The sequence below is a fragment of the Mobilicoccus massiliensis genome (assembly GCF_000826525.2).
Lineage (GTDB): Bacteria > Actinomycetota > Actinomycetes > Actinomycetales > Dermatophilaceae > Mobilicoccus > Mobilicoccus massiliensis.
Genome location: NZ_LN651326.1, coordinates 111,166 through 166,188 on the forward strand (window position 1 = coordinate 111,166; position 55,023 = coordinate 166,188).

56 protein-coding genes and 1 pseudogene (1 of these 57 only partly in view) are annotated in these 55,023 nt (G+C 70.5%); 31 read left to right on the forward strand and 26 right to left on the reverse strand.

What is annotated here, in order from left to right:
- The 10 genes from BN1197_RS03180 to BN1197_RS03225 form a co-directional block, all read left to right on the forward strand.
- Positions 1–700, forward strand: partial view of a response regulator gene (locus BN1197_RS03180; protein ID WP_052465928.1) — the 3' portion only. Its footprint begins 5 nt before the window's first position; only the last 700 of its 705 coding nucleotides appear in the window; its start codon lies off the left edge, out of view; its stop codon occupies positions 698–700.
- Positions 701–997: 297 nt separating this feature from the next.
- Positions 998–1,492 (forward strand): cytochrome c nitrite reductase small subunit, encoded by a 495-nt coding sequence (gene nrfH / locus BN1197_RS03185; RefSeq protein ID WP_082043581.1) that lies wholly within the window; start codon positions 998–1,000, stop codon positions 1,490–1,492.
- A 4-nt stretch (positions 1,493–1,496) separates the two neighbouring features.
- Entirely contained in the window at positions 1,497–2,981 is a 1,485-nt protein-coding gene (locus BN1197_RS03190) for an ammonia-forming cytochrome c nitrite reductase subunit c552 (RefSeq protein ID WP_082043582.1), read from the forward strand.
- A gap of 268 nt (positions 2,982–3,249) precedes the next feature.
- Positions 3,250–4,131, forward strand: a complete 882-nt coding sequence (locus BN1197_RS03195; protein ID WP_052465929.1) for a tetratricopeptide repeat protein — start codon at positions 3,250–3,252, stop codon at positions 4,129–4,131.
- A 3-nt stretch (positions 4,132–4,134) separates the two neighbouring features.
- Positions 4,135–4,875 carry a cytochrome c biogenesis CcdA family protein gene (locus tag BN1197_RS03200; protein WP_040156123.1) on the forward strand — a complete coding sequence of 247 codons (741 nt, stop codon included), beginning with the start codon at positions 4,135–4,137 and terminating at the stop codon, positions 4,873–4,875.
- Between the two features lie 12 nt (positions 4,876–4,887).
- Positions 4,888–6,474: a cytochrome c biogenesis protein ResB gene (resB, locus tag BN1197_RS03205; protein WP_052465930.1), complete on the forward strand. Its 1,587-nt coding sequence runs from the start codon at positions 4,888–4,890 to the stop codon at positions 6,472–6,474.
- Positions 6,475–6,479: 5 nt separating this feature from the next.
- Positions 6,480–7,397: a c-type cytochrome biogenesis protein CcsB gene (gene ccsB, locus BN1197_RS03210; protein WP_040156528.1), complete on the forward strand. Its 918-nt coding sequence runs from the start codon at positions 6,480–6,482 to the stop codon at positions 7,395–7,397.
- A gap of 28 nt (positions 7,398–7,425) precedes the next feature.
- Positions 7,426–8,082, forward strand: a complete 657-nt coding sequence (locus BN1197_RS03215) for a TlpA family protein disulfide reductase (RefSeq protein ID WP_052465931.1) — start codon at positions 7,426–7,428, stop codon at positions 8,080–8,082.
- A gap of 115 nt (positions 8,083–8,197) precedes the next feature.
- Positions 8,198–9,208, forward strand: a complete 1,011-nt coding sequence (locus tag BN1197_RS03220; RefSeq protein WP_040156125.1) for a DUF2332 domain-containing protein — start codon at positions 8,198–8,200, stop codon at positions 9,206–9,208.
- 90 nt (positions 9,209–9,298) lie between these two features.
- A complete protein-coding gene (locus tag BN1197_RS03225) occupies positions 9,299–9,841 on the forward strand; it encodes a YceI family protein (RefSeq protein WP_040156127.1) in 543 nt (180 codons plus the stop codon).
- Between the two features lie 63 nt (positions 9,842–9,904).
- Here BN1197_RS03225 and BN1197_RS03230 read toward each other — a convergent pair whose 3' ends face one another.
- Complete coding sequence (locus BN1197_RS03230) at positions 9,905–10,930, reverse strand: alpha/beta hydrolase (RefSeq protein ID WP_052465932.1); 1,026 nt, start codon at positions 10,928–10,930, stop codon at positions 9,905–9,907.
- Between the two features lie 253 nt (positions 10,931–11,183).
- Here BN1197_RS03230 and BN1197_RS03235 point away from each other — a divergent pair, with 253 nt between their 5' ends.
- The gene (locus BN1197_RS03235) at positions 11,184–13,751 is read left to right on the forward strand and encodes an AMP-binding protein (protein WP_040156129.1); all 2,568 of its coding nucleotides are present in this window, start codon (positions 11,184–11,186) and stop codon (positions 13,749–13,751) included.
- On the forward strand, positions 13,744–15,603 hold the full coding sequence (locus tag BN1197_RS03240) for a sugar phosphate isomerase/epimerase and 4-hydroxyphenylpyruvate domain-containing protein (protein ID WP_040156130.1): 1,860 nt from the start codon (positions 13,744–13,746) through the stop codon (positions 15,601–15,603). Before BN1197_RS03235 ends, BN1197_RS03240 begins: the two co-directional genes overlap by 8 nt.
- A gap of 214 nt (positions 15,604–15,817) precedes the next feature.
- Here the strand turns inward: BN1197_RS03240 and BN1197_RS03245 are convergent, their stop codons facing one another.
- The 3 genes from BN1197_RS03245 to BN1197_RS17255 form a co-directional block, all read right to left on the reverse strand.
- Positions 15,818–16,816, reverse strand: coding sequence for an alpha/beta hydrolase (locus BN1197_RS03245; RefSeq protein ID WP_052465933.1), 999 nt, complete (start codon positions 16,814–16,816; stop codon positions 15,818–15,820).
- 5 nt (positions 16,817–16,821) lie between these two features.
- Positions 16,822–19,404, reverse strand: a complete 2,583-nt coding sequence (locus tag BN1197_RS03250) for an AMP-binding protein (protein ID WP_176489702.1) — start codon at positions 19,402–19,404, stop codon at positions 16,822–16,824.
- 244 nt (positions 19,405–19,648) lie between these two features.
- On the reverse strand, positions 19,649–19,822 hold the full coding sequence (locus tag BN1197_RS17255) for a hypothetical protein (RefSeq protein WP_176489703.1): 174 nt from the start codon (positions 19,820–19,822) through the stop codon (positions 19,649–19,651).
- Between the two features lie 290 nt (positions 19,823–20,112).
- Here BN1197_RS17255 and BN1197_RS03255 point away from each other — a divergent pair, with 290 nt between their 5' ends.
- A complete protein-coding gene (locus BN1197_RS03255; protein WP_040156132.1) occupies positions 20,113–21,135 on the forward strand; it encodes a glutathione S-transferase family protein in 1,023 nt (340 codons plus the stop codon).
- A 165-nt stretch (positions 21,136–21,300) separates the two neighbouring features.
- On the opposite strand, the gene BN1197_RS03260 is transcribed toward BN1197_RS03255, so the two are convergent.
- Both BN1197_RS03260 and BN1197_RS03265 read right to left on the reverse strand, forming a co-directional pair.
- Positions 21,301–21,903, reverse strand: a complete 603-nt coding sequence (locus BN1197_RS03260) for a DNA-3-methyladenine glycosylase I (RefSeq protein WP_040156539.1) — start codon at positions 21,901–21,903, stop codon at positions 21,301–21,303.
- Positions 21,904–21,999: 96 nt separating this feature from the next.
- Positions 22,000–22,602, reverse strand: coding sequence for a C40 family peptidase (locus BN1197_RS03265; protein WP_052465935.1), 603 nt, complete (start codon positions 22,600–22,602; stop codon positions 22,000–22,002).
- Positions 22,603–23,146: 544 nt separating this feature from the next.
- On the opposite strand from BN1197_RS03265, the gene BN1197_RS03275 reads away from it, so the two are divergent.
- A complete protein-coding gene (locus tag BN1197_RS03275) occupies positions 23,147–24,406 on the forward strand; it encodes a threonine/serine exporter family protein (RefSeq protein ID WP_040156134.1) in 1,260 nt (419 codons plus the stop codon).
- Between the two features lie 95 nt (positions 24,407–24,501).
- On the forward strand, positions 24,502–25,149 hold the full coding sequence (locus tag BN1197_RS03280) for an NUDIX hydrolase (RefSeq protein WP_040156139.1): 648 nt from the start codon (positions 24,502–24,504) through the stop codon (positions 25,147–25,149).
- A 136-nt stretch (positions 25,150–25,285) separates the two neighbouring features.
- Here BN1197_RS03280 and BN1197_RS03285 read toward each other — a convergent pair whose 3' ends face one another.
- From BN1197_RS03285 to BN1197_RS03295, 3 genes are all read right to left on the reverse strand, one after another.
- Complete coding sequence (locus BN1197_RS03285) at positions 25,286–25,660, reverse strand: hypothetical protein (protein WP_040156141.1); 375 nt, start codon at positions 25,658–25,660, stop codon at positions 25,286–25,288.
- Between the two features lie 70 nt (positions 25,661–25,730).
- On the reverse strand, positions 25,731–27,095 hold the full coding sequence (locus tag BN1197_RS03290) for an FtsX-like permease family protein (RefSeq protein WP_040156145.1): 1,365 nt from the start codon (positions 27,093–27,095) through the stop codon (positions 25,731–25,733).
- Positions 27,092–27,841, reverse strand: a complete 750-nt coding sequence (locus tag BN1197_RS03295; RefSeq protein ID WP_082043586.1) for an ABC transporter ATP-binding protein — start codon at positions 27,839–27,841, stop codon at positions 27,092–27,094. The genes BN1197_RS03290 and BN1197_RS03295 overlap by 4 nt, the downstream gene beginning before the upstream one ends.
- A gap of 129 nt (positions 27,842–27,970) precedes the next feature.
- Between BN1197_RS03295 and BN1197_RS03300 the strand changes: the two genes are divergently transcribed.
- Together BN1197_RS03300 and BN1197_RS03305 are read left to right on the forward strand one after the other, a co-directional pair.
- Entirely contained in the window at positions 27,971–29,209 is a 1,239-nt protein-coding gene (locus BN1197_RS03300; RefSeq protein WP_040156146.1) for a sensor histidine kinase, read from the forward strand.
- Between the two features lie 7 nt (positions 29,210–29,216).
- Positions 29,217–29,888 carry a LuxR C-terminal-related transcriptional regulator gene (locus tag BN1197_RS03305; protein WP_040156148.1) on the forward strand — a complete coding sequence of 224 codons (672 nt, stop codon included), beginning with the start codon at positions 29,217–29,219 and terminating at the stop codon, positions 29,886–29,888.
- A gap of 172 nt (positions 29,889–30,060) precedes the next feature.
- Here BN1197_RS03305 and BN1197_RS17260 read toward each other — a convergent pair whose 3' ends face one another.
- A complete protein-coding gene (locus tag BN1197_RS17260) occupies positions 30,061–32,784 on the reverse strand; it encodes an ExeM/NucH family extracellular endonuclease (protein WP_040156149.1) in 2,724 nt (907 codons plus the stop codon).
- A gap of 255 nt (positions 32,785–33,039) precedes the next feature.
- Here BN1197_RS17260 and BN1197_RS03315 point away from each other — a divergent pair, with 255 nt between their 5' ends.
- Together BN1197_RS03315 and BN1197_RS03320 are read left to right on the forward strand one after the other, a co-directional pair.
- Entirely contained in the window at positions 33,040–34,215 is a 1,176-nt protein-coding gene (locus BN1197_RS03315) for a sensor histidine kinase (RefSeq protein WP_040156547.1), read from the forward strand.
- A gap of 17 nt (positions 34,216–34,232) precedes the next feature.
- Entirely contained in the window at positions 34,233–34,853 is a 621-nt protein-coding gene (locus BN1197_RS03320) for a response regulator (protein ID WP_040156151.1), read from the forward strand.
- A gap of 89 nt (positions 34,854–34,942) precedes the next feature.
- Here the strand turns inward: BN1197_RS03320 and BN1197_RS03325 are convergent, their stop codons facing one another.
- Entirely contained in the window at positions 34,943–35,299 is a 357-nt protein-coding gene (locus BN1197_RS03325; RefSeq protein ID WP_040156152.1) for a nuclear transport factor 2 family protein, read from the reverse strand.
- 71 nt (positions 35,300–35,370) lie between these two features.
- Here BN1197_RS03325 and BN1197_RS03330 point away from each other — a divergent pair, with 71 nt between their 5' ends.
- The 3 genes from BN1197_RS03330 to BN1197_RS03340 all read left to right on the forward strand — a co-directional run bounded on the left by BN1197_RS03330 (position 35,371) and on the right by BN1197_RS03340 (position 37,455).
- The gene (locus BN1197_RS03330; RefSeq protein ID WP_040156154.1) at positions 35,371–36,072 is read left to right on the forward strand and encodes a helix-turn-helix transcriptional regulator; all 702 of its coding nucleotides are present in this window, start codon (positions 35,371–35,373) and stop codon (positions 36,070–36,072) included.
- A 301-nt stretch (positions 36,073–36,373) separates the two neighbouring features.
- On the forward strand, positions 36,374–36,871 hold the full coding sequence (locus BN1197_RS03335) for a helix-turn-helix domain-containing protein (protein ID WP_040156157.1): 498 nt from the start codon (positions 36,374–36,376) through the stop codon (positions 36,869–36,871).
- 8 nt (positions 36,872–36,879) lie between these two features.
- A complete protein-coding gene (locus tag BN1197_RS03340) occupies positions 36,880–37,455 on the forward strand; it encodes a VapC50 family PIN domain-containing toxin (protein ID WP_040156159.1) in 576 nt (191 codons plus the stop codon).
- A gap of 10 nt (positions 37,456–37,465) precedes the next feature.
- On the opposite strand, the gene BN1197_RS03345 is transcribed toward BN1197_RS03340, so the two are convergent.
- The 3 genes from BN1197_RS03345 to BN1197_RS03355 all read right to left on the reverse strand — a co-directional run bounded on the left by BN1197_RS03345 (position 37,466) and on the right by BN1197_RS03355 (position 39,356).
- Positions 37,466–37,744, reverse strand: a complete 279-nt coding sequence (locus BN1197_RS03345; RefSeq protein WP_040156162.1) for a hypothetical protein — start codon at positions 37,742–37,744, stop codon at positions 37,466–37,468.
- Positions 37,745–37,781: 37 nt separating this feature from the next.
- Positions 37,782–38,213, reverse strand: a complete 432-nt coding sequence (locus tag BN1197_RS03350; RefSeq protein ID WP_052465936.1) for a YybH family protein — start codon at positions 38,211–38,213, stop codon at positions 37,782–37,784.
- Between the two features lie 105 nt (positions 38,214–38,318).
- On the reverse strand, positions 38,319–39,356 hold the full coding sequence (locus tag BN1197_RS03355) for an NAD(P)-dependent alcohol dehydrogenase (protein WP_040156164.1): 1,038 nt from the start codon (positions 39,354–39,356) through the stop codon (positions 38,319–38,321).
- Between BN1197_RS03355 and BN1197_RS17980 the strand changes: the two are divergent.
- Positions 39,355–39,759: pseudogene (locus BN1197_RS17980) on the forward strand (hypothetical protein); the annotation flags it as partial. The gene BN1197_RS03355 and the pseudogene BN1197_RS17980 overlap by 2 nt on opposite strands.
- A gap of 33 nt (positions 39,760–39,792) precedes the next feature.
- A complete protein-coding gene (locus tag BN1197_RS17645; RefSeq protein WP_245851805.1) occupies positions 39,793–40,371 on the forward strand; it encodes an RCC1 domain-containing protein in 579 nt (192 codons plus the stop codon).
- A gap of 28 nt (positions 40,372–40,399) precedes the next feature.
- On the opposite strand, the gene BN1197_RS03365 is transcribed toward BN1197_RS17645, so the two are convergent.
- Together BN1197_RS03365 and BN1197_RS03370 are read right to left on the reverse strand one after the other, a co-directional pair.
- Positions 40,400–40,657: a type II toxin-antitoxin system RelE family toxin gene (locus tag BN1197_RS03365; RefSeq protein WP_040156166.1), complete on the reverse strand. Its 258-nt coding sequence runs from the start codon at positions 40,655–40,657 to the stop codon at positions 40,400–40,402.
- Positions 40,654–40,938 carry a type II toxin-antitoxin system Phd/YefM family antitoxin gene (locus tag BN1197_RS03370; RefSeq protein ID WP_040156167.1) on the reverse strand — a complete coding sequence of 95 codons (285 nt, stop codon included), beginning with the start codon at positions 40,936–40,938 and terminating at the stop codon, positions 40,654–40,656. The genes BN1197_RS03365 and BN1197_RS03370 overlap by 4 nt, the downstream gene beginning before the upstream one ends.
- An 86-nt stretch (positions 40,939–41,024) precedes the next feature.
- On the opposite strand from BN1197_RS03370, the gene BN1197_RS03375 reads away from it, so the two are divergent.
- Positions 41,025–41,150 carry a type II toxin-antitoxin system RelE family toxin gene (locus BN1197_RS03375; RefSeq protein WP_082043588.1) on the forward strand — a complete coding sequence of 42 codons (126 nt, stop codon included), beginning with the start codon at positions 41,025–41,027 and terminating at the stop codon, positions 41,148–41,150.
- Here BN1197_RS03375 and BN1197_RS03380 read toward each other — a convergent pair.
- From BN1197_RS03380 to efeU, 4 genes are all read right to left on the reverse strand, one after another.
- Entirely contained in the window at positions 41,138–41,893 is a 756-nt protein-coding gene (locus BN1197_RS03380) for a VOC family protein (RefSeq protein WP_040156169.1), read from the reverse strand. The genes BN1197_RS03375 and BN1197_RS03380 overlap by 13 nt on opposite strands.
- An 82-nt stretch (positions 41,894–41,975) precedes the next feature.
- Positions 41,976–43,271 carry an iron uptake transporter deferrochelatase/peroxidase subunit gene (gene efeB / locus BN1197_RS03385; protein ID WP_040156171.1) on the reverse strand — a complete coding sequence of 432 codons (1,296 nt, stop codon included), beginning with the start codon at positions 43,269–43,271 and terminating at the stop codon, positions 41,976–41,978.
- Positions 43,272–43,281: 10 nt separating this feature from the next.
- Positions 43,282–44,457, reverse strand: a complete 1,176-nt coding sequence (efeO, locus tag BN1197_RS03390) for an iron uptake system protein EfeO (protein ID WP_040156172.1) — start codon at positions 44,455–44,457, stop codon at positions 43,282–43,284.
- Positions 44,454–45,365, reverse strand: a complete 912-nt coding sequence (gene efeU, locus BN1197_RS03395) for an iron uptake transporter permease EfeU (protein ID WP_082043589.1) — start codon at positions 45,363–45,365, stop codon at positions 44,454–44,456. The genes efeO and efeU overlap by 4 nt, the downstream gene beginning before the upstream one ends.
- Before the next feature lie 263 nt (positions 45,366–45,628).
- Here efeU and BN1197_RS03400 point away from each other — a divergent pair, with 263 nt between their 5' ends.
- Positions 45,629–46,171 (forward strand): GtrA family protein, encoded by a 543-nt coding sequence (locus BN1197_RS03400; protein WP_040156555.1) that lies wholly within the window; start codon positions 45,629–45,631, stop codon positions 46,169–46,171.
- Positions 46,172–46,278: 107 nt separating this feature from the next.
- On the opposite strand, the gene BN1197_RS03405 is transcribed toward BN1197_RS03400, so the two are convergent.
- Positions 46,279–46,863 carry a hemerythrin domain-containing protein gene (locus BN1197_RS03405; protein ID WP_040156174.1) on the reverse strand — a complete coding sequence of 195 codons (585 nt, stop codon included), beginning with the start codon at positions 46,861–46,863 and terminating at the stop codon, positions 46,279–46,281.
- 153 nt (positions 46,864–47,016) lie between these two features.
- Here BN1197_RS03405 and BN1197_RS03410 point away from each other — a divergent pair, with 153 nt between their 5' ends.
- Genes BN1197_RS03410 through BN1197_RS03430 form a run of 5 tightly spaced genes read left to right on the forward strand, consistent with a single transcriptional unit; the run spans position 47,017 to position 50,408 of the window.
- Positions 47,017–47,982 (forward strand): DMT family transporter, encoded by a 966-nt coding sequence (locus BN1197_RS03410; protein ID WP_052465939.1) that lies wholly within the window; start codon positions 47,017–47,019, stop codon positions 47,980–47,982.
- Positions 47,983–48,012: 30 nt separating this feature from the next.
- Positions 48,013–48,633, forward strand: a complete 621-nt coding sequence (locus BN1197_RS03415; protein ID WP_245851806.1) for a TetR/AcrR family transcriptional regulator — start codon at positions 48,013–48,015, stop codon at positions 48,631–48,633.
- Positions 48,630–49,361, forward strand: a complete 732-nt coding sequence (locus BN1197_RS03420; RefSeq protein ID WP_040156176.1) for an ABC transporter ATP-binding protein — start codon at positions 48,630–48,632, stop codon at positions 49,359–49,361. The genes BN1197_RS03415 and BN1197_RS03420 overlap by 4 nt, the downstream gene beginning before the upstream one ends.
- Positions 49,358–50,122: an ABC transporter permease gene (locus tag BN1197_RS03425; RefSeq protein WP_040156563.1), complete on the forward strand. Its 765-nt coding sequence runs from the start codon at positions 49,358–49,360 to the stop codon at positions 50,120–50,122. The genes BN1197_RS03420 and BN1197_RS03425 overlap by 4 nt, the downstream gene beginning before the upstream one ends.
- A 25-nt stretch (positions 50,123–50,147) precedes the next feature.
- A complete protein-coding gene (locus BN1197_RS03430; RefSeq protein ID WP_141397195.1) occupies positions 50,148–50,408 on the forward strand; it encodes a hypothetical protein in 261 nt (86 codons plus the stop codon).
- A 119-nt stretch (positions 50,409–50,527) separates the two neighbouring features.
- Here BN1197_RS03430 and BN1197_RS03435 read toward each other — a convergent pair whose 3' ends face one another.
- From BN1197_RS03435 to BN1197_RS03455, 5 genes are all read right to left on the reverse strand, one after another.
- Positions 50,528–52,801, reverse strand: a complete 2,274-nt coding sequence (locus tag BN1197_RS03435) for a putative bifunctional diguanylate cyclase/phosphodiesterase (protein ID WP_052465940.1) — start codon at positions 52,799–52,801, stop codon at positions 50,528–50,530.
- 39 nt (positions 52,802–52,840) lie between these two features.
- On the reverse strand, positions 52,841–53,647 hold the full coding sequence (locus tag BN1197_RS03440) for an EAL domain-containing protein (protein ID WP_040156179.1): 807 nt from the start codon (positions 53,645–53,647) through the stop codon (positions 52,841–52,843).
- 261 nt (positions 53,648–53,908) lie between these two features.
- Positions 53,909–54,178 (reverse strand): metal-sensitive transcriptional regulator, encoded by a 270-nt coding sequence (locus tag BN1197_RS03445; RefSeq protein WP_040156182.1) that lies wholly within the window; start codon positions 54,176–54,178, stop codon positions 53,909–53,911.
- 69 nt (positions 54,179–54,247) lie between these two features.
- A complete protein-coding gene (locus tag BN1197_RS03450; protein WP_040156184.1) occupies positions 54,248–54,433 on the reverse strand; it encodes a hypothetical protein in 186 nt (61 codons plus the stop codon).
- Between the two features lies 1 nt (position 54,434).
- Positions 54,435–55,022 (reverse strand): rhodanese-like domain-containing protein, encoded by a 588-nt coding sequence (locus BN1197_RS03455; protein ID WP_052465941.1) that lies wholly within the window; start codon positions 55,020–55,022, stop codon positions 54,435–54,437.
- Between the last annotated feature and the right edge of the window lies 1 nt (position 55,023).

The following is a 55,023-nucleotide window of genomic DNA, read 5'->3' on the forward strand; positions in this document are numbered from 1 at the left end:
CACCCGGCCGGGGACGTCGGACGCCGCGGCACCGGCGCGCATCCTGCTCGTCGACGACCAGGGCCTCTTTCGTGGCGCCGTCGCGCGCATCGTCGACGGACAGCCCGACATGACCGTCGTCGGCGAGGCGGTCAACGGCCTCGAGGCGCTCGAGATGGCGCACTCCCTGCAGCCCGACGTCATCGTCATGGACGTCGAGATGCCGGTCATGGACGGGGTCGAGGCCGCCGGTCTCATGCGCGAACAGCTCCCGCACATCAAGATCGTCATGCTCACCGTGAGCGAGGACGACGACCACCTCATGCGGGCCGTGCGCCTCGGCGTCCACGGCTACCTGCTCAAGGACATGCGCCCCGAGCAGCTCTTCGACATGATCCGTTCGGTCCTGCGCGACGAGACCCCGGTGGCACCCTCGCTCGTGGGCCGCCTCCTCGCCGAACTGCGTGAGGGCGGCCAGAAGCCGCGCACCCCCGAGGCCCCCCGACCCGATGCGCTGCTCAGCAACCGGGAGCTCGAGATCCTGCGTCTCGTCGCCCACGGGCTGTCGAACAAGGAGATCGGCAGCCGCCTGTCGATCACCGAGGGCACCGTGAAGAACCACGTGCACAACGCCCTGCAGAAGCTCGGCATGGAGAACCGCATCCAGGCCGCGGCGTACATCGTGCGTCAGGGCCTCGGCTCGCCGCCGCCCGTGTCCTGACACCGCTCCTGATCGCCGCACGCGGCGCGCCTCGCGCTGCCACCGCGCCGCCCCACCCCGCCCGGCACACCCCGTGTCTCGGCCCCGGCATGACTTCTGCGGATACACGCCCCGGCCCGCCCCGACGTGCGGGGCATAGCCCGGGGATAGGCCCTCACCAGCGTCGATGTATCGGATTTCTACCGGTCGAGGGGTGTGAGAAACCTGAGCGCAGCTTGAGAATCGTCCCATGGACATCGTGCGTGCTGGCCCAGGGGTGAGACAGCCCCGTCGCAGGTGCGCCCGGAGGTGGGAGTCATGAGCAAGAACCGTTGGTGGTCGAGCTTCGCCCGCACGATCGGGATGAAGGGCCTCGTCTATTCGACGCTGGCCGTCCTCATCGGCTCGGCGCTCGGCCTCGGCGTGTTCACGTTCGGCTACGCCAAGGGGTTCGCCTACCTGGGCAACGACCCCAAGACGTGCAACAACTGCCACGCCATGAACGAGCAGTACGAGGGCTGGCTCAAGGGCAGTCACCACCACGTGGCCGGCTGCAACGACTGCCACGCCCCGCACGACAACCTCATTCACAAGTACGCGGTCAAGGCCGAGAACGGCTTCTGGCACTCGCTGAAGTTCACGACGCAGGACTACCCCCTGAAGATCAAGATCCGCGAGAGCAACCGCAAGGTGACAGAGGCGTCGTGCGTGTACTGCCACGAGGGAATGGTCAGCGGCATCAACGCGACGCGCAAGCACGACCAGAAGATCTCCTGCATCCAATGTCACAGCCAAGTCGGGCACAAGAGGTGAGGGCATGAACAGTACGAAAACCGAGCCACGCTCGGCAGACCCGTCGAGGAGGACGAAGACCCTGATCGGGTTGACGATCCTCGTCGCCGCCCTGGTCACGGTCGGTGTGGCGTTGTTGCTGATCAACATCGTGCAGCGACAGAACGAGGGCGAGCAGCCCGACTTCCAGGTCGTCAAGATCGACGAGAACACGGTCGACCCGGCGATCTGGGGCCGCAACTTCCCGCTGCAGTACGACTCGTACAAGCGCACCGACCAGATGGGCACGACCCAGCACGGTGGCTCCGAGGCGCTGCCGAACAACCCCACGGCCAACGATCCCCGCACGGTCGTCACCGCGCAGAAGATCGAGCTCGACCCGCGCCTGGTGCAGATGTGGAAGGGCTACGCGTTCTCCGTGGACTACCGCGAGAAGCGCGGCCACGCCTACATGCTGCTCGACCAGCGCAACACGCGCCGGGTCACCGAGTTCAAGCAGCCGGGCGCCTGCCTCAACTGTCACGCCTCCACGGTCAAGCTCATGAAGGACCTCGGTGACGGTGACACCAACAAGGGCTTCGCGGTGATGAACAAGATGCCGTACAACGAGCTCACCAAGAAGGTCGAGCACCCGATCTCCTGCATCGACTGCCACGACCCGAAGACCATGCAGTTGCGCGTCACCCGTCCGGCGTTCATCACCGGCATCAAGGCCTACAAGGAGTCGGTGGGCGTCAAGGACTTCGACGTCAACAAGGACGCCTCCGCTCAGGAGATGCGCACCTACGTCTGCGCCCAGTGCCACGTCGAGTACGCGTTCCCGGGCGAGGGCAAGACCCTCACCTACCCGTGGAAGTACGGCCTCACCGTGCGTGACGAGGAGAAGTACTGGAACGAGACCGGCTGGAACGACTGGACCCACGAGCTCACCGGCGCCAAGATGCTCAAGGCCCAGCACCCCGAGTTCGAGCTCTACAGCCAGGGCGTCCACGCCCGGGCGGGCGTCTCCTGCGCCGACTGCCACATGCCGTACGAGCGTGAGGGCGGCATGAAGGTGAGCAACCACCAGGTGCGCAGCCCGATGTTCAACGTCAACCAGTCCTGCCAGACGTGCCACAACACGACCGAGCAGGAGCTGAAGGACCGCGTGGGCCAGATCCAGGACCGCCACCTGCACACCCGCAACCAGGCCAGCCAGGCCCTCTCGGAGCTCATCACCGACCTCGAGAAGGCCAAGAGCGACAAGTCGGTCAAGCCGGAGAACCTCGAGATCGCCCGCGCCTACCAGCGCAAGTCGAGCTTCTACATCGACTGGATCGTCTCGGAGAACTCCAACGGCTTCCACGCCCCCGGCGAGGCGCTGCGCGTCCTCAACGACGCGACGGACGCCGCCCGCAAGGGTCAGCTCGCTCTCAAGGGCATCGTCACTCCCGACGTGGTCGACGCCCCGCAGGGCAAGGAGCCGCAGACGGTCATGCCGACCCCGGCACCGACCTCGTCGGGTCGCTGACGAGGGGCGGCCGACCGCCGCGACAGCCCGACCCTGCAAGAGGGGAGGAGGCACAGGCCTCCTCCCCTCTTCGCATGTACCGGCCCGTCACACCGGCCCTTTGTCACGGCCTATACCGTGCGAGATGGAGGCGGCCTGTATCGAACGTCCTGGGCCCCTGCCGAAGACGTGACGACCGACGGATAGACCCCTGCCCTGCCCGGACGCGAGTCTGGACCTACCGATTCACCACAGTTCACGACAGCTCGAAGGACGGCAGGGACCCACGATGACGCGCGACCACCACGACCCCCGCGCTTGGCTCGGACTCACACCCGACGCCGGCGACGTCGAGGTCGAGCAGACGCGGGAGCGTCTCGAGGAGTACCTCGCCGACGCCCCGCCCGAGCTCGCCGGCTGGGCCCGCGCCCAGCGCAGCGGCGCCTACGGCCGGCCCGTCACCACCGCGACGACGCCACTGAACCCGCAGGGCGGCGCCGTCCGTCGTCGGCGCTCCCCGCTCGTGCCGCTCTCGATCATCGCGGTCGCCACCGCCGTCGGTGTCATCGTCTACAACATCCCCGACGGCGGCACCGCGGCCGCGGACCCCAAGGCCGCCGCCTCCACCCCGGCCCACGCCCAGGGCACGATGCCGGCCGCGACGCCCGAACCACTCGACCAGGCCAAGGTCGACGGCCTCAACAAGAAGATCGCCGCGAACCCCAAGGACACCAAGGCGCTCAAGGAGCTCGCCAACGAGTACTCCCGCACCGAGATGTACAAGGAGGCGGCGGCCACCCAGGCCAAGATCCTCGAGGTCGAGCCCAAGAACACCGACGCCCGCCTCGCGTACGGCGTCGCGCACTTCAACATGAACGACCTGCCCACCGCCGAGAAGGCCTGGAACGAGGTCGTCGCGCAGGACCCGAAGAACGTCGAGGCCTACTACGACCTCGGCTTCCTCCACCTCAGCAAGAGCCCGCCGCAGATGGACAAGGCCCAGGCCGCGTGGGAGAAGGTCGTCGAGCTCGACCCGACCTCCGAACTCGCCGGCACCGTCAAGAGCCACCTCGACAAGTTCAAGTCCGGCGCCGCCGCCGACATGGGCGGCTCGACCTCGCCGACCGCGGTGCCCTCGGGCGCCGCGACGTCCGCTCCGGCGCAGGGCTGAGTCATGGGGGTCACGTTCGGGCTGGCCCTGGCCGCCGGTGTCGTGGCCTTCGCCTCGCCGTGCTTCCTGCCGATCGTGCCGGTCTACGTCAGCTACCTCGTCGGGTCGGCACCCGGCGAGGCGGCGAGGACCGCGGCGGCACGCCGGGCGGCCGTCACCCAGTCGCTCGTGTTCGTCGCCGGCTTCTCGGCCGTGTTCGTCACCCTGTGGGCCTCCATCGGCGTCATCGGGTACGTCATGGGCGATTTCCGCGACGTGCTGCGTGTCGTCGGCGGGGCCGTGCTCATCGTCATGGGCCTGCACGTCGCGGGGCTCATCCGCATCTCGGCGCTGTTCCGCCAGGTGCAGGTGCCCGCCTCGGCGGTCATGGGTGCCGGCCACGGCGGCATCGACCTCGCCGGCCTGACTCCGAACTACCGGCGCTCGGCCCTGCTGGGCATCGCGTTCGGCGCCGGATGGACCCCGTGCATCGGCCCGATCCTCGGCGCGGTCATCGGCCTCGCGTCGGTGAGCGGCACCGTGCTCCACGGCGCCGCGCTGCTGCTGACGTTCTCCCTCGGTCTCGGCATCCCGTTCGTGCTCGTCGCGGCCGGGGCCACCGAGATCACCACCCGCCTGCAGTGGCTGCGTCGCCACGAGACGGCCGTCGCCCTCGCCTCCGGCGGGCTGCTGGTCGTCACCGGGTTCCTCATGATCACGGGCGTGTTCGGCACCCTCGCCGCCCTCGCCCCCACCGTTCTGTAGAAGCGAGCAGCCATGACCGACACCACGACCCGTCCGATCGCCGGTGGCCCCGACGTCGTCGACGACGATCTCGAGCCGCTGCCCGCGACACCGCCGGCGCCGCGACGCCGGCGCAAGGACACCCCCGTCGAGGCGTTCTTCCACCGCGCCTACGCCCTCTTCCACAACAAGAAGTTCGGGCTGTTCCTCATCCTCGCGATGACGGTGCTCACCCTCGTCGGCGTCCTGCTCCCCCAGGCGGCCCCGGACATCCGCAGCGACCCGCAGGCCTACGCCGACTGGCTGTCGACCCAGCGCCCGAAGTTCGGTGGCTGGACGCCGGTGCTCGACACGCTCGGGTTCTTCGGGATGTTCGGCACCGTCTGGTTCAAGGCCGTCACCGTGCTGCTCGCGCTGAGCATCGTCGCCTGCACGACGCACCGCATGCCGGTGCTGTGGGCGAACGCCACCCGGCCCCACCTGCACGTCACCGAGGGCTTCTTCGACCACGCCAAGGTGCGGGAGACCACCCAGGTGCGCCTGTCGCCGGCCCAGACCGTGACGGAGCTGCGACGCATCCTCGGCAAACGTCACTTCCGGGTCCTCGACGACCCCAAGGGCGAGGGATTCAGCCTCTACGCCGACCGCTACCGCTGGATGCCCTTCGGCACGGTCATCGCGCACACCTCGTTCGTCGTGCTGCTGTTCGGGATGCTCGTCTCGGCCAACACCGGGTTCGACGAGAACCTCGCCGTCACGGTCGGCACCCGCGTGCCGGTGGGGCACGGCACGAACTACTCGATCGAGGCCAAGTCGTTCTCCGACACCTACCACGCGACCGGCCAGGCGATGGACTACGTCGCCGACGTCGTGCTCTACGACGGCGACACCCCGGTGGCCGCCAACCCGTCGCTGCGGGTCAACTCGCCGCTGCACCACGACGGGCTCAGGATCCACCAGTCCTACTTCGGCACCTCGGCCGTCGTCACCGTCAAGAACGCCTCGGGCGCCACGGTGTTCGCGGGCGGCGTCCCGCTCGAGTACACCTCCGACGACGAGCAGAACTCCATCGGCCGCGCCGAGATCCCCGGCACCGACCTCGTCGCGTTCGTCGTGACCCCGGCCTCCGGCCAGGTGATCTCCGACATCCCGGCGGGCCAGGCGCAGATCGAGGTGCAGCGTCGCGGGCAGGAGGCCCCGGTCGCCACCGGTCGCCTCGCCGTCGGCGAGACCCGGCAGCTCGGCGACCACACCTACACCTTCGAGCGCGAGGCCAAGTTCACCGGCCTCATGGTGCGTGAGGACCCGGGCGCCCCGTGGATCTGGGTCGGCTGCGCGCTCATGATGATCGGCCTCGTCACGACGATGGGCTTCAAGCACCGGCGGGTGTGGGTGCGCGTGCACCCGACGACCGTCGACGGCGAGCCCAGCACCGAGATGCGCGCCGCGACCTCCGACAAGGCCGACCTCGACTTCCAGAAGTGGTTCCGCCGCTTCGCCACCGAGGTCTCCGCCCTCGGGCCCCAGACTGCCACCGGCCACGCCGCCACCGCCGGCGCCAGCACCGACACTACCACCCACACCAGCACCAACACCACGACCGGAAAGACGACGGTGTGACCGCCATGCTCCAGATCTCTCAGTACTGCCTCGTGGCCGCCACGATCCTCGTGGTCGTGGCCCTGGTCGCCAAGATCGTCGCGTTCTCGCGCAGCCGCGAACGCTCGCCGGAGTACGCGCACGCCCAGTCCGGTGCCGCCGGCGGCGTCCTGCTCGCCGACCGCCCCGAGTTCGCCTCCCCCGAGACCGGCCACGGCGCCGGCTCCGGACGCGCCACCGGCCTCGTCTGGTACGCCAGCCGTCTCACGTGGATGGCCCTCGCGTTCCTCACGGTCGCGCTCGTGACCCGCATGTTCCTCACCGGCAACGCACCCTTCACCAACCAGCACGAGTTCGCCGCCTCGTTCGCCTGGGGCATCCTCGTCGCCTACGTGTGGGTCGAGGTGCAGTACCAGGCGCGCACCCTCGGGCTGTTGGTGCTGCCGTTCACGGCCGGCATGCTCGTCTACGCGCTCGCCATGGACACCGCGGTCCGCCCGCTCATGCCGGCGCTGCAGAACAGCTGGCTGCTCACCCTGCACGTGTTCACCGCGGTGCTCGCCTACGGTGGCGCGGCGGTGGCCTCGGCCGCGGGCATCCTCTACCTCGTGCGTCCGCACGTCGCCTGGCGCGGCCTGCCCAGCCGTGAGGTGCTCGACGAGATCGGCTACCGCGCCACGCTGTTCCTCTACCCCGTGCTCACCGTGATGATCATCCTCGGCGCCGTCTGGGCCGACATCGCCTGGGGCCGGTACTGGAGCTGGGACCCCAAGGAGACCGCCGCGTTCGTCACCTGGCTGATCTACAGCGCCTACCTGCACGCCCGCGTCGTCCGCGACTGGCGCGGCAGCAAGGCGGCCTGGCTGCTCGTGCTCGGGTTCGCCGCGGTCATCGGCACGTTCGTCGGCAACCACTTCTTCAGCGGCCTGCACTCCTACGCGTGAGTGCCGGGGACGCACGAGAGGAGACGACATGACGACCACCGAGCAGACGCGCTCGCCCGGCTCGCACACGGGCGGACCCGCCGCGGGCGGGCAGGGCCCCGACTGGCGTGAGCGCCTCCGCACGAGCCGGGCCGGGACGCTCGGGGTGCTCCTCGTGACCACCCTGCTCGTCATGGTCGGCGCCTGGTTCATCCAGAAGCCGGACGCCGCCAAGCAGGGCGACGTCACGGCAGTCCAACTCCAGGGTGAACAGGCCGGCCCCCCGCCCGCCGTCGGCGCCCCGGCGCAGGACTTCACCGCCCGCACGATCGACGGCAGGACGGTCAAGCTCAGCGACTACGCGGGCAAGCCCGTGTGGCTGCTGTTCGGCGCCACGTGGTGCGCCTCCTGCCGCGCCGAGGTGGCCGACGTCGAGTCGGTCTACCAGCAGGCCAAGGCCCAGGGCGTCGAGGTCATCTCGCTGTACCTCTCAGAGGACGCGAAGACCGTGCAGGACTACACGAAGGCCACCGGCCTCACCTACCTGCACGTGCCCGACCCCCAGACGACGGTCGCGAGCGCCTACCGCGTCATGGGCGTGCCCGCCCACTTCTACGTCGACCGGCAGGGCAAGATCGCCTCGATCCAGGTCGGAGCCCTCGACCGGGCGACGATGGAGAAGAACCTAGCGGCCATCACCGGCTGACGACGCCCGCACCTTCGCGGTGCGCCCGGAACGTGGACGTGCCCGCTCACTTCGAGCGGGCACGTTCGCGTCTCTGCTGTGCGGCAGGTGTCGGCCGGCACTAGCCTCGCGGGCCATGGAGCTGTACACGAGCATCGTCGACCAGTACGAGGACTTCGCGGCCTACGCCGCCGCCGACTCTCCGTGCTTCGCGGACTGGGCGACGCGGGTCGCCGCCGACGCCGAGGTCCAGGCCTGGATCGCCGAGCTTCCGCCCATCAAGCAGCAGCCCAACCTCGTGTTCGCCGCAGCGCGGTGGCACGGCGTCGCGGCTCCGGGCCCGTACACGGCTCTGCGACAGGCGCTGCTCGACGACGACGGCACGATCGTCGCCACCATCTCGCGTCGCTCCACCCAGACCAACGAGGTCAACCGGCTCGCCACGCTCGCACCGGTGTTCGCGCGGATCGCGGCGGAGTCCGACCGTCCGCTCGCCCTTCTCGAGGCCGGGGCGAGCGCCGGAGTGTGCCTCTACCCCGACCGGTACACGTATCGCTACCTGCTCGGCCCGGAGAAGACACCGGCGACGTGGACTCCGGGCACGTCGGCCGGCGAACTCACGTGTCGTGTGAAGGGCACCTTCGAGGTGCCCACCGGGAGCCTGGAGGTGGCCTGGCGCGGCGGCCTCGACCTCGCGCCCGTCGACGTCGACGACGAGGACGCGACGCGGTGGCTCGAGACCCTCGTGTGGCCGGAGCAGGACGAGCGCCGTGCCCGGCTGCGCACGGCACTCGAGGTGGCCCGCCGCGAACCGGCCGACGTGCGCGCCGGTGATGTCCTCACCGAGCTGCCGGCGCTCGTCGACGAGGCCTCGAAGCACGGCGAGGTCGTCGTCTTCCACACCGCCGTCGTCGCCTACCTCGAGCCGGAGGATCGCCGACGGTTCGCCGACCTCATGAGCACGCTGGTCGCGAGCGGCCGGTGCCGGTGGGTGAGCAACGAGTCGAAGACCGTCCTGCCGACGATCGCCGCCACCGGGCCGGACATTCCGGACGGCCATCCGACGTTTGTCCTCGGCCTCGACGGGCAAGAGATGGCATGGACGCACGGTCACGGCCGGGCCATGACCTGGCACGACATCCCCTGAGGCAGGTCCACGGACGATGTAGTTGACACATCATCTAGAATCCTCTACCGTAGTTGTTGAACGATCAACGACAAGACGAAGGAGATCGAGATGACCACGCTTTCCCAGCTCGACGGCACGTACACCATCGACCCCGCCCACTCCCGCCTCGGGTTCGTCGCCCGGCACGCCATGGTGACCAAGGTGCGCGGCTCGTTCGGCGAGTTCGAGGGCCAGGCCCGCACGGGTGCCAACCTCGAGGGCGCGTCCATCGAGGTCACGGCGCAGATGAACAGCATCGACACCGGCAACGCCGACCGTGACGGCCACCTGCGCACGGGTGACTTCTTCGAGGTCGAGAAGTACCCGACGATGACGTTCCGCTCCACCGAGATCGCGGCCGCCGACGAGGACACCCTCCGCGTCACCGGCGACCTGACGATCAAGGCCGTCACCAAGCCCGTCACCATCGACTTCGAGTTCGGCGGTCAGGCCACCGACCCCTTCGGCAACGAGCGCATCGGCTTCGACGGCTCGACCGTCATCAACCGCAAGGACTTCGGCATCGAGTTCAACGCCGCCCTCGAGACCGGCGGCGTGCTCGTCTCCGACAAGATCACCCTGGAGATCGAGATCTCGGCCATCAAGGCCTGAGTCCGTCACTCCACTGCCGTGAAGGCGGGTGTGCCCCGGGTGGGCGCACCCGCCTTCGTGCGTTCAGGAACGGGCTCGGCGCCGTAGCGGGATGACGCGAGCGAGCGGAGCAGCCTGCGCACGCACGGCGTGGCGGTCGAGCCAATGGAGCAGGTCGGCGACGACCTCCTCACGGTTGGTCTCGGCGAGGATCTCGTGCCGGGCTCCGGGATAGAGGCGCGTCGTGACGTCGCGCACCCCCACGCGCCGGTAGGCCGTGGCGACGTCGCTGACGACGCGACCGAAGTCGCCGACCGGATCCTGATCCCCGGCGATGACGTAGACCGGCAGATCGGGACGGATCCCCGCCGCGCGGCGGCGCTCGCCGACGATCCCGAGGCCGGTGAGCAGGTCGACGAAGAAGCGGTGTGAACACACGAAGCCGCATCGCGGGTCGGCCACGTACGCGTCGACGACCTCGGGGTCGCGGGAGAGCCAGTCGAAGCGGGTGCGCCCCTCGAACGGCGCGTTGAACGCTCCGAAGGTCATCCGGTCGAGCAAGGGGCTCGGGCGGCGACCACCGCGCAGCCGCGAGAGCAGACGGGCGAGCGCCAGCCCTCCGTACCGCCGCAGGAGCCCGGGAACGGCCGGAGCACCGACGAGCACGAGCGCGTCGACCGTGGCGGAGTGGTCGAGCACGAGGGTGCGGGCGACGAGCGCGCCCATGCTGTGCCCGAGCACGACGTACGGCAGGCCCGGGTACCGCTCACGCGCCGCCGCGCCCACCCGTAGGGCGTCCTCGACGAGCAACTGCCAGCCGTCGTGGTCGGCGAGATGACCGAGGGAGTCGGGCGAGGTCTCGCCGTGGCCGCGTTGATCGTTGACGACGACGATGTAGCCGGCGCGCGCGAGCTCGTCGGCGAACCGGTCGTACCGCTGCGCGTGCTCGGCCATGCCGTGCAGGACGTGGACGATCCCCCGCGGGGCCGGCGCCCCGAGGTGGGCGATGTCGCCGGTGCCGGTCTCGCTCATGGCGGGGGCCGTCGTGCGCACGGCGAGCCGCGTACCGTCCGGCATCGTCAGGGTCGATCGAGTCGTCGCTGCGGTCATGGTCTCCGTCCTTCGGCTCGGTGTAATTGTCACATCACCTTGACCGGACCGCAGGTCACGGGCGCATCGGCGTGGGCGGGCGCAGGTCGCCGCATCCGGGGGTACGGCCGCCCGACTCCGCCCGGCGGCACCGGCCACGCGGCTGACCTGCAGACTCTTCCCCGGCGTCAGGGTTGGCGTGAGACACGTGATGGCGTGACGCTCGCGGGGCGTCGGTGGCACGATGGCGGTAAGGGGAACGGGGGATTTCCACGTGGATCGACTGATCATGCGACCGGCCGTCGGCACGATGACGACCGGCGACCTACGTCCGCTGGACGAGGACGACATCGCCGCGGGCGTCCTGCCACGGCTGCGACACGTCGTCGCGGCGCGGCCGGAACACACCGCGGTGGCCGACGACGCCACCGATCTGACCTTCGCCGGGCTCGCGGCACGCGCGGCCGAGGTGAGGCTGCGGCTCGAGGGGTTGCTCGCGGCTCAGCCCGGCCCTCCGGCATCCTCGGATCCGGAGCCGGTCGCGGTTCTCGCCGGCCACGACGCCGCGGCGGTCGTCGCGGTCGTGGCCGTCCTCGCCGCCGGGCATCCCGTCGTCGTGCTCGACGACCGCACGCCCGCCGTGTGGCAGCGTCGTCTGCTCGGTCAGCTCGGAGCACGGATCGTGCTCGCCGACGGCGCCCGACCGGAGTCGGTCGAGGCCGCGACGGCGATCGCCGCCTCCCCCGCCCACGTGCTCGCGACCACCGTCGACCTCGCCGACCCCGACGAACTATGGCGCGACACACCGGCGCCGGAGTCTCCGGCCCTCATCGCCTTCACCTCGGGCACGACCGGCGCCACCAAACCCGTGGTGGGTACGCACCGGCTGCTCGTGCGCGACGCGTGGAACTCGGCCGTCGCGACGTGCTGCTACGACGAGCGCGACGTCGTGCTGCACACCCTGCCGCTGCCCTTCCATGCCGGGCTCACCACCGCGATCCACACGCTGCTCGTCGGCTGCGGCATGCGGCTCGTCGACGTGCGCGGCCGCGGGGTGGCGACGCTGCCGCAGGTCGTGGCCGACACGGCCGCGACGTTGCTCGTCACCAGCCCCGCCATCCTGCGCGGTCTCGCCGCGAGCGGCCCCGACACCGAACTGCTCTCGGGGCTCAGCGGGCTCACGGTCGCCGGCGAGGCGGTCTACGGACGCGACGTCGAGGCGGCGCGCGCCGTCGTCGGCCCCCACTGCGTCGTGCGCAACCGCTACGGCGCCTCCGAGGTCGGCCTCATCGGTGAGCACGTCGTCACCGACGTCCCCAGCGGTCGACTGCCGGTCGGGCGGGGCGTGGGCTGGAACCGGGTCGACGTCGTGCGCGACGACGGCACCTCCGCCGACGTCGGCGAGAAGGGCACGATCGTCGTCACCGCACCCGACGTCGCCCTCGGTTACTGGGGGCGGCCCGGCGATCCGGCGTTCACCGACAACCCCGACGGCACCCGCACCTTTCGCACGAGCGACCTCGGTCGGCGACTGCCCGACGGGTCGATCGACCTCACCGGCCGCAGCGACCACGCCGTGACGATCCGCGGTTACCTCGTCGACCCGGGCGAGGTCGAGGCCGTCGCCGCGACGCTGCCCGGTGTGCGCGAGTGCGTGATCGTCGGTCAGGACACGCCCACCGGCACCCGTCTCGTCGCCTACGTCGTCGGTGAGTCCGCGAGCGACCCCGCCTCCGTGCGTGCGCGCCTGCGGGAGCGGCTTCCCGGGCACATGGTTCCCGCCGAGATCATCGCCCTCTCGGCGCTGCCCCGCACCGACCGCGGCAAGATCGACCGCCGTTCGCTGCCGCTGCCGACGCCCAGCGGCGACCGCGGCCACGAGCCGCTCGGCCACTGGGAGCAGCTCGTCGCCGACGCCTGGACGCTCGTGCTCGGCGTCGAGGACCCCCGCCCGGACGACGACTTCTTCGCCCTGGGCGGCGATTCGCTCTCGGCCGAGGAGCTCATGACCCGGCTGCGCGACGACCTCGGAGTCGCCGCCGAACGCGCGACGAGCAGCACGCTCGTGCAGGCCCCGACCCTGCGGGAGTTCGCGGGCGCCGTCGAGCCCGACCAGCAGCGCAACCGTTCCGGACTCGTTCCGCTGCACGCCGCGGGAGCCCGTCCGCCGCTGTTCGTCGTCGCTGGCGCGGGGGGCCTCGGCCGGACGCTCGGCCCGCTCGCCCGCCGGCTCGGCGCCGACCAACCCGTCTACGCCCTGCAGTCGCCTTCGCTCGAGGGCCGCGCGTTGCCGGAGCCCTCGATCGCGGCGATGGCGCGACACCACCTCGCGGCGATCCGGGAGGTGGCCCGCGGGCCGCTCTTCCTGGCAGGGCACGGCTTCGGTGGCCTCGTCGCGCTCGAGATGGCGCGGCAGGCCGAGGAGTCCGGGCGGCAGGTGCCCCTGGTCGTCCTGCTCGACACCACCCCGCCGGAGCTCACCCGCGGTGACGCCCGCCCGGCGTGGCGGCGCGCGAAGAGCGGCCTGGGGCTGCTTCGTGCCTCGCTGCGCGACACGAGCGGCGGCTCGGAGGCGTGGCGGTGGCAGTTGCGGGCCGACGCGATGGCGGCGACGTACTCGCCGGCTGCACGCACGGGCCGCACGCTGGTGCTCACGGCCTCCGACGGCTCCCAGCCCTCCGGCCAGGAGTCCTGGTCGACCACTCTGCCCGCCATGTCGCACCGCTACGTCGCCGGGGGTCCGCTGACGATGCTGCGCCCACCGCACGTCGACGCGGTCGCCGCCCATCTGCGCACGGCGCTCGACGACGCGCTCGCGGCCTCCGGGGGAAGCGGTGCGTAAGTCGATCGCCACGGTCTCGGTCTCGGGCTCGCTGCCCCAGAAGCTCGCCGCCATCGCCGCGGCGCGCTTCGACGGCATCGAGGTGTTCGACAACGACCTCGTCGCGAGCGATCTCTCACCCGACGAGGTCGCGGCGCGCTGCGCCGACCTCGGGCTCTCGATCGACCTGTTCCAGCCGCTGCGCGACATCGAGGGATGGCGCCCGGAGCGGTTCGACGCCGTCCTGCGCCGGCTCACCCACAAGTTCGCCGTCATGGAACGGCTCGGGGTCGACACCGCGCTCGCCTGCTCCAACGTGCAGCCCGACGCCGTCGACGACCTCGACCTCGTCGCCGAACAGCTCCACGCCGTCGGTGAGCTCGCGGCCGACCACGGCGTCCACGTGGCCTATGAGGCCCTCGCCTGGGGCCGGCACATCAACCGGGTGCGGCAGTCGTGGGAGGCGATCGAGCGCGCCGGGCATCCGCACGTCTCCCTCGCCGTCGACACCTTCCACGTGCTGTCCCGGGGCGACGACGCGGCTGCCCTCGCCGGTGTCCCCGGCGACCGCATCGGGTTCCTCCAGATCGCCGACGCCCCGCGCCTCGACATGAACGTGCTGTCGTGGTCGCGCCACTTCCGCTGCTTTCCCGGCCAGGGCGATCTCGACGTCGCCGGACTCGTCGGCGCGGTCGTCGACGCCGGCTACCGCGGCCCGCTCTCGCTCGAGGTGTTCTCCGACGTCGTGCGCGTCGCCGACCCGCGGATGAACGCCCTCGACGGGATGCGCTCGCTGCTGCATCTCGAGGAGCAACTGCGGACGCGCCGCGCGGCACAGGCCGCGGCCGGGGAGCCGGTTCGCGCCCTCGTCGATCTCTTCGATCCGCCGCCGGCGCCCGAACGGGTCGACGCGGAGTTCGTCGAGTTCGCGGTGACCGACGACGACGCGCGCGACACCGACCCGGCCACGAGCGTCACGGCCCTGCTCGACGCGCTCGGGTTCACGCACGTCGCGACACACCCCACCCGTGCCGTGCAGTGGTGGCGCAACGGCGACGCCCACGTCTGCCTCACGACCCAACCCGTGCCCGGCCCCGCGCGCAGCCGCCCGTTCGTCAGCGCGCTGGCGTTGCGCGTCGCCGAGGTCCGCGACGTCGCCACCCGCGCGAACGCCCTGCTGTGGCCCAGCGTCGCGTACCGTCGCGGACGCTTCACCGCGTCCCTGCCCGGCCTCGACACTCCGAGCGGGCTCCACGTCTTTCTCACCGGGCCCGCGGGCGCCGAGGACGACTGGCGGCGGGTCTACCCCGAGCCCCAGGCCGAGCACGGCGACTGGTTCGGCATCGATCACGTCGGGGCGACGGTGCCCTCCTCGCGCTACCCGGCCGAACAGTCCTTCTATCGTTCGGTGTTCGGCCTCACCGGTGGCACCGAGAGTGAGTTCATCCAGCCGAGCGGACGACTGCAGAGCCGCCCCTTCCGCCCGACCGACGGAGACCTTCGGGTCGTCCTCGCGGTCTCCGCCGACGAGGGTGGTCGTGACGCGGGCGTGGGGCAGATCGCGTTCGCCTGCCCCGACGTGGCCGCGGTCGTCGCCCGCGCCCGCGCGGCCGGAGCGCGGTTCCTGCCCATTCCGGCGAACTACTACGACGACCTGCGCGCGCGGTTCGACCTCGACGACGCGACGATCGAACACCTGCGCACCCACGACCTCATGTACGACGAGGACGGCGAGGGCGGCACCCTCACCCACGCCTACACGCAGGTGATGAACGGCCGCTTCTACCTCGAGCTCCTCCAACGCGAGGGCGGGTACACCGGCTACGGCGCCCCCGGCACCCACGTCCGTCTCGCCGCCCAGGCCCGCCTCTGACGCGTTCGGACGACAGCACCGAGAATGGGCTTTCGCGGCTCAGGAGTCGGAGGGAGGCCGGTCATGTCCGAGCGTCGGCGATCCGCAACGGAGGTCTGCTACCTGCTCTACGCACGGCCGGGGCCCGCCGGACCGTTCGGCCGGCGGAGTGGATCACGGCGAGGTTCCCTCTCGGCGAGTGAGTCCGGGCCTGCGTCGAGACGCGCTCTCGAGGTCAGCGCTCGACGGCGAGGTTCTCGTCGAGGAACGCGAGCACCTGCGCAGTGACGCGGGGAGTGGTGTGGAACGCGGGGCCGCCGTGCGGTGCGTCGAGGACGATGTACTCCGACCGGATGCCGAATCCGCGCAGCATCGCGAGCAACCGGGTCGACTGGCGGGGCGGCACGAGGCAGTCGCGGCTGCCGTGCAGGAGCAGTGTGGGCGGCGAGGTGACACCCACGTAGCTCACCGGGTTGGCGCGGCGTACGACGCGTCGCATGTGTGGCGACTCGGGGTCACCGCCGATGACCCGCCCCTCCGGGGAGGACGCGCCGTCCTCGCCGCGGGGGCAGCGGGCGGCGAGACGATCGGGTACGACACGAGAGAGGTCAGAGACGCCGTAGTAGCTGACCACCGCCGAGACGGCGCTGCTCACGCCGGTCTCGCCGAGGTCGCCCTCGAGGTGCGCACTCCGCAGCGGGCCGGTGAAGCCGACGAGATCGGCGAGGTGCCCGCCCGCGGATTCTCCGGCGACGGCGAAACGCGTGGGGTCGAGGTTGAACCGATCGGCGTGTGCGCGCAGGAACCGCACCCCGGCCTTGACGTCGTGCAACTGGGCGGGGAATCGCGCCACCTGGCTGAACCGGTACTCCACCGACGCGACGGCGTACCCGGCCTGCAACAGCAGATCGCGGAACGCCTCGGTGCGCTGGCCGCTGCCTCCGACGATGACCGATTTCGAGCCGTGCGACCACGACCCGCCGTGGATGAAGACGACGAGCGGTCGCGGCGTCTTGTAGCCGCCGGGCACGAAGAGGTCGAGCCGATGCGCGGGGTCGTTGTCGGCGACGTAGGGCAGGTCGATGCTCACCCGCGGCGGGCTGGAGGCGGCGACGCGGGCCGCGGCCGGCTCCGTCAGATCACGTGGCTGGGCGGAGACGAGCGTCGTCGCCAGCAGAGCCGTCGCGCCGAGGAGCCCGAGCACGACGACCCGTGCTCGTTGCAGCCGACCCATCGCTTTCAGGCTACCGTCCCGATGGCCCGCCCCAAGGCACCCGGCGGGAGGGCCGCCCCGCCGCCGGCGTCGGAGTTCTCCAGGCCCTCGAGCGCCGTCACGATGTGGCGGGCCACGCTCTCGGCGTACGGATCTCGCATCATCGTGATGTGGTCGCCCGTCGTGCTGACGCGTTCCCACTCCCCCGACAGGTGCGGCTCCCATGCCGATCGTGCCTGCTTGTCCTCGCTCTCGGCGACCACGACGAGGGTGCGTCCCGGATACGGCGACGGCCGGTACCACTTGGAGAGCACCCGGGACTGCTCGTGGAAGCGCCAGTACTGACCCAGGCCGGGCGTGGGCACGAGACCGGTGACGAGCAGACCGAGGACGTCGCGGGCCTTGCGCATCTTCGTGCGGTCGGCCGGCGCGTCCGGGATGAGCTCCGGGTTGGGCGGGAACGAGTCGAGCTCGAAGAGCATCTCGACCTCCTCGCCCGCGGCGCGCAGTTGCATCGCCATCTCGTAGGCGACGAGTCCTCCGAAGGAGTGCCCGCCGAGGAGGTAGGGCCCGTGCGGCTGGATCTTGCGCAGCTCCCGGACGTTGCGGCGAGCGGCGGCCGGGATCGACCAGTCGGGGATCGCCTTGCGCTCGAGGCCGTAGGAGTGGAACGAGTAGACGGGCAGGTCGCGCGGCAGGTGGCGCACGACGGGCACGAAACCGACCCCCAGGCCGCCGCCGCCGGCGACGAGGAACAGGGGTCGACGGTTGCCGTCGCCGGGCTGCAGCACGCTGACGATCTGCTGTCGTCGGTCCGGCCGGCGCTTGAGGCGCCCGGCGTACTCGGCGACGGTCGGTGCCTGCGCGAGCAGCGACGAGGTGACGTCGGCGGCGTCGATGCCGAGATCGGTGACGACCATCGCGGTGAGTTCCTCCGCCGCGAGCGAGTCACCGCCGAGGGCGAAGAAGTCGGCGTCGCGACCGACCTCCTCGAGGCCGAGCGCGCGGGCCCACACCTGCGCGACGAGGCGTTCCCACTCCGACCACACCGGCTCGCCGATGTCGGCCGGCGGCGGTGCGGGCAGTGCGGCACGGTCCAACTTGCCGCGGTCGGTCCGAGGAAGGGAGTCGAGGAACACGACCGCCTCGGGGACGAGATGGGAGGAGAGCCGCTCGCGCAACGTCGAACGAATCGCGGCCGCCGACGGGCGCTCCGAGCGCGAGACGACGTAGGAGACGAGTCGGTAGCGGTCCTGCGTCTCGGCCTTCACACCGACGGTCAGCGCCTCGACGACGTCGGGCAGCGCGAACAGTTCGGCGTCGACCTCGCCGGGCTCGACCATGTAACCGCGGATCTTCACCGAATGATCGCGTCGGCCGAGCAGCGTGAGACGGTGCTCGTCGAGCACTCCGACGTCGCTCGTGCGGTAGGTGCGGCGGCCGTCCGGCTCGGTCGAGAACGCGAGGGCCGTCGCCTCGGGGTTGTCGCGATAGCCGGAGGCGACGTGGTCGCGTGTGACGACGACGACGCCCGGCTCCCCCTCGGGCAGCGGCGCCCCGTCGTCGGCGAGGCAGCGGATCTCGGTGTCTCCCACCGGTCGTCCCACGGGCAGCGGGCCGGAGAGCGGCGGGTGGTCCGCGTCGATGACGTATTCGGCGATGAGGCCCGTCTCCGACGAGCCGTACCGGTTGCGCAGCAGGCAGGCGGGCGGCAGCAGCGGGCGGATCTGCTCGACGTCGCGTCCGTGCGCGGGCTCGCCCGCGATCGTCACCGTCGACAGCGTGGCGAGCTGCGCAGGCGTGGGGCCCGAGCCGACGAAGGCCCGCAGAATGGCGGGGCTCGTGTGCATGACCGTGGCCCCGACCTCGGCGATCCACGGCGCGAGCCCGGCGATGCCTCGGGTGCGGGTGTCGAACAGGCGCATCGTGGACCCCACGACGAGTCCGGCGACCGTGACCATGAGGCCGGCGTGGAACGCCATCGGCAGGGTGTGGGCGATGATGTCGTCGGCGTCGTAGCACCCGGTGGCGGCGGAGTTGCGCCAGGCGTCCGACACGAGCATGCGCGAGTCGTTGACGACGACCTTGGGCACACCCGTCGAGCCCGACGTGAACGCGAGCACGGTGGGGCCGGCCGGATCGACCGGGGTGTCCCACAGGCTGCTCGCGGGAGCAGGCGTCCAGGCATCGGGGCCGATCACGTCGCGCCCCAGCCCACGCGCGATCTCCGCGAGATCGGCGGAGGCGACCACGGCACCGGCGTCGACCCGATCACACATGTGATGGAGACGCGGCGTCGGCGTGCGATGGTCGAGAACGAGCAGCGGTCGCCCGGAGGCGATCACGGCGAGAATGGCGGCGACCGCGTCGACACGGTGAGCGAACAGCACCGCCACCGGCGAACCGGGTGCAGTGCGCGACACGACCCCCGCACGGATCGCAGCGGCCCGCTCGGCCAACTGCGCGTAGCTGAGCGTCGTCTCGCTGTCGATCACCGCCGGCTCGTCGGCCAGTGTTTCGAGTACGGTGGCGAAGCGTCCGAGCACCCCCTGTGCCGCGTCGGACGCGGTCAGCGACGCCAGCCGTACAGCTCTGCTGTCAATCGTCATGTGTGTACCCCCGGCGATCAAGGTAACGCTCAGATCGGCCTCATGACCACTGCTCAGAGACGCTTCAGGTCGTCCGTCCAGGTCACGTTCGCTCAACGGTCGACGAGGACCGTTGAGGCCCGTGGCGTTTCGGTGATCCGGCCTCGCATCCAAGCAGTACTCGTGCAGGCAGGCCCGTCCACTGCGACCGGACATCCGGGCAGCGGGCGGGCCGACCTGTTCGCACATCTCGCAACGCGTCGCGTCACCAGCCGTGGCGGCCGCCGGCGCGAGGCCCGTGGGACAGACCGCGGCGGACGCGCAGGCCCTCGTGGGCCCGCCGCCGGGTGTCGATCCTCGACGTGCTCGCCATGGTCGACGTCGCCCCCAAGGACGTCGACGCCGTGGTGCCGGTGCTGATGTTCGTCGTCGTGTTCATGTGTGATTCCCCCTTCTCTCCGCCCGACGTCCGTCCCCGCGGCGCCTGTCGGCGGTCGAAGCGATCCCCGTGATCGCTCGTACCCCGCTCATCGGCGGGACGGACGACCGTATGAGTCGTTCGTCCATGATCCGTTCGACATCGTGTTCAGGACGCGCGGCAGGTTGTTAACGAAGGCCCGCGACGAGGGAGAACCGGCAGGTCGGGCGCACTGAACGGCCCCTCGCCAGGAGGAACCGTCGAACCCCTGAGACGATCGACATCGGCAATCGTCACGAGGAGGCCCCGAGATGAGCGAGCACCAGGAAGCGAAGAACGCCTCGACCGAAGGCGAGTTCAAGCGCGACATGACCTACATCACCGACCGGATTCTCGACGAGCCGGACGCACGCTGGCCGGTCGAGCCCGGTCGCTACCGCCTCGTGGCCGCGCGCGCCTGCCCGTGGGCGCACCGCACGGTCATCGTGCGGCGACTGCTGGGTCTCGAGCCCGTGATCTCCCTCGGGCTCGCGGCCCCGACACACGACGTGCGCTCCTGGAACTTCGACCTCGACGAGGGCGGCCGCGATCCCGTTCTCGGCATCGAGCGGCTGCAGGAGGCCTACTTCGCCCGGTTCCCCGGTTACGAGCGGGGCATCACCGTGCCGGCGATCGTCGACGTGCCGAGTGGAGAGGTCGTCACCAACGACTTCGCCCAGATCACCCTCGACTTCTCCTCGCAGTGGCGGGAGTTCCAGCGCTCCGGGGCACCGGTGCTCTACCCCGAGGAGCTGCGGGGCGAGATCGACGAGATCAACAAGTGGGTGTTCACCGAGGTCAACAACGGCGTGTACCGGTGCGGGTTCGCAGCCGACCAGAAGCACTACGAGGAGGCCTACGAACGGCTGTGGACCGCCTTGGACCGGCTCGAGGACCGCCTCACCACCCGCCGCTTCCTCGTGGGCGACACCATCACCGAGGCCGACATCCGCCTCTTCACGACCCTCGTGCGGTTCGACCCCGTCTACCACGGCCACTTCAAGTGCAATCGCGAGAAGATCACCGAGATGCCGGCCCTGTGGGGTTATCTGCGCGATCTCTACCAGACCCCCGGATTCGGTGACACCACCGACTTCGTGCAGATCAAGCAGCACTACTACATGGTGCACACCGACGTGAACCCGACCGGTGTCGTGCCCGTGGGGCCCGAACTCTCGGGACTGGTGACCCCGCACTCTCGTGAGGCGCTCGGCGGCCGGCCCTTCGGTGACGGCACCCCGCCCGGGCCCGTCGCGGCGGGCGAGGAGGTTCCCGAGGGGCATCGCCCCGTCTGACCGGGGGCGCCTGCCGGCGTCGTCGAGAAGCTCACGCAACAAAGACCGGTCAGTCCCGACCGTCGTCGCTGCCCAGCCCGCGTCACTGCAGGTCAGAGGCCTGTGTGCTCACACGGCGCGATCGGTGACCGGTCTTTGTTGCGCGAGTTCTCGAAGGGCCTCGCTTCAGACCCAGACTCCGGAGGTTCCACGGCGGTGCGAGCCGACCAGATGGGTGTCGACGATGCCGACGGCCTCCATCAGCGCGTACATCGTGGTGGGGCCGACGTGGGCGAACCCGCGTTGCTTGAGGGCCTTGGCCAGCGCGACCGACTCCGGTGAGCTCGTGGGCACCTCGGCGAACGTTCGCGGCTCCGGGGTGCGATCGGGCCGAAAACTCCAGATGAACTCCGCGAGCCCGCCTTCCTCGCGCAGCGCGATGGTCGCGGCCGCGTTCCGGATCGTCGCCTCGATCTTGCGACGGTTGCGAATGATCGTGGGGTCGGAGAGCAGGCGCTCGACATCACCCTCGTCGAAGCGTGCGACCACGTCGGGGTCGAAGCCCGAGAACGCGGCCCGAAAGGCGTCCCGTCGCCGCAGGATCGTCACCCACGACAGGCCGGACTGGAACGCCTCGAGGCTGAGCCGCTCGAAGAGGCCGTGCTCGTCGCGGACGGGCATCCCCCACTCGACGTCGTAGTACTCGCGCAGCAGGGGATCGGTCGCGGCCCAGACCGGCCGCGCCAGACCGTCGGCTCCCACGACGAGTTCGCCGGCAGGCTCGGTCATCGGCACCTCGATCGCCACCCCTCGTCGACGGACGTCGGCACTCGGACATCATGCCTGCCCGAGTGCCGACCCATCACGCGAGGAGTGTCGAGCCGGTCAGCGCACCTTGCCGTAGCTCGCTCCGCGGTAGACCTTGGAGATCTGCACGGCCTTGCCCCGGCGCGGGGAGTGGATCATGCGGTTGTTGCCGACGTAGATGCCGACGTGGGAGGCGCGAGAGCCGCCGAAGAACACGAGGTCACCGGGTGCGGGACGCGACGTGCGCTTGGTCGCCCGGTACTGCTGAGCCGCCGTGCGGGGCAGGTTCTTACCGGCCTTCTTGTAGACGTACTTGGTGTACCCGGAGCAGTCGAAGCCGCGCGGAGTCGTGCCGCCCCAGCGGTAGTACGTGCCCTTCTGGGTCTTCGAGATGAGCACGGCACGCTTGGGCGCGGACATCCTCGCCCGCGCGGTGAGGCGGGAGAGGTGGGCTGCGTTGCGGTCCTTCTGCCGCCAGTTCACGCGGGTCGCCTGACGCGAGTACTTGTTCGCGTAGGAGACGGCGGCATAGCGGGCGGTGGCGAGAGAGGGCGCGGCCTGCCGGGAGGCCGTGGCCGCCGCGGTGGTGGTCGACATGGGCCGGGCCTGGGCCGGGGCGGCGGTGGCGAGTGCGGGCAGGGCGATGACGGCGGCGCTGGCCGCGACGAGGAGTCGCTTCATGGTGGTGGTGGTGTCCGGAGTCCGCCTGCGACACGTCACCTGTCGGGCTGGAGGTATCCGGTCCTCCGTGCTTGACGCACTGCGCCCCGAGCCGCATCACGCGGCGGAATCGGTGGGTTCCGCTCTCGCCCCCAGCCGTCCTTCCCTTCTGATCGGCGACCCCAGGGGTGGGCCGTCTGTCTTGCGGCACCTCGTGGGCGAGACTCGGCGCGAGGTGCCTGGTGATGACACCTGTTGTATTCGTTCGCATCTCGGATTCGTTACGGATTCATCACGATCGAGGCGTGGAAAAGGCGAAACAGCAGGCCACGCCGCCTCTCCCGTGTCTCACTTGACGAGACGAGAGCAACCGGCCGGTCGCGTGATCGCCCGTTCGTCAGGCGGATTCACGAGCCGGGCCACGCGGTCGTCCGGCGCCCGGACCCCGCGCGGCCGACACGTGGGCCGCTCGCCCGACCGATGGCGGTCGCGACGGAATCGTGCGCGACCATGAAGAGCATCACCGCCGCTGAGCCGGCGGCCGGCGACGACCAGGACGAGGGGCATGAGCACGACCGACGACAACACGCGCCGGCTTCTCGCCTACCTCGCGGCGGCCGCCGTCGCGGGCGGCCAGCCCGTGCACGAAGTCGAGAGCGACACCCGCCGGGTCGCGGCACGCCTGGGGCACCGAGACGTCCAGGTCGGGGCCACCCCGTCGGGCATCATCGTCTCCCTCGGGCAGGGGACGCCGGCCACGTACGAGTCGATCAACGGCTCCCTGCGCCTCGACCAGAGCGCCGACACCGCGGCCGTCCGCGCGGGGCTGCTCGACGGCTCCGTGCGCCCCGACGAGGCCCTGGCCCGGCTCTCCCACCTGCGGGCGACGCCCCACCGCTATCCACGCGGCGGCCTCGAGGGCGGCATGTTGTGCGTCGCCACCGGCATCGCGTTGATCCTGCAGCCGTTGTGGCCGAGCGTGCTCTTCGCCGCGCTCGCCGGCCAGGTGACGGCCGCGTTCATCCGGTTCTCGGGCAAATGGCGGTCGCTCGCGACGCTCACGCCCTTCCTCGCGGCGTTCGTCATCGCGCTCGCCGCGTTCGCCGCCGCCCAAGCCGGTCTCATCGAGGGTCCGCTGCGCAGCCTGCTTCCGCCGATCGCGGTCCTGTTGCCGGGCGCACTCGTCGTCACGGGGGTCTCCGAGCTCGCCGCCGGTCAGATGACCGCCGGCACCTCGCGGCTGGCGTTCGGCTCGGCACAACTGCTGCTGTTCGCGCTCGGCGTGGCGGGGGCGGCCTGGCTGCTGCGCGTGCCGTCCACGGCGTTGACCAGCGAGATCGTCAACGAGATCGGGCCGTGGAGCCCGTTCGTCGGGGTGCTGTTGCTCACGGCGGGGATCAGCCTCATGGAGTCGGTGCCGCCGCGGCTCGTGCCGTGGGTGGCGCTCATGCTCTCGCTGACCCTGTCGTTCCAGGTGTTCGGGCAGTCGGTGGTCGGGTCGCCGTGGTCCGGGGCCCTGCTCGGCGCGACCGCCGCGAGCCTCGGCGCCGCCCTCGTCGAGCTCTACCGCCCGCAGTTGCCGCGGCTCGTGATGTTCCTGCCGAGCTTCTGGCTGCTCGTACCCGGATCGCTCGGCGTCGTGTCGGTGACGCAACTCGGGCTGGAGCCGTCTCTCGCCGTCGACACCACCCTGCAGGCGGCGAGCATCGTCAGTGCGATCGCGCTCGGCCTGCTCATCGGCACCTCCGTGGCGCGGATGATCGGGCTCCTGCGCCAGCGCCGTCTCGACCTCATGCGACGCCACCGGGCCAGGCGTTCCCACTGAGCCCGCGGGAGGCCGGCGGAGTCCAGGTCGGCGCATCCGCAGGGCGAGGGGCGATCATGTGCTCGGACGGATCTCGCGATCGAAGGGAGAGCGGCATGGACACGCCACCGGAGTGGCTCGGCCGGGTGCGTCCGGCCCTGGACGCGGAGATCCCCGACTGGTTCGCCGAGTTCGTGCCGCCGCCGCGGCCGGCTCGTCGCTCGGCCGTGCTCATGACGTTCGCCGAGGGCGACCACGGCAGCGACGTCATCCTCACCGAGCGCGCGTCGACGCTGCGCTCGCACGCCGCGCAGGTGGCGTTTCCCGGCGGTCACGTCGACCCCGTCGACGACGGCCCGGTGGGAGCCGCCATCCGAGAGGCCGAGGAGGAGGTCGGTCTCGACCCGGCGTCGGTGCAGGTCATCGACGAGCTGCCGCCGCTGTACATGCATCCGTCGCAGAACGCGGTGACCCCGGTGCTCGCGTGGTGGCGTGAGCCGCACCCCATCGGCGTCGTCGACGAGGCCGAGGTCGCGCGGGTCGTGCGCGCCGACGTCGACCACCTGCTCGACCCGGCCAACCGCTTCACCGTGCGCCTCGACTCCTTCTCCGGGCCGGGTTTCGAGGTCGACGGCCTGTTCGTGTGGGGCTTCACGGCGATGCTGCTCAGCCACGTCTTCGACCTCGGCGGCCTCACCCGGCCGTGGAACGAGCATCGCGAACTCCCCCTCCCCCACCACCTACGTGCGACGTATCAGGACTGAGCTCGGGTACCACCGTCCGCCGCAGCGACATGGAAGACGGGATGGCAGCGAACCCGGGGTGATCACCCCCTCAACGCTGCCATCCCATCTTCCACGTCACGCTCCCGAACCTGGCGGGCCGGAATCCCGGCGTGGTTCAGTCGCGTAGGTGGACGCGGGTGCCACGGGGGACGGTGATGTCGTACGTCACCTCGCAGAGGCCGACGTAACCCTCGTCGCAGACCTGGCCGAGCTCGAGGGTGTCGTCGGTCAACGACCAGCGAGGCTCCGCCGGGGTCTTGCCGACCGCGGTGACCTGCCGCTCGACGCGAACGGACGTGACGTCGGCCTCGTGCACGCGGGCGTTCGCATGGTCCTTGACGACCGTGAGTTCGCCGCCGTCGTGGGCGAACTCCTGAGTCACGGCGGCAGCCGGTGTGTCACCGGCGTCCGCGGCACCGCAGCTCGAGGTGAGCACGAGAACGACGCCGATCCCGGCCACGAGCCGGTGTGCTGGTCCGATCGAGAACACGGTTCCTCCTTGATTCGGTGAGACAGCGATTCGGTGAGTCAGCGATTCGGTGGGTCAGCGATTCGGTGGGTCAGCCCCGGAGGGCATCGACGACGGACATCCGCCCGGCCCGATGCGCCGGGACGGCGACGGCCAGACAGGTGGTGAGCGCCGTGAGGGCGCAGGCGCCGGCGAAGAGCCCCCATGGCGCACGGGCCAGGGCCGTGATCAGCGGGATTCCGCTGGCGAGCCCGACGAAGGCGACGGTGGCGATCATGGTGCCAAGGCCGAAGAGGATCGCCGTCGTCGCGTAGATCAGGCCCTCGTAGAGGGTGGCGCGTGCGATCGTCGCGTCGTCCGCCCCGGCGACCACCGCGAGCGCCGCGTCCCGGCCTCGTTGCCGACCGGTCAGGGCGATGACGGCGACCCCTCCGGTCCACGCGATGAGCAGCACCCAACCGAGGCAGATGAGCATCTCGGTGAGCGTGACCTCGCCCTCACTGACGGCGTTGCCGCCCCCGGAGAGCACGCCGAGCATCGACAGGGTGAGCGCGAAGGGGAGCACCGTCGTGATGCTCCGCGCCGACCTCGCGCGGCAGGCCTCCCGCGCGAGGTGCCAGGCCGGGTCGAGGTCGGGGACGCGCGCCGTCCACGCGTGCATGAGCGGGCGCAGCGTCCAGCCTCCGACGAGCAGGGCCGCGGTGAGGAGCGACAGGGCCACGGCGAGGGCGGCTGCGCCCCGCGTCTCGGCGTCGCTCATGGCGATGTCGTCGGGCACCGTGAACATGCCGGGCGCGACCATCATCGCGAGCAGCATGATCGCGGAGACGGCCAGGAGGATCGCCATGGCCGCCTTGACCCACCCGACCCGGGCCTTCGGTGCCACCGACTCCCTCAACGCCGCCATCTCCGGCATCCGCGAGGCACGGCGAGCGCCTCCCCAGCCACCCCACACGCACGCGGCGACCCCGAGAAGGACCGCGGCGAGCGGGTGCCACCACTGCGGGCTCGGCAACAGGCCGGGGCGGGCGAGGCCGATCATCGACCACTGGTCGAGCGAGACGGCGGCGACGCCGAGGCTCAACGGGTATCCGACGAGGCCACCGAGGGCCCCGACGACCGCGAGCTCGCCGAGGACGACCCACCGGACATGGTGACGCGGAACTCCGAGGACGACCCAGAGGGCGTGTTCGCGCGATCGGGTCGAGAGCGCCAGTCCGGCGGTCGCGCCCACGACCCCGGCGGCCGAGCACAGGGTCCACGCGACGATGTTCGCCCCGAGAGCCTCCAGCCCCTCTCTGGCGTCCGGGGCGGGAGCGGTGGCGACGTGCGCGGTGGCCGTCGAGATCGAGGTCAACACTCCCGCCCCGCAGGCCGAGCCGACCACGACGACGAGGAACGTCCAGGCCCACAGACCGAGGCTCGCCCGCAGGTCGGCGCGGATGAGCGCGTTCATGCCGCCACCTCCTCCTGCCGAGCGCGCAGCACCGCAGCGGCGACGGCGGCCTCGTCACCGCCGGGCAGGACGTCGGCCACGCGTCCCGCGGACATGACGACGACGCGATCGGCACGAGCGGCCGCGCGTGGGTCGTGGGTGACCATGACGACGGTCGACCCCTGCCGCGGTAGTGCGGCGAGCCAGTCGAGCACGATGGCGCCGGCGCTGATGTCGAGGGCTCCGGTGGGCTCGTCGGCGAACACCACCTCCGGTGCGGTGGCGAGCACCCGGGCCACGGCGACCCGTTGACGTTCACCGCCGGAGAGCTCGTGAGGCCGCAGCCGCGCTCGGTCCGCGAGACCGACACGCTCGAGCGCCTCGGTGACGTGCGCGGCGGGCAACCGGCGCCCACCGAGCCGGGCGGGCAGCTCGACGTTGTCCCGAGCCGAGAGGGAGGAGACGAGGTTGTACTCCTGGAACACGAACCCGACGTGAGCGCACCGATGAGCACCGCGGCGGCGCGGCTTCATCGCGGTGATCTCCGCCCCCGCGAGCACGACCGATCCCGAGGTGGGTTCGTCGAGTCCGGCGGCGCAGTGCAGGAGCGTCGACTTGCCGGAGCCCGACGGTCCGACGACGGCGGTGAACGTCCCCGCCGGCACGTCGAGGTGGACGTGGTCGAGGGCGGTGACGGGCGGGAGTCCGTGAGGTTGAGGGTAGGTCTTCACGAGGTCGCGGATGAGGACGGCGCTGGTGGTCTGCATGCCTCCAGTCCAGTCGGCCGCGGCCGCACGCACACGGGTGCGCGCTTCCGAGCGGGGGTAGACCTGGCTCTACCCGCCCCGGGACCTGGATCCACGTCGGTCCGTCCGTCGCGGCTCTACCGTGGAGTCATGAGGACGCTCGACCCCACCCAACGTGCGACCCGGGTGGCACTCGAACTCCTCGCGGCGGTGCTGTGGCCGTTCCAGGTCGCGCTCGCCGTCATCCTGCCGTTGCTGCCCGTCACGGCGGCGATCGTCGCGGATCTCGAACGACTGCGGGCGAGTACGTGCGGCGAGGAGGTCCGCCCACATCACCTCGCGGCGGGATCGTGGCGGTCGTGGGTGTCGACGCGGATCCGGGGGCGCGGGGTGTGGCGGCACGACGTGCCCGTGCTCCTGGCCTCGCTCGTGCTCGGCCTGCTCGGCCTGGTCGTCGCGGTCCTCGGCGTCGTCCGCGGTGTCGTCCTCCTCGCCGCGCCGGTGCTGTGGGAGGTCTACGGCATCGGCGTCACCGTGGGTCCGTGGACGGTCGGCGGCCGCGTCGAGGCCTGGCTCGCAACGGTGCTCGGGATCGTCTTCCTCGTGCTCACGTGGTGGCTGCTGACGCTCGTCTCGTTCGCGCGTGACACCGCGCTGCGGCTGCTCGACGACGAGGACCGGCAACGGCTCGAGCACGAACTCGGCAGCGTGCGCACGAGCCGCGCGTCGATGCTCGAGGCGTTCGAATCGGAGCGGCGCCGCATCGAACGCGATCTGCACGACGGGGCGCAGCAGGATCTCACCGCCTTGTCGATCACGCTCGGGCTGCTCGAACACCACGCGGAGTCGCTGACCGACGGCGCACGGGTCGCCGAACTCGCCGCCCGGGCCCACGAGCAGGCCGACCGGGCGCTCGTGAGACTCCGGGAGACGGTCCACGGCATCCACCCCCGCGAGCTCACCGACCACGGGTTCGTCACGGCCCTCGACGAACTCGCCGACCGATCGCCTCTGACCGTGGTCCGCGACCACACCGGTGACGACGCCGGCCCGCCCTCCCCCGTCTCGGGCGCGTTGTACTTCGTCGTCGCCGAGGCGCTGACGAACGTCGTCCGGCACGCCGGTGTCGATCGGGCGCGGTTGCACACGGCGATCACCCCGCACCAGGTCCGGGTGGTCGTCGCCGACGACGGTTGTGGTGGAGCCGTGCTCGAGCCTGAGCCAGGACATGAGGGTGGGGCCGGTGTCGGGTCGGGCACGGGTCTCGCCGGTCTTCGGGAGCGGGTGCGGGCGCTCGGTGGCGAGTTGGTCGTGACGAGTCCACCCGGAGGGGGGACCACGGTGATGGCGGTCGCGCCGGTGCATCGGGACTGGTGGGCACGGTCATGATGGGAGCATGCGGATCTTCCTCGCCGAGGACGCGGCGCTCATCCGGGCCGGGCTGGTCGAAGTGCTCGCGTCAGCGGGCCACGAGATCACGGGGACGGCGGCGGACGCGGATGCGCTGCGCACGCTGATCGGGGTCGCCGGCCGCGACGGGACGTTGCCCGATCTGCTCGTCACCGACGTGCGGATGCCACCGGACGGCACCGACGACGGTCTGCGCGCCGCGATCGACCTCCGCCGCGAGCATCCCGGGCTGCCCGTCCTCGTGCTGTCGGCGTACGTGTCGGGGCCGTACGTGCGACGACTTCTCGACGACGCGGGATCGGGCGCCGGGCTCGGGTACCTCCTCAAGGAGCGAGTCGGGCGCGTCGCCGACTTCCTGCGCACGATCGACATGGTGGCCGGCGGAGGCGTCGTCGTCGATCCGGAGGTCGTCGCCCACGCCATGCGGTCGGGTCGCGACGGCCCCCTCGCCGACCTCACTCCCCGCGAGTCAGAGGTGCTCCGGCTCATGGCCGAGGGCCTGTCGAACACCCAGATCGCCGACCGTCTCGTCCTCTCGGCCGCGGCGGTCTCGAAACACGTCGCCAACGTCTTTCTCAAGCTCGACCTTCCGCCGGGTGAGGACAATCGCCGCGTCCGCGCCGTGCTCACCTGGCTCCGGGCGGCCGAGAAGGGGTGAGGGCTCGGGTGCGGGCCGCCTCCCATCCCCCGCCCCGGCAACTCCGATCAGCGCCTCAACCATCGAGATGGAAGATGGGATGGCAGCGAATCAGGGGTGATCACCCCACATCTGCTGCCATCCCATCTTCCACGTTGCCGGACTCATGAGGGCGAGGCCGACATGGAGCGGCTCACTGCGTCAGCGTGTTGTTGCCCCTGCCGCCGTCGAGCACGTCGGTCCCGGAGCCACCGACGAGGGTGTCGTCGCCGTTCTCGCCGGAGAGCTTGTCGTCGCCGCCGTCGCCGAACAGCCGGTCGTTGCCGTTGCCGCCCCGGATGACGTCGTTGCCGAGCCCGCCACAGATGAGGTCGTCACCGTTGGCACCACTGATCGTGTCGCCGCCCCACGAGCCGAGGATGACGTCGGGCTTGTTCGTGCCGGTGAGCACGTCGTTGCCGGGCGTACCCGTGATCGTCGGGGCCTTGCCACCGCACCGCTCGACCAGATCGATGCCGAGAACCATCGGGTTGTGGTCGCTCGAGCGGTAGGCGTACGGCGCGTACAGGCCCTCGTACGGCGCGTCGTACTGGTAGCCGTACGACTCCTCGGCGTTGATGTTCCACACGTCCATGCCGGTCACCTTGGCGGCGAGTTCCGGTGTGGCGAAGGCGTGGTCGAGCGAACCGCTCTCACCGTTGAAGACGTAGGAATAGTCGCCCTTGGCGTGCACCGCGCCGAGGTCGACGAGTCCGGCCGCGCGCAAGACGTCGAGCGGGTCCTCCTTGGTGTACGCGTTGTAGTCACCGACCGAGAGGACGTCCGGGTCACCGGTCTTCGCCTTCACGGTGCCGACGAACGCCGCGAGGCTCTTGGCCTGGGCAACGCGGTCGGCGTTCGAGTTGCCCTGGCCGTCACCGGAGTCGACGTTGCCGACGCCCGAGCCGGAGCCCTTCGACTTGAGGTGGTTGACGACGAACGAGAACTTCTCGCCGTTGACCTCGAACGCCTGGGCGATCGGCTCACGCGCGTTGTCCCAGGCGCCGTCCTCCGCGGGCTTCATCGGATCGCCGACGGCCTCGACGCGGTCGGTGCGGTAGACGATCGCGTTCGTGATGACGTCGCTGGTTTCGCACGCCTTGACGTAGGCCCACGTGCCGGCGCCGTCCTTGTCGTTCAGCGCGTTCGTCAGGGTGCGGACGGCCTTGTAGGGGTCGTCGGGGGTCGTCACGCAGGAGTTCTCGATCTCCTGCAGGCCGATGACGTCGGCCTTGAGACCTCGCAACGCGGAGACGATCTTCGTCTGCTGCTGCGCGAGCTCGGCGGGCGTCTTCGCGCCGCGGGCGTTCGGGCCGAAGGTGACGAAGTAGTTGAGCACGTTGGCGTCGGCGACTCGCAGATCTCCGCCGACGGGCTTCGGCGCCGCGGGCCGCGGGTTGGTCGCGGCGAACGTCGTGCCCTCGGCGGTGCCGTCGGCCGGCTCGAGGCGGTAGGAGTCGAAGGCGTACGCGAGCACCGACGGTTGCAGCGTCGCGACCGTGTCGCCGACGCGCACCGGATCGTCGACGGTGAGGTAGGGCGGCGCGGCCTTGGTAGTGGAGAGGTTCGTCGTGCGCCCGTCGTCGAGGACGATGCGCCGGGCGGCGTTGGAGGCCGCGACCGCCTTGGCGTCGGCGCCCGGCTCGGCCACCTCGGTCGGGCTGAGCAGGCGACCGTCGGCGAGCACGACCTCGCCGAACCGGTTGAGGTTGTAGACCTCGGTGACGGTGAGTCGGTCGACGGGCTTGACGTACATGCCCTCGAGCGCCTCGAGCTGCGCGGGGGTCGCGGGCAGGTCGAGCGGCGAGGGGTTGGGCAGCGCGGCCTTGCCGCAGACGTTCACGTCGCTGATGGCCTGGATCTGCGTCTGACCCTTGAACTCCGCGACGGAGCCCGTGAGCTGCACGACGTCACCCACCGCGACGTCCTTGCCGTTCGGCGCGTAGACGAACACGCCGTCGGAGGTGGCGGCGTTGCCGTCCCCCTTCGCGTCCTGAAGGAAGTAACCGTTGAAGCCGCCGACCTGCAGGTCACCGACGACGACGCCCCGGACGGTCACGGACTTCCCGACGAGCGGGGACGTCGCGCCGCTGCCCTGCACCTGCGGGATGGTGGTGGCCGGAGTCGTGTCGCACGTGGAGCCTGGCGGAGTCGTGGGAGTCGTGGGAGTGGGGGTGGGGCCGGTCGGCGTCGGGGTCGGGTCGGCCGGCCCGTCGTTGCGGCGACCGAACGTGTTCGCGGCGGGAGCCCTCCCCGCGCCGCCCCCCCTCCGCCTCGATTGCCCCGCCGCGGGAGTCGTGGGAGTGGGGGTGGGGCCGGTCGGCGTCGGGGTCGGGTCGGCCGGCCCGTCGTTGCGGCGACCGAACGTGTTCGCGGCGGGAGCCTTCCACGCGCCGCCGACCTTCTGCAGCGATTGCCCGGCCGCAGTCGAGGACGTCTCGGAGACCCCGATGTCGACACTGGTCATCCCGTTCGCCGGGCCGCCGACGGCCGTGAACACCCCCTCGTACGAGAGAAACTCGGCCACCGACCCGTCAGGACGCACGAGGGCGAGACCGTCGGGCGAGCCGTTCTGAACGCCGTCGGTGGGGTAGGTGAGCACGGAGACGCCATCGGAGTTCGCGGCCGGCAGGGCGCGCGTGCTGTAGGCCGCGCCGCCGCTGCCGTTGTAGAGCGCGACCTTCCAACCGGTGAGGTCGGCGCCGGGTGCGGCGGTCACCTCGATCGCCTCACCGGTATCGGCACCGGCGTTGTCGTAGTGGATCTCGGTGACGGCCGGGTCGCCGGGCGCCGCCGCGGCCACGAGGGGCAGGGCGAGCGCCGCGACGGCACTCATGGCGACGGTCACGGCCACGGATCGGCGGATGGGACGAGTCATGAGAGACCTCAAGGGGATTCGGCTGAACGGGGTGTCAGTGAACCTAGAGAGGGCGCGGCATCCGCTCCCCCAACGTCAGGCGATGGTCGCGCTAACAACGGGCCAAGAACCACTGTCGACGAACCATCCCTCGTGATCGGGTCGAGACAGAGGCCCGACATCGTCGACGAGAAGCGGCATCACCGCAGGACGCCCGCTCTCGTAGAACTTTCGATGGATGTACGTCGCCGACCTGCGCGATTACGCTCGGTGGACATGCTTCGACCTCATGCCCATTCGCCGCTCACGCCGGTGTTCACCGGTCTGCGATGGGGCCTGCACGGGCTGTTCGCGGGAATCCTCGTGCTCGTGCTCGCCCGCTCGGTCGTCGTCGGCGACGCGACCTCGGTGGTGGCACCGGCCGTCGCGCTCGCCGTCGTGTACACGCTCGGCGGGCTCGTCGTCCGCCGATGCGGCCTCGCGACCGGGGTGTGGCTCGCGGTGCTCGTCGTGCTGTGGCTGTGGCTGTGCGCCTTCCAGCCCGAGGGCGTCTACCTCGTGTTCCCGTTGTTCTTCCTCGTGCTGCACCTCGTGCGAGGCGTGGAAGGCCCGGTGCTCGTCGTCGGTCTGACAGCGGCCGCGGTCGCGGTGATCGGCCTGCATTCGGGGTGGAGTGTCGGTGGGGTCGTCGGCCCGGTCATCGGGGCGTGCGTCGCGCTGCTCATCGGCATCGGATACCGCGCGCTGGCGGCCGAGGCGACCGACCGGGAGCGGTTGCTCGACGAGCTCGTCACCACCCGTGACCGGCTCGTCGCCTCCGAACGCGAGTCGGCGACCCTCGACGAACGCGCCCGTCTCGCCCGCGACATCCACGACACGGTCGCGCAATCGCTCTCGAGCATCCAGATGCTGTTGCACGCCGCCGAACGCGCCGATCCCGACCGGCCGGGGGTCGAGCACATCCGTCTCGCGCGCGAGACGGCCGCGTCGAGCCTCGTGGACACCCGCGGCATCATCCGCGCTCTGGCACCTCCGGAGCTGTCGGGCGAGCACGGGCTCGCCGGAGCCCTCGAACGCGTCGCGGACACCGCCTGGCGGCCGGCGGGCCTCGACGTCCGCATCGTCGCGCCGGACGACCTCGACCTGCCCATGCCGATCGCCACGGCGTTCCTGCGGATCGCCCAGGGGGCGATGGCCAACGCCGTCCAGCACGCCGGCGCGCGGCACGCCTCGGTCGAGCTGAGCGACGACGACGGCGGATTCGGACTGCTGGTCACCGACGACGGCCAGGGCTTCGACCCCGCTGCCGTGACCTGGGCGGCCGCGGGATCGTCGGAGTCGTTCGGGCTGCAGGCGATTCGCGAGCGCGTCCGTGCGCTCGGCGGCACGCTGGACCTCGACACCGCGCCCGGGCGCGGGACTCGGCTGCGCGTCGAGGTGCCACACGCTTGAAGAAAGGAGCGCATGCCGTGATCCGAATCCTTGTCGCCGACGACCATCCCGTCGTCCGCGCCGGTCTCGTCGCGTTGCTGGACAGCGAGGACGATCTCACCGTCGTCGGGCAGGCCGCCACCGCCGACGCGGCCGTGGACGCCGCGGTCGAACTCGCACCGGACGTCGTTCTCATGGACCTGCAGTTCGGCGTGGGTCGCGGTGGCGCCGATGCGACGCGGGCGATCCGTTCCGCGGCAGGGGCGCCGCGCGTGCTGATCCTCACGAACTACGACACCGACGCCGACATCCTCGGCGCGGTCGAGGCGGGCGCGAGCGGTTACCTGCTCAAGGACGCCCCGCCCGAGGAGCTCATCGCCGCCGTCCGGGCCTCCGCCGCCGGCGAGAGCGCGCTCGCGCCCGCCGTCGCCACCCGCCTTCTCGACCGCATGGCGCATCCCCGTGTCGAACTCACGCCGCGGGAGACCGAGGTGCTCCAACTCGTCGCCGACGGATCGTCGAACGCGACCATCGCCCGGCGGCTCTACCTCACCGAGGCGACGGTGAAGTCGCACCTCGTGCGGATCTTCACCAAACTCGATGTCACCTCACGCACCCAGGCCGTCGCCGCCGCCCGCCGTTCCGGCGCCATCCGCTGACGAGGGGCTCCGGCACCGGGGCTTCGCGTGGACGGCACCGCGGCGCACGCAAGCCCGCGCCGCGCAGCGCGGGTCTCCGACGCGCCCGCTCAGCCTGCGGCGAGGATGCCGCGGGGGTCGAAGGTGACACGGATGTGGCGGATGAGGCCGTCGGCGCACTCGCACCAGTTGACGACGGGCGTGGGGTCGGCCTGGCCGACCCCGAGGTCGAACCACGTCATGACGTCGGTGTCGTCGGCGAGGCGGCGGCGCACGTTCAACTGCGTCGTCGCTCCGGCGAGGCCGGTGAGGCCTTCGAGGCAGGCGTCGCGTCCGGTGAGGTCGGCGAGGGGGCCGTCGAAGGTGACGTCGTCGGCGAGGTGCGGCGCGAGGTCGGTGAGGTCGCCGCGCTTCCAGCAGTCGAAGTAGAGACGTGCGAGCTGTTCCGGTGTCCTGTTCTCGGTCATGGCTCCACCGTGCGGCGGTCGCGCGACAGCGTTGTGTCGGTGTTTTCGTGGCGTTTTTCTAGGCTGGACGGATGAAGCGGAGCGAACGGCAGCACGCGCTCGTCGACCTGTTGCGGGCGAACGCCGAACACCCCGTGTCCGTCTCGCGACTGGCCGCCCGGTTCGAGGTGAGCACCCGCACGATCGAGCGTGACATCCGCGCTCTGCAGGAGGCGGGCGTGCCGATCTACGGGCGGGAGGGACGGGCCGGCGGTTACGCGATCGGCCGCGACTACTCCCTGCCGCCGCTGGGGCTCACCCTCGACGAGGCGATGGCGGTGCTCGGCGGGCTCACCGTGATGTCGGGCTCGCCGTTCGCGCCGCACGCCCGCACGGCCATGGACAAGGTCATCGCCGTGTTGCCCGCCGATCGCCGCGAGGCGAGTCGGGCGCTGGCGACGCGCGTCGCCTCCCTCGCTCCCGAGCAGCCGACGACCGACGAGGTCGCGGCCGTCGTGCGCGATGTCGTCGTCGAGCCGCGCGTGGTCGAGCTCGTCTACGTCTCCCCGGCCACGGGTGAGCGCACCGAGCGCGCCGTCGAACCCCTCGGTCTCATCGACGTGCGCGGCAACTGGATCCTCATCGGCTGGTGCCGCCTGCGCGGCGCCGTTCGCGGGTTCCGGACCGACGCGGTGGAGTCGATCCGCCGCACCGAGGAGGTCCCCCCGATCCGCGACTCCGATCCACTCGCCGACGATCTCTCGCGCTGGGAGTTCCTCACGTACGGCGGGTGATTCGCCGAGTCCGTTCTGCCGCCGACCTGAATGAGTGTGGTCAGCGCCGGGATTCGACGACGGTGGCGGCGTTGCCGCCCGAGCCGGCCGTCTGGGTGGGGCGTGAACTACGCCGTCGCTCGCTCTTCCCGACCGGGCGGGCCTCCGAGCAAGGGGTGGAATCCGGTGGCCGGGCCGCCTGACAGCGCCATCTCACGCATCCAGGCTGTCGCCGCCGTTCCGGAGCCAGCGACGGGGGCAGGAGGGGCCACCAACACCGGTAGCCATTTCGATTTTTTCGAAATGGTCGTACGATGCGCGCATGGGTGCTCTATCGAACGATCAGCGGACGGTGTTGCCCCCGAGCGACCTGGAGGCGTTCGGCGACCTTTCGGGCTTCCTCGATCAGGTCGCGGGCCCTGCGGCGATCGTCGGGCCGGACGGGCAAGCGGTCTCCCTGCCGAGCGAGGCGTTCCGTGTCCTCGTGGAGGTAGCGCACGCCATGAGGGCCGGTAAAGCCATCACGGTGGCACCGGTCGATCAACTCCTGACGACTCAGGAGGCCGCTGATTTCCTGGGCATCAGTCGCCCGACACTCGTGAGACTGCTCGAAAACGGCGAGATCCCCTTCGAACGACCTGGGGCGGGTCGTCACCGTCGCGTCCGGCTGGACGACGTGCTCACGTATCAGTCCGGTAAGCGGGCGCGACGCCGCACAGAACTCGACGGGCTGACGCGGGAGGCCGCCGACGCCGGACTCTATGAGGTCTCGGCGGCTGACTACGTTGCAGCGGCCAAGACCGCCCGGCGGCGCGCATAGGAGACGGAATGGCCCGGTTCTCCGTCTTCTTCGACGCTTGCGTACTTGTCCCGATCGCTCTGGCGGACACCCTTCTCCGCCTTGGTGAAGCCGATCTCTATCGGCCGCTGTGGAGCCGCCGCATCCTGGACGAGATGGTGTCGGCCGTGGAGAAGATCCACCCGGATCTCGCGGATGGCCGCGCCCGGCGACGGGCGGCCGTGATGGATGACGCATTCGACGACGCCGGCGTTGTCGGCTGGGAGCAGTGCCTCACGATTGTGGAACTTCCGGACCCGGGCGACCGACACGTTGTCGCGGCAGCAGTGGTGGGCCGGGCGGATCTGATCGTCACGGCCAACGTGAGGGACTTCCCACTCCACGCACTGGAGCCGTTCGGCTTGGAAGTACAACATCCCGATGTCTTCCTGCTGAATCAGCTCGACCTGGCCCCGAACAGGGTTATGCGCACCCTCGGACAGCAGGCTGCGGCAACCGGCCGCCCGACCTTGACGGTCGATTCCTTGTTGTCGCAGTTGGCTCGGTGTGGCGTACCAGAGTTTGCCGCGGTCGCGGCCCGGCAGAAGTGGCGCGTGGATGAGTAAGTCGAACTCTTCACCGGGATTCGACGATGGTGACGAGGTTGCCGTCGGAGTCGGCCACCTGGGTGAGGCGTGAGAGCACGCCGTCGATGACGTCTGCGAGGTCGATGTCGGCCTCGCGCAGGCGCTGGACGACGGCCCGCGACTCGTCACGATCGACGAACACCTCGTAGCGCAGCGTTCCCGTGTCCTGCGTCGCGACGATGTCCTGACACCGTCGCGCGAGGCGGGCGAACTCCGCGAACCGACCCTCGTGGAACGCGAAATGTGCGATGCCGAGCAGTCGAGTCACGACTCGGCTCCCTCCTGTGTCGCGTCCGTGTCGCGGATCAGGCCGGAGGCGGCAACGCGGCGCCGGTCTCGTCGTCCAGCGGGAACGACGTGTGTTCGTGGGCGAGCAGCCAGCGCTCACCCTCGCGTCGCCACGCCTGGGTGAGGCGAGTCGTGCAGGCGACCCGCTCGCCGTCCATGTCGGCCACGTAGTACACCAGCCCCTCGACGACGGCCAGGTCGCCGGCTGCCGTCACGCGCCGCGAGTCGAGACGGCACTCCCCCTGCCCGGAGAGGTTGCCGAGCCATTCACGCACTCTGGTGGCCCACGCGTTGCGCCCGTCGTACTCCCAGGCGCCGTTGGCGTCGAAGACGCGGATGTCGTCGGCGCACAACGCGAGAACGGCCTCGGCGTCGCAGTTGGCGATCGCCGTGCAATAACCGTCGACCGTGGTGTCGATGTCGATCGGGGCGTGCTCGCTGGTCGTCATCGGAGTCCTCCGAAGGTGTCGGTGCCAGATGTGAACACCGTACACATGACGCTGCGCGACGGGCAAGAGGACGGGCGCCGCCCGGATGCCTGCGACCCGCCGCCCTCAGAGGGTGGCGGTGTCGATGACGAACCGGTAGCGCACGTCGGAGCCGACGACGCGCTCGTAGGCCTCGTTGACCTGGTCGGCGGAGATGACCTCGACCTCGGCACCGATGCCGTGCTCACCGCAGAAGTCGAGCATCTCCTGGGTCTCGGCGATGGAGCCGATCATCGAGCCGGCGAGGGTCTTGCGGCCCGCGATGAGAGCGAACGGGGGCACCTCGAACGGCTTCTCCGGTGCGCCGACCTGCACGAGCGCTCCGTCGGTGGCGAGCAGCGAAAGGTACTGGGCCAGGTCGAGATTGGCCGAGACGGTGTTGATGATGAGGTCGAAGTGGCCGCGCAGGTCCTCGAAGGTCGCTTCGTCGGAGGTGGCGTAGTAGTGGTCGGCGCCGAGACGCTCGCCATCCTCCTTCTTCTTCAACGACTGCGACAGCACGCTGACCTCGGCGCCCATCGCGTGCGCGATCTTGACGGCCATGTGGCCGAGGCCTCCGAGACCGATGACGGCGACCTTCTTGCCGGGTCCGGCGTTCCAGTGCGCGAGCGGGGAGTACGTCGTGATGCCGGCGCAGAGTAGGGGCGCCGCCTCGTCGAGGCCGATGTTGTCGGGGACGTGGAGCACGTAGTTCTCGTCGACGACGATCTGCTCGCTGTAACCGCCGGCGGTGGGCTTGCCGTCGCGGCCGACGGCGTTGTACGTGCCTATGTTGCCCCGCAGGCAGTAGTTGTCGAGGCCGGCCTGGCAGTTCTCGCACTCGCGGCAGGAATCGACGAAGCACCCGACGCCGGCGTGGTCGCCGACCTCGAACTTCGTCACCTTGTCGCCGACCTCCTCGACGACGCCGGCGATCTCGTGCCCGACGACCATCGGATAGTTGATCTCGCCCCACTCGGCGCGGACGGTGTGGATGTCGGAGTGGCAGATCCCGGCGAACTTGATGGCGATCCGCACCTCGTGCTCGCCGACGTCCCGACGCTCGATCGTCGTCGGCTCGAGCGGCCGATCGGGCGCAACCGCGGCAATGGCCTTGACCTGCATGGCTTCTCTCCTGTGCTCGAGGTCCGGAACGACGTCACGCTACGCCCGCGCACTCCGCCGGAGCACGTCGAGAATCGCTCTCGACTCCGTCGAACACGGTGGGCGGCCGTCCGGCCGTCGCCCTCCGGGACGAGAGGCCGGGCGCCAGACTGACACCGTGTCAACTTCACCTCGCCCCTTGCCCAGTGTCATCGCTGCCGGGTGTCGCCACTCCGTCGCGCGTCGCAGTGATGGCACCGTGGTCGCAGTCGGCCGCGGAAGCGCGGGCGAGTGCGACACCGAGAAATGGCGAGATGTCATCGCGGTCGCCGCCGGCAACGTGCACGCCTTCTCCAACACCGGCCGGTCGCACACGGTGGGACTCCGCGCGGGCGGCACCGTCGTCGCAACGGGATGGAACGGTCACGGGCAATGCGACGTCACGATGTGGACGCGCGTGAAGGCCGTCTCGGCCGGATGGCGCTTCACGCTCGGCGTCCTTGCCGATGGGTCCGTGGTTGCGACGGGGCGCGCCGCGGAGGGGCAGATCGCGGTGGGCGGCTGGCCGCAGATCGTGCAGGTCGCCTGCGGGGACTGGCACAGCGTGGGCCTCACCGCCGCCGGCACCGTGGTCGGCGCCGGAATCAACCGCGCGGGCCAACTCCGCGTTCAGACGTGGCGAGACGTGACCGCGGTCGCTGCCGGGTATCTGCACTCGCTCGGTCTCACCGCCACCGGGAGAGTTTTGGCTGCGGGACTCCCCGCTGACGTCGCGTGCCACGTACAGGGGTGGGAGGGGATCGCGCAGATCGCGGCCGGAAGTCATCACAGCGTGGACCTCACCCGGTCCGGGCACGTGCAGGCCGCCGGTGACAACGGCCACGGCCAGTGCGAGGTCGCCCACTGGCGCGACATCGTTGCCGTCGCCGCCGGTGCGCGACACACGCTCGGGCTACGCGCCGATGGAACCGTCCTCGCTGCGGGCAGCAATGAGTTCGGTCAATGCGACGTCGGCGACTGGGGCGATATCGGTTGACGGCAACGCGCTCGTGGATCTCAGTGCGTCACCGATAGGCGTCTGCGCGGTGCTCGACTGCGGCAATCGTGACGACATCGGTGATCCGGTAGATGACTCGATAGTCACCACGGCGGGCGCTGTACAGTCCTTCGAGTTCGAAGCGAAGCGCCTTCCCCACCCGCCGAGGATTCTCTGCGAGTGGCCCATAGACGAACTCGATGACGGCCGTCGCCACCTTCTCGGGGAGACGTCGTAAGGCCCGCTTCGCGGTCGGCGTCCACGCGATGTCGAACGGCGCGGTCATCGGGAACGCAGGAAGGCGAGCATGCCGTCCTTGCCGACCACCTGTGCCTGCCCAGCCGTCAGCTCGTCGAGACTGTCGCGAATCTGACCGACGAGTTCGGGGCGGCTCACGATCTCGAGCGTCTCCTCCAGTGAGGCCAGGTCGTCGGCGCTGATGACGACGGCTGCAGGCTTGCCATGGCGGGTGATGACGACCCGGTCGTGCTCTCGTTCGACCTGGTCGACGACCTCGGACAGGCGGTTCTTCACGTCACGCAGGGCCATGGTTGCATCAACTGACATGGCCACAAGTGTAGCTATGTCGAAGCTGCGGTCCAAGCCCTGTCACGTCGCAGACGACGTCCAACAGCCGGGGACATCGATGGCCGATGGTTCGTCGGCGCAGAAGCCGCACCAGACGCGGCGAGTTTCGCGTCATCTACCGCATCGATGACAACCGCATCGTCGTCGACGTCATCCGCATTCAGCACCGTCGCGACGTCTACCGGGCGTGATCGCGGTTCGCCATTCCTCGCACCGCCCCGGTGGCCGGGTCGCGGTCGGTGAGGCAGTAGACCTGGCCGCCCGGGGCGAGCAGGACCGTCCACCAGTCGAACTCGACGAGCAGTTCTGCTCCGGCGGCGAGGTGCCGGGCGGTCTGTTCGGGGCGGTCGGCGACCGCGAAGTCGGGGTGTGCTCGCACGGGCCCGTCATCGGCGGCGAGGCGCTGCAGGAGGATGCGCGGCGCGTCATCCGGGCCGACGAGGCGCGCGAACTCCGGACGATCGCCGGCCTCGACCTCCCGTCCCACGACCGCCGACCAGAACGCGACCTCCGCCTCCCACGACTGCTCGGGGATGTCGATGCACACCTGGTCGAGCACGGACTCGGCGTTGCGCTCCAGGTGCGACCGGTCACCGGCGGTCGCGAGACAGAACGTCAGGCCACCCGGCGAGCGCATCACCTCGACGTCCTCCGACGGCCCGACCCGAACCGCGCCGAGAGCCAGCACGGGATCCAACGCGGCGGCCGGATCCTCGCAGTCGAGATCGAGATGGACGCCGCCGTCCTCCCGGCCGACCCCCTGGAGCCACACCCAGTCGTCGCCGGACTCGGGCAGCAACTCCACGAACTGCCCCCGGTCGCCGTCGGGCCCTTCCGCCCGCCAGCCCGTCACCGTCGACCAGAAGTCGGTCGCGGCAGGCAGATTCGTGCGCGGGACGTCGATGAACATGTGGAACCACGATGCCGTCGGCATAGGGCCAGTCTCCCCCGCGGCTCCAGTCTCCGCGCGTCCGGAGCGAGGTCGCGGACGCATCCACCCACCCTCGCAGCACCCCTCACGCGAAGAGCCGCTGCCCCACGAACTCCCCCGGCCGCACGCCCGGCGGTGCCGCGAACAGGCCCGACCCGCGGTGCTGGAGGTACTCCATCATGAGGTCCTGGCGGGACATGCGGGTCTGCATGGGGATGAACTGCCGCACGGGGTCGCGCACGAACGCGATGAAGAACAGACCGGCGTCGAGGCGCCCGAGGTCGTCGTTGCCGTCGATGAAGTTGTAGCCGCGGCGCAGCATCCGCACGCCGTCGTTCTTCGACGGATGAGCTAGGGCGACATGGGAGTTCACGTCGATCAGCGGCCTGCCGCCGCGTCCGGGGAGCGCGAAGTCGGGCTCGGTGAACTCGGTGCCACCCGACAGGGGCGCACCCTCACCGCGATCACGGCCGACGATGCGCTCCTGCTCGCGCATCGAGGAGCGGTCCCACGTCTCCATGTTCATGTTGATGCGGCGCGCGACCAGGTAGGAGCCGCCCGCGAGCCAGTCACCCTTGGGGTCGTCGCCCGCGCCGACCCAGAGGTGCTGCTGGAGCGCGTCGGCCTCCTCCGCCTTGAGGTTGGCCGTGCCGTCCTTGAACCCGAAGAGGTTGCGCGGCGTCGCCTGCGACGTCGAGGTCGACGACGTGCGCCCGTACCCGAGCTGACTCCACCGCAGCGCGGCCGTTCCGAACGCGATGCGCGAGAGGTTGCGCACCGCGTGCACGGCGACCTGTGGATCGTCGGCACACGCCTGCACGCACAGGTCACCGTCGCTGCGGTGGGGGTCGAGGTTGTCGGCCGGGAAGTGCGGCAGCCGCTTGAGGGCCGCGGGCTGCCGGTCGGCGAGCCCGAACCGGTCGGCACCCTTCGCGTCGCGGAACAGCGACGGCCCGAACCCGAACGTGATCGTCAGCCGCGATGCCGGCAACCCCTGAGCCTCGCCGGTGTCGTTGGGTGGCGAGTCGTACGAAGTGGGATCGCCGCCCACCGGCCGCCCGGCCGTCATCTCCACGGCGGCCGCCGTCCACGCCGTGAGCAGCGCGACGAGATCGTCGCGTGACGTGCTCGTCATGTCGAACGCCGCGAAGTGGAGACGGTCCTGAGCCGGCGTGATGATGCCCGCCTGGTGCTCGCCGTGGAAGTCGTGCACGTCGCTCGGCGCACCGGACGCACCGTCGGCGGCATCCGCGCCACCGGTGTCGTGCGGCGCCGTTGCGACGAATGCCGCCGCCCCGGCAGCGAGCCCGGCTCCGGCCAGACCCGCTAGCAGGTTGCGGCGGCTCACACCGTCGCTGTGTCCTCGACGTCCGTCACTCATTCGACCGACCTCAGATGACGGCGGCGGTGAGCTTGCTCAGCGGCTCACTCAGCGCGTTGACCGCGTCGGAGAGTTCCTTGACCTCGGCCTTGGAGAGCGTGTCGTAGGTGACGAACCCGTCGCCCGACTTGTGCTTGTCGAGCAGCTTCTGCAGCGAGCTCATGCGCAACTGGATCTGGGAGTCGAGGGCGGGATCCTTCTTCTTGAGGATCGGCCGCAGCCCCTCCCACGCGACCCGGGCCCCGTCGACGTTGGCCTGGAAGTCCCACAGGTCGGTGTGGCTCCAGATCTCCTCCTCGCCGGTGACCTTGCCGGTGGCGACCTCGTCGAGCAGCGACTTGGCGCCGTTGCCGATCTGGTCGACGGTGAAGGTCATGTCACGAGTGCGGGTGTAGAGCTCGTCGGTGTCCTTCATGAGCTGGTCGGCCATCGCCGCGCGCTGGGCGTCGCTCAGCTTGGTGTAGCCGGACTTCGGCGGCCACAGGTCCTTCTCGATGACGTGCCAGCCGGTCCACTTCTGCCCCGGCTCGAGGTCGGCCTCGCGCAGGTCCATCTTGGGGTCGAGGTCGCCGAAGCTCTCGGCCACGGGCTCGATGCGCTCCCAGTGCACGCGGGCGGGCGCGTAGAGGGCGCGGGCCTCGTCGTCCTTACCGGCCTTGTAGAGCTCGACGAACTTCGCGGTCTGCTCCTTGAGCTGTTCGGTCTGATCCTTGACGTACGAGGCGTACTGCGCGTTCGCCTGGTCGACGAGCTGCTTGTCGGCGCCCTGGGCGCTCATGTCCTGCCCAGAGTCGGTCACCGTGAACGGGGCGCGGATGCCCTGGCCGACCATGCCCGGCTTGCAGGCGGTGAAGTACTTGCCCGGCACCGCACGCACCACGAGGTCGCGCGACAGACCCGGGCCGATGTTCTCGACCTCGCCGACGATGCGCAGACCGTCCTCGGCGAGCAGGTAGAACTCGTTGACCTTGCTGCCGTTGTTCGTCACGGAGAACACGAGGTTGCCCGAGGGCGCCTCCTGCGCCGAGACGGCACATTCGGTGTCCGACGCGGCGACCGTGAGCGGCCCCCCGCCCGATGTCCCCCCGCTGCCTGCGGACGCACCCGGGTTGTTGTCGGTGCACCCGGCGAGGCCGGCGACGGCGAGCGCGAGAACGCCCGCGGTGGAGGTGAGGCGACGGATCATCGAGCGGTTCCTTCTGCGTGGGCGGTGGCGTGGTCCCCGGTGGTGCCGGTGGACGTGCCTGTCCGGGCGGTGACGGGACGGCCGGCCGGTGCGGCCGGCCGACGGATCTGGCGGATGAACAGGGTGAACACGACGACGACGTACGTCACCCAGACCGCGACCTCGAGCACCGTCATCGCCGGCGAGAGGTTGAAGAACCCCTTGACGATCGCGGCGAACGCCGAGTTGGGGTCGACGACGTGACTGACGTCGAACGCGAGGCGGTCGAGGCCGGGCAGGAAGCGGGCCTCCTGCAGGTCGTGGACGCCGTAGGCGAGGACTCCGGCGGCGATGAAGATGAGCAGGCCGCCGGTCCACGTGAAGAAGGTGCCGAGGTTGAGCCGGAGCACGCCGCGGTTGATCGCCCACGCGATGGCGACGGCCGTGAGGATGCCGAGCAGCGCCCCGAGCAGCGGCGCCGTCGTGCTCGCATTGTCGCGCGCGGCGGCCTTGGTCGCGGCCCACAGGAACAAGGCGGTCTCGAGGCCCTCGCGCCCGACGGCGAGCATCGCCATGACGACGATCGCGCCACGCCCCGCGGCGATCGCCTGGTCGACGCGTCCGCGCAGGTCGGCGGACAAGGTGCGGGCCGAGGCCGCCATCCAGAAGATCATCCAGGTGACGAACCCGACGGCGACGATCGAGAGCCCGCCGCCGATGGCCTCCTGCGCCTCGAACGTCAACCCCTTCGGGCCGAACGTGAGCAGCGCGCCGAACCCGAGGGAGACGAGGACCGCGGCCGCGACACCCGCCCAGATGGCGGGGATGTGACGCTGCCGGCCGGTCTTGACGAGGTAGGCGAGCAGGATGACGACGACGAGCGACGCCTCCAGGCCCTCGCGTAAGCCGATGAGGTAGTTCGCGAACACGGGACTCGTTCCGTTCGTCGGGGCATCCAGGAGGAGGGCGGCCTCACTGAGGCTCGCCTCACCTTAGTTCACGCGTGCGCCCGATGTATAAGTCTCGCAAAGATCGGTTCAAAACGTGAACGCTCGGCCCCGGCTGCTCCCGGACAACCGTTCAGAGAACGTCGAGACAGGGCCGGTAGGCTGACCGATCGACCGCCGCCGGCACATTCTCTCGTGCGTTCGTGCGGTCTCGCCCAGCACGTCCGATGCCCGAGGAGGAGCCGATGCCCGCACGTCGGCTGACCCTCGGCCACGTCGGGGAGCTCATGCGGTTCGCGCTCGTCGGCGGCTCGGGAGTCCTCGTCAACGTCGGAGTGGTCGTCCTCCTCAACAAGCTGCTGCCGCACGACCCCGAGTCGGTGTTCCTGCCCCTGCGGCCGACCGACTTCAACATCCGCTGGGTGCACGTGCTCAATGCGGCCGGGTTCGTCGTGGCCAACGCGTGGAACTTCGAGCTCAACCGCCTCTGGACCTTTCGCGCCGGCGAGCGCACGGCACGCACCCGGTTTCCACGCTTCTTCGCCGTCGGCCTACTCGGCCTGGCGCTTCAGCTGATCCTCGTCACCCTGCTCATCCACCCCTACTCCCCCATCGAGCTGCCGACGAGCATCCTCGACGGCTCGACCGGGTTCCGCACCCGCACCTACTGGGCCACGCTCATCTCGGTCGTGGCGGTGACGCCGCTGTCATTCCTCTTCAACCGGCTCTGGACGTTCGGTACCTCCCGCGCGCGATCGGTGCGTGCGGTCGAGACGCGCCCGGCCTGAGAGGCCGGCCCCAGAGCCCGCCGATGGGCGCCGCCACCGACGCGCGACGCCCGTGATCGCGTCAGGCGATTCACGGGCGTCGTCGTGGTCTCCGGCCGAGCGTCAGGTCACTCCTGCTCGCTCGCGGTGAGGGACTGATCGGGAAGGCTCTCGTTGCGGTCGGATTCGACCGACGTGTCCTTGGCCGTCTCGACGTACTCCTGAGGGTCGCGGTCCACGGGCGTCACGCCGTCGGAGGCCGTGAGGGCCATCTCGCGCAGGAACTTGATCGCGAGTTCGTGACGCAGCTCGAGGGTGGCCTGCTGGCGGAAGTCGGCGAGATCCTGCCGCTCCTCCTCGCCCATGTGGTTGCTGTTCGCGACGTTCGCGTCGACGACGGCCTTCCACCATTCCTCGGAGCCGACCTTCTCGTCGGCCGCGCGACGAATCGCGTCGCGGATGTCGTTGTGATCGCCGATCGCGTCGTCGACCTCGTCGTTGGTGCCGCCGGCGTCGGCGGCGCCCGTGCCGAGCGCAAGGAGCTGCGGGTAGAAGTGCTTCTCCTCGGCCGCCGCGTGCGTCTCGAGGAGGATCGCGAGGCGCTGCCAGACGGCACCCAGGCCCTTGACGTCGTCCCGCGGCCACTGCTCGAGGTATCCGAACTGCGTGCGCTGCTCGTCGTGCTGGCGCTGGATGATCGTGCAGATGTCCATAGATGTCTCCTCCACGTCTCCGGGGTCAAGGAATCACCTTCATTCCACCGCCGTTCGGGCACTCCTGCCACTCGAGCGACACCCAGACCGCACGTCAGGACGGCCACGCACGTCTCATCCGCCGATGGGTTGCGGCGAACTACGATCCACCTCATGAGTCCCCGCCTGCGCGGCAACGCACTGCTCCTGCTCACCGCCGCGATCTGGGGCCTTGCGTTCGTGGCCCAGCGTGTGGGTGCCGATCACATGGGTGCGTTCGCGTTCAACGCCGCGCGCTTCACGCTCGGGGCGCTGTCGTTGCTGCCGGTCATCGCCCTGTTCGACCGTCTGCGGGCGCGCCGGGTGCGAGCAGGCACCGCCGAGCCGGAGTCCGGCTGGGCCCGCACCCGTTCCGCGCTCGCGCCCGGTGTCAGCGCGGGCACGATCCTGTTCATCGCCTCGTCGTTGCAGCAGTACGCGCTGCACTGGACGACGGCGGGCAAGGCCGGGTTCATCACGGGCCTGTACATCGTGCTGGTCCCGATCCTCGGGTTGTTCCTGCGTCATCGAACCACCGTGCTCACGTGGCTCGGCGCGGCCCTCGCCGTCGGAGGTCTGTACGTGCTCTCGGTGCGTAGCGGCTTCACCCTCGCCCCCGGCGACGGGTTCGTGCTGGTGAGCGCGCTGTTCTGGGCGACGCACATCCTCGTCGTCGACCGGTTCACGAGCCTGGACGCTCTTCGGTTCTCGGCGATCCAGTTCACGACGACGGCCCTGCTCAGCTTCGTCGGCGCCGGCCTGTTCGAGGAGAACGCCTTCGCCGGGCTCGACGACGCGCTCGCGCCGGTGTTCTACGGCGGCGTGCTCTCGGTGGGCGTCGCCTACACCCTGCAGGTGTTCGGACAACGCGACGCCCGCCCGGCCGCCGCGGCGATCATCCTCTCCCTCGAGGCCGTCTTCGCCGCGATCGGCGGAATCCTCCTCCTCGGCGAACCCCTCACCTGGCGCGAGGCCACCGGCTTCACCCTCATGCTCGCCGGGATCCTCGTGAGCCAATGGCCGACGAAGGACCAGGCCGAGGCCGCCCACGGCGGCCCGGCGGGTGCGGTGCCGGAGGCCGCGGCGGAGGACCTGGGGTGACCGACGAGGCGTGAGGCTCCGGCGCGGCCGATGCATCGCCTGGTCCCCGGAGGCCTTGCCTTGGTGATGTTAGTGAGTAACAATTCCCATGTGAGAGCATCGTCGACGCGCCAGTCCCTGCAGAAAGTGGCTCTGCGGCTGTTCCTCGAGCGGGGCTACGACACGGTGTCGGTGGCGACGGTCGCGAAGGCCGCCGGCGTCTCGCACATGACGTTCTTCCGCCACTTTCCGACGAAGGAGTCGGTGATCGTCGGGGATCTGTTCGACCCGGCGTTGGCGGCCGCCGTCGCGGCTCAGCCGCGATCGTGGACGCCCCTGCGGCGCACCGTTCACGGGATTCTGGCCGCCATGACCTCGCCGGAGGCCGAGGAGGAGTTGGCGTCGGCCGAGTTCGCCGACCGGATTCGCCTCGTCGCGGAAACACCCTCACTGCGTGGCGCCGTCTGGGCCTCCTCCGCCGCCACCGAGGACGCACTCTTTCGCGCCTTGGCGGAATCCGGTTCCGGCGTGCCCGCAGCCCGAGCCGCGGCCGGCGCCGTCATGGGAGCGGCCACCGCGATCCTGCTCGACTGGGCGGCCACGCCCGGAAAGGGCGGACCGAGCGAGGCTCTGACGGAGGGCCTCGGAAGCCTGATCGAGGCATCCTCATGAGCGTCGGCCTCGAGATCGAGGATGTCCACGTGGAACTGGGGGGCCGGCCCGTCCTTCGTGGGTTCGGTCTGCGGGTGGTTCCTGGCGAGGCGCGGGCGCTCGTCGGGCTCAACGGTGCCGGCAAGACGACCGCGTTGTGGGTGGCTCTGGGCATGCTTCGGCCCGATGCGGGCCACGTGCGACTGCTCGGGCAGGACATCGAGACGGGGCCGCGCAGCGCATGGCGAACGGTCGGACACCTGGTCGAAGCCCCGTCGATCTATCCGGAGCTGACCGCGCGGGAGAACATCGCCGACATGGCCCGCCTCCACGGTGCGGAACCGCGCCGGGCAGCACGTCGAGCGGAGGAACTGGCGGAAGCGCTCGGCATGGCCGACCGGCTTGGTACCCGGGTCCAGCGACTCTCGCTCGGCACTCGACAGAAGGTCGGGCTGATCGGCGCGCTGTCGCACGAACCGACGGTGGTGGTTCTGGACGAGCCGACCAACGGCCTCGACCCGCTCGCCGTCGTCGCCTTCCGCGACGAGGTGCATCGCCTCGCCGAGCAGGGGTGTTCGATTCTGCTGACCAGTCACCACTTCGACGAACTCTCTCGCGTCGCCGACCGCGTCGATGTCCTGCACCGAGGCCGTGTCATCGACACCATCACTCCGAACGGGACCGACCTGGAGAGAGTCTTCTTCGACACGATCGTCGCGTCCGAGCAGGCGGGGCGTGAGTGCGCATGATCATCGCCCTGGATCCCGTCGTGCGCATCGAGTGCCGGAAGGCTTGGCGGGCACCCGTGAGCCGCATCGGTGCCGTGGCCGCACTCGCCCTGGTCTCCCTGACATCGATCGGGGGGTACGCCGCCGCCCTCCACAGTCCCGGCTCCGATTTCGGCCGCAAGGCTGCCGCCATGATCTCGGCCGATGGCTGGGACGGGTACGTCGGGCTCGCGGCGCTCAGTCTGGGGGTCACGGTGCTGCTCAGCGCCGGGATCGTCATCTCCTGGACGGTCGGCCGCGAATTCACCGACGGCACCGTGGGGGGCCTGTTCGCCATCCCGACTCGCCTGGGTACCGTCGCGTGCGCCAAGCTCACCGCCTGCCTCTGCTGGGGCGCAGCCCTCGTCCTCGTCCAGGGCACCGTGTCGGTGCTCGGAGGGATCGCGCTCGGGCTACCTCCTGGCGGCGCGTTCGGATGCTGGCTCACGCTGCTGGCCGCAGGGATCAGCATCGTCTTCAGTGCGCTCCCCGCCGCGTGGGTCGCGACCCGGTGGCGCGGTTATCTTGCGGGAATCGGCGCGACCCTCGCCATCGTCGTCGCCACCAACATCGCAGCCGGGTTCGGCGTCGGCGAGTACATCCCGTGGGCGATCCCCTTCTTGTGGGCGACCCCGGGCCTCGGTCTCCCGACCGGCGCCTTGTCGGCCCCCGTCGTCATCGGACTCGCCGGGGTGTGGGCCACGTATCGCTGCTGGTCGCACCTGCAGCTCGGCCGCCGCTGATCGCGACTCTGGGTACCGTGGGCGTGTGAGAACGGCTCGGGTGGTGCTGGTCGGCGCCGCGTGTGCGCTGGTGGTGGGTGTGTGCCTGTACTGGGTCGTGTGGTGGATCACGCAGCAACTCGGCCTGTCGGAGCGGCAGTCGGAGGGCTGGGCGTGGATCGCGGTGGTGGCGGCGATGCTCTTGAGCGGCCTCGCCGGCAACTGGTGGTTGCCACGATCCAGGCGGGGCATCGACGCTCTCATGTCCGACCCCGACGACGGCCCCGGACAGAGACGGCGCCGCTGACTCATCCCGACCCCGGGTTGTGCCGGCCCGGCGTGACTGCGCGGCGTCCGGCTGCGCGCCGCGCGAGCGTTCCGCTGCGACCCGCTGAGCGAAGGGACTGCGACAGTCGTGCCGCGTCGTCACGCGGTCGCGACGTGAGCGGCGAGCATCGATTCCGTCGTCGTCGGGTGACCGTAGAGCCAGCCCTGCACCATGGGACAGCCGAGCTCGCGCAGCACGGTCGCCTGCTCGGAGGTCTCGACGCCCTCGGCGATGATGCGGGTGATGCCGAGGCTGTGCAGCAGGTCGAGCACGGCCGTCAGTTGCCGCTTGCCGTCGACGTTGTCGAGCCGCGTGACGAGGGAGCGGTCGAGCTTGACGCAGTCGGTCGGCAGCCGCAGGAGCGTGCCGAGCGAGGCGTACCCGGTACCGAAGTCGTCGATGGCGATGCCGACGCCGAACTCCCGGATCTCGGTGAGTGCCTCGAGAACGACGAGACCGCGATCGACGAGGAGCGTCTCGGTGACCTCGAGCCAGAGCGCCCCATTCGGCAGTCCGGCGGAGTCGCGGGCATCGCGCACGACGTCGGCGAAGTCGGGCGCGAGGAGCTGCGCGGGTGAGACGTTGACGCTCATCCGCAACTCGTCCTCGGGGGACACGGCACGCAGACGCGCCAGCTCGTGGCAGGCACGGCGCAGGACGAGCTCGCCGATCTCTCCGATCAGGCCCAGGTGTTCGGCGACCGGGATGAACACGTCGGGCGGCACGTCACCGAGTTCGTCGTCGTGCCAACGGGCGAGCGCCTCCCAGCCGACGAGGCTCGAATACCCCTCGCCGCCCATGATCGGTTGGAGCCGGATCGAGAACGCGTCGTCACGGATGGCGTCGCCGAGGCGATCGCCGACCACGGCCCGCGTGCGAGTGCGTTCCGCGAGCTCGTCGTCGAAGAGGACGTAGCCTCCACGACCGCGGGCCTTCGTCTCGTACATCGCCGAGTCGGCCATCCGCACGAGCTCTTCCACGTTCGACCCGTCCCCCGGGCCGGCGACCGCCACCCCGATCGACGGGGTCACGTTGTGGGTGCGGTCCGGCAGGATCGGAAGCGGCTCGTCGAAGAGATGCCGGATGCGTTCGGCGAGGCCGATCGCCTCCTGCGTGCCACTCACGCTCGCGACGATGACGAACTCGTCGCCGCCGTGCCGCGCGAGCAGGTCGTCGGGCCCGAGGCACGACGGCAGCCGATCCGCGATGTGACGCAGCAGGTTGTCGCCCGCGTGGTGACCCCACGTGTCGTTGATGCTCTTGAAGTCGTCGCAGTCGACGAAGAGCACCGCGGTCGACCTGCCCGTTGCCGCGCCCCGTGCGACGACCCCGGCCTGCGTCTCGGCGAGAGCCGCCCGGTTGAGCAGACCTGTCAGGGGGTCGTGCGTCGCGCGGTGGATGTTGTCCTCCTCGACGATCTGCAGGTCGCCCATCGTCGTCCACAGTCGCAGGAAGAGCAGCAGGAGAATGGCGGAGACGAGGACGGTGCGGACGAGCATGTCCATGAAGCCGTGCGACGGAACGGCAGTCGCCACGGCGGCCGGCGACACGGTGAAGAGGATGAACGCCGTGCGCCGCCCGTTGTAGCGGCGCTTCGCGGGATCGACCGACCGGCGTGAGAGCTCCGGGAGGGAGGGGTGGGTCCCGGCGGCCGCCAGCCCGAAGAAGACGAAGAGGTACACCGTGAGCAGGATCGGCATGTCGCCCCGCGGGATCTCCCCCTGCGGGACGACCGCGTTGATGATGTCGAGAGGAAAGACGAAGGCCAACGTGGCGATGAGGTAGAGCAGAGCCCGTGGGAGGTGGCCGAGATGCATCCACACGTGGATCGACAGTGACAGCAGCATCACGTCGAAGATCGCGTACATCCCCCAGATGACGACGTAGGAGACCCCGGAGTCCCCCACCTGCGGCGCGAGGGCCAGGGTCCAGAGCACGAGAGCGGTGGCCGTGGTCGACGCCGACGCGTCGAGCATCGCCGTGCGATCGCGGCTCCCGCCGAGGTATTCGGCGAGGCCGAGCAGCCAGAGCGTGAAACACGCGTAACCGGCGAAGTAGAAGACGTCGCTGAACTTGAGGGCGTCCGAACCGGGCGTCTCGACGGTCTCGCTCGCCAGCGAGAGCAGGAAGAAGAACCCTCCGAGAATCACGGGCATCCACACCCGAACGGGCCGGGCCTTGCGCACGATCGGGCCGATCATGATCGCGAAACAGAAGACTCCGAAGGCGATGGACAGAGCGGTCGCGCCGTCGCCGTGCGGGTCGGCCAGGTACCAGGCTGCGACGCCGATCGTCGCGATCCAGGCCACGGCCATCGGGACCCAGCGCAGCCAGGGGACGCTCGCCGGGCTAGGCCACGTCAGGGTGGCCATCGTCGATCCTCCTCCTCGTTCTCCTCGCGCCGCCGCCGTTCACAGCTCGGGCAGGGCGGAGGCTTGCGAGAAGACGAGTTCGGCGTCCGCCGGCCGGCCGAGGACGAAACCCTGGGCCCACTCGAAGTCGAGCTCGCGCACGAGTCGCAGCTCCTCGGCCGTTTCGACCCCGGCGGCGACGATCGGCAGGCCGGCGTCCTGGATCGCTCGGGCGACGTCGGCGACCTCCTGTCGCGTGCCCTGCGTCAGGACACGCGGGTGCAGCTTGATGACGTCGACCGGCACTGCGGCCGCCACCGGCAGGAGTTCGAGGTCGCCGGCGGTGAAACCGTCGAGGCAGAACGTCATCTCGAGGTCCTGCAGGCTGCGCAGGCGCGCGAGCGCCTGCTCGTCGTCGGCCGCGAGCCGGCGGAACGTATCGGTCGTGATGTCGACGAGGAGCCGGTCGCCGGGTACGCGGTGCCGCCGGAGTCGCTGAGCCACGTCGGCGACGAACTCGGGGTGGGCGACGGTGTCGAACGCGAGATTCACCGAGAGGATGAGGTCTCGCTGGGCCTCGTCGCGACGCCAGACGGCCAGGTGCTCCAACGCGTCGTCGAGGGTGCGCAGGTCGATCTCGCGCATCCGGCCGCGGGCCTCGGCGTCGGCGAAGAACTCCGCAGGCAGCGCCGCATGGCCGTCGCCGTCGCGGCGCCGCGTCAGGGCCTCCAGGCCCTGCAGCCGCGTGGTGCGGAGGTTGTAGAACGGTTGGAAGAACGTGACCAGAGCGCCCTCGGGGACGTCGGACGAGTCGGTCGACGCCTCCGGGGCGTCGGAGTGCTCGTGGGTCATGGAGGTATCGGTCATCAGGCCACCTGCTTTCAGCTCACCCGGTAGTTCGACCGAATTCCGGTGTATGTGAGCGTGCGAGCAGCCCGGGTGTGCGGAGCCATGCCCTACCGCGGGCGGTTCGGGCGCGGATTCGGCGGGGCGCGCCGTCGTTCGCGCGACTGTGACGTGGGCGACTCGAGGGCTGCGCCGGTGCGGTGGAGGGCTCATCCCACGCCGGCGGGCCGCTCTTCGCGTCGGTCGCGTCCGCAGTGGCGACGGCCGAGAGAAGACGGACGATCAGGCGAGCGTCAGGAAGAGCTTCTCCATGGCGGCGAGGTTCTCGGCACGCTCGGACTCGTCGTCGGTGTCGATGATGCAGCGCTGCAGGCCGGTGCTGATGAGCGCGAACCCGGCTCTGTCGAGGGCGTTGGTGCAGGCCGACAGCTGGGTGACGATGTCCTTGCAGTCTCGTTCTTCCTCGATCATGCGGATCACCGCCGCAAGCTGCCCCTGGGCGCGGGCGAGGCGCTTGAGAACGGGGTCGAGGTTTTCGGCGGGGATGTTCATGGGCAACCTTCGGGGAATGGGGCGTGGTCGGGCGATGGGGCACCTCGTCGCGGCGGCGTCATCGTGTCGTCATCGTGGCAGCAGGCGGGACAGGAGGCCGCCTCGGCGAGCGGCGGCCTGCTGCTTCTCGGCGTCCGTGTGCCTCCCATTGCACCACCGGCCGGCCGGGACGCCGGCCTTGACCTGGGCGACGTGCTGGCCGCAGCCGGCCCACGTCGTGTTGCCGCAGACCTTGCAGGTGGCGGGTCGGCACATGTCAGTTCTCCTTCGTTCGGTGCGCCAGTCGGTCGACGACTGAGGCGGCCGTGGGGGCGTTGTCGGCCTGGTTCCAGGGCATCCTGCCGAGGACCTTGGCCATGGCACAGGTGTCGGAGACGCCCGCGTAGAACAGGCCGGCGCCGATGCCCGCGGAGAGCCACTTGGCCTTGGGAGCGACGGTGCTCGCGACGATGCCGGTCACGGCGAGGGCGCCGGCGACGGTGCGCACCTGCCGTTCCATGGCCCACGGTCCCCCGTCACCGCGCGCGACGTCGCGGCGCTCCTTCTCCCAGTCGGTCATGCCGCCGACCAGGACGTGGACCCGGCCGCCCATCGTCGGGGCGAGGAGCTTGGCGGCCGCGTGGGCCCGGCGGTCGGTGCGGCACACGAGCAGGACGTCACCGGGAACGGACGAACCGATGCGGTGCGCGTGGTGCTCGAGCAGGTCGAGTGGCGCGTTGACGGAGCCCTCGATGTGGGTGCCGGCGTACTCGGCGGGGGTGCGGACGTCGAGGACGGTGGGAGCGTCGGGCGCGTCGAGCCAGGCCTGCGCCTCGGCGGTGGTGATGTGTTCGGAACGGGTCATC

Bases quoted from the DNA above. Each gene is read 5' to 3' on its own strand.
- BN1197_RS03260 (WP_040156539.1), bottom strand. From the start codon at position 21,903: ATGACCGAGCCTGCCGGCGAACTCGTCGTGGGAGCCGACGGTCTGGCG.
- BN1197_RS03350 (WP_052465936.1), bottom strand. From the start codon at position 38,213: ATGACGACCAGCGAGCACGCCCCGATCGACATCGACACCACGGTCGAC.
- BN1197_RS03435 (WP_052465940.1), bottom strand. From the start codon at position 52,801: ATGGCCACCCTGACGTGGCCTAGCCCGGCGAGCGTCCCCTGGCTGCGC.
- BN1197_RS17255 (WP_176489703.1), bottom strand. From the start codon at position 19,822: ATGAACACGACGACGAACATCAGCACCGGCACCACGGCGTCGACGTCC.
- BN1197_RS03405 (WP_040156174.1), bottom strand. From the start codon at position 46,863: ATGGACATCTGCACGATCATCCAGCGCCAGCACGACGAGCAGCGCACG.
- BN1197_RS03325 (WP_040156152.1), bottom strand. From the start codon at position 35,299: ATGACCGAGAACAGGACACCGGAACAGCTCGCACGTCTCTACTTCGAC.
- BN1197_RS03195 (WP_052465929.1), top strand. From the start codon at position 3,250: ATGACGCGCGACCACCACGACCCCCGCGCTTGGCTCGGACTCACACCC.
- BN1197_RS03410 (WP_052465939.1), top strand. From the start codon at position 47,017: ATGAGTCCCCGCCTGCGCGGCAACGCACTGCTCCTGCTCACCGCCGCG.
- BN1197_RS03275 (WP_040156134.1), top strand. From the start codon at position 23,147: ATGAGCACGACCGACGACAACACGCGCCGGCTTCTCGCCTACCTCGCG.
- BN1197_RS03220 (WP_040156125.1), top strand. From the start codon at position 8,198: ATGGAGCTGTACACGAGCATCGTCGACCAGTACGAGGACTTCGCGGCC.
- BN1197_RS03375 (WP_082043588.1), top strand. From the start codon at position 41,025: ATGGTTCGTCGGCGCAGAAGCCGCACCAGACGCGGCGAGTTTCGCGTC.
- BN1197_RS03225 (WP_040156127.1), top strand. From the start codon at position 9,299: ATGACCACGCTTTCCCAGCTCGACGGCACGTACACCATCGACCCCGCC.
- BN1197_RS03355 (WP_040156164.1), bottom strand. From the start codon at position 39,356: ATGCAGGTCAAGGCCATTGCCGCGGTTGCGCCCGATCGGCCGCTCGAG.
- efeO (WP_040156172.1), bottom strand. From the start codon at position 44,457: ATGATCCGTCGCCTCACCTCCACCGCGGGCGTTCTCGCGCTCGCCGTC.
- BN1197_RS03450 (WP_040156184.1), bottom strand. From the start codon at position 54,433: ATGTGCCGACCCGCCACCTGCAAGGTCTGCGGCAACACGACGTGGGCC.
- BN1197_RS03190 (WP_082043582.1), top strand. From the start codon at position 1,497: ATGAACAGTACGAAAACCGAGCCACGCTCGGCAGACCCGTCGAGGAGG.
- BN1197_RS03415 (WP_245851806.1), top strand. From the start codon at position 48,013: ATGCATCGCCTGGTCCCCGGAGGCCTTGCCTTGGTGATGTTAGTGAGT.
- BN1197_RS03455 (WP_052465941.1), bottom strand. From the start codon at position 55,022: ATGACCCGTTCCGAACACATCACCACCGCCGAGGCGCAGGCCTGGCTC.
- BN1197_RS03200 (WP_040156123.1), top strand. From the start codon at position 4,135: ATGGGGGTCACGTTCGGGCTGGCCCTGGCCGCCGGTGTCGTGGCCTTC.
- ccsB (WP_040156528.1), top strand. From the start codon at position 6,480: ATGCTCCAGATCTCTCAGTACTGCCTCGTGGCCGCCACGATCCTCGTG.
- BN1197_RS03440 (WP_040156179.1), bottom strand. From the start codon at position 53,647: ATGACCGATACCTCCATGACCCACGAGCACTCCGACGCCCCGGAGGCG.
- BN1197_RS03215 (WP_052465931.1), top strand. From the start codon at position 7,426: ATGACGACCACCGAGCAGACGCGCTCGCCCGGCTCGCACACGGGCGGA.
- BN1197_RS03290 (WP_040156145.1), bottom strand. From the start codon at position 27,095: ATGAACGCGCTCATCCGCGCCGACCTGCGGGCGAGCCTCGGTCTGTGG.
- efeB (WP_040156171.1), bottom strand. From the start codon at position 43,271: ATGAGTGACGGACGTCGAGGACACAGCGACGGTGTGAGCCGCCGCAAC.
- BN1197_RS03315 (WP_040156547.1), top strand. From the start codon at position 33,040: ATGCTTCGACCTCATGCCCATTCGCCGCTCACGCCGGTGTTCACCGGT.
- nrfH (WP_082043581.1), top strand. From the start codon at position 998: ATGAGCAAGAACCGTTGGTGGTCGAGCTTCGCCCGCACGATCGGGATG.
- BN1197_RS17260 (WP_040156149.1), bottom strand. From the start codon at position 32,784: ATGACTCGTCCCATCCGCCGATCCGTGGCCGTGACCGTCGCCATGAGT.
- BN1197_RS03265 (WP_052465935.1), bottom strand. From the start codon at position 22,602: ATGAAGCGACTCCTCGTCGCGGCCAGCGCCGCCGTCATCGCCCTGCCC.
- BN1197_RS03250 (WP_176489702.1), bottom strand. From the start codon at position 19,404: ATGACGATTGACAGCAGAGCTGTACGGCTGGCGTCGCTGACCGCGTCC.
- BN1197_RS03335 (WP_040156157.1), top strand. From the start codon at position 36,374: ATGGGTGCTCTATCGAACGATCAGCGGACGGTGTTGCCCCCGAGCGAC.
- BN1197_RS03300 (WP_040156146.1), top strand. From the start codon at position 27,971: ATGAGGACGCTCGACCCCACCCAACGTGCGACCCGGGTGGCACTCGAA.
- BN1197_RS03340 (WP_040156159.1), top strand. From the start codon at position 36,880: ATGGCCCGGTTCTCCGTCTTCTTCGACGCTTGCGTACTTGTCCCGATC.
- BN1197_RS03425 (WP_040156563.1), top strand. From the start codon at position 49,358: ATGATCATCGCCCTGGATCCCGTCGTGCGCATCGAGTGCCGGAAGGCT.
- BN1197_RS03305 (WP_040156148.1), top strand. From the start codon at position 29,217: ATGCGGATCTTCCTCGCCGAGGACGCGGCGCTCATCCGGGCCGGGCTG.
- BN1197_RS03380 (WP_040156169.1), bottom strand. From the start codon at position 41,893: ATGCCGACGGCATCGTGGTTCCACATGTTCATCGACGTCCCGCGCACG.
- BN1197_RS03445 (WP_040156182.1), bottom strand. From the start codon at position 54,178: ATGAACATCCCCGCCGAAAACCTCGACCCCGTTCTCAAGCGCCTCGCC.
- BN1197_RS03295 (WP_082043586.1), bottom strand. From the start codon at position 27,841: ATGCAGACCACCAGCGCCGTCCTCATCCGCGACCTCGTGAAGACCTAC.
- BN1197_RS03255 (WP_040156132.1), top strand. From the start codon at position 20,113: ATGAGCGAGCACCAGGAAGCGAAGAACGCCTCGACCGAAGGCGAGTTC.
- BN1197_RS03400 (WP_040156555.1), top strand. From the start codon at position 45,629: ATGCCCGCACGTCGGCTGACCCTCGGCCACGTCGGGGAGCTCATGCGG.
- BN1197_RS03230 (WP_052465932.1), bottom strand. From the start codon at position 10,930: ATGACCGCAGCGACGACTCGATCGACCCTGACGATGCCGGACGGTACG.
- BN1197_RS03245 (WP_052465933.1), bottom strand. From the start codon at position 16,816: ATGGGTCGGCTGCAACGAGCACGGGTCGTCGTGCTCGGGCTCCTCGGC.
- resB (WP_052465930.1), top strand. From the start codon at position 4,888: ATGACCGACACCACGACCCGTCCGATCGCCGGTGGCCCCGACGTCGTC.
- BN1197_RS03370 (WP_040156167.1), bottom strand. From the start codon at position 40,938: ATGTCAGTTGATGCAACCATGGCCCTGCGTGACGTGAAGAACCGCCTG.
- BN1197_RS03420 (WP_040156176.1), top strand. From the start codon at position 48,630: ATGAGCGTCGGCCTCGAGATCGAGGATGTCCACGTGGAACTGGGGGGC.
- BN1197_RS03365 (WP_040156166.1), bottom strand. From the start codon at position 40,657: ATGACCGCGCCGTTCGACATCGCGTGGACGCCGACCGCGAAGCGGGCC.
- BN1197_RS03330 (WP_040156154.1), top strand. From the start codon at position 35,371: ATGAAGCGGAGCGAACGGCAGCACGCGCTCGTCGACCTGTTGCGGGCG.
- BN1197_RS03280 (WP_040156139.1), top strand. From the start codon at position 24,502: ATGGACACGCCACCGGAGTGGCTCGGCCGGGTGCGTCCGGCCCTGGAC.